At 65.4% G+C, this 55,692-nt stretch carries 57 protein-coding genes, 1 tRNA gene and 2 pseudogenes (1 of these 60 only partly in view); 40 read left to right on the top strand and 20 right to left on the bottom strand.

The genetic code is table 11. The annotated features are described in order from the left end of the window. The 5 genes in view from alr to AC50YA_RS05930 are tightly spaced (at most 17 nt apart) and all read left to right on the top strand, a layout consistent with a single transcriptional unit that may run on beyond the window. On the top strand, positions 1 to 1,103 hold the 3' portion of the coding sequence (alr, locus tag AC50YA_RS05950; protein WP_494981419.1) for an alanine racemase. It extends 178 nt beyond the left edge of the window; only the last 1,103 of its 1,281 coding nucleotides appear in the window; its start codon lies off the left edge, out of view; its stop codon occupies positions 1,101 to 1,103. A 17-nt stretch (positions 1,104 to 1,120) separates the two neighbouring features. Further along, on the top strand, positions 1,121 to 1,720 hold the full coding sequence (gene tsaE, locus AC50YA_RS05945; RefSeq protein ID WP_494981611.1) for a tRNA (adenosine(37)-N6)-threonylcarbamoyltransferase complex ATPase subunit type 1 TsaE: 600 nt from the start codon (positions 1,121 to 1,123) through the stop codon (positions 1,718 to 1,720). After that, positions 1,720 to 2,391, top strand: a complete 672-nt coding sequence (gene tsaB, locus AC50YA_RS05940; protein ID WP_494981418.1) for a tRNA (adenosine(37)-N6)-threonylcarbamoyltransferase complex dimerization subunit type 1 TsaB — start codon at positions 1,720 to 1,722, stop codon at positions 2,389 to 2,391. Before tsaE ends, tsaB begins: the two co-directional genes overlap by 1 nt. A 2-nt stretch (positions 2,392 to 2,393) precedes the next feature. Next, entirely contained in the window at positions 2,394 to 2,945 is a 552-nt protein-coding gene (rimI, locus tag AC50YA_RS05935; RefSeq protein WP_494981610.1) for a ribosomal protein S18-alanine N-acetyltransferase, read from the top strand. After that, the gene (locus tag AC50YA_RS05930; RefSeq protein WP_494981417.1) at positions 2,942 to 4,102 is read left to right on the top strand and encodes a tRNA (adenosine(37)-N6)-threonylcarbamoyltransferase complex transferase subunit TsaD; all 1,161 of its coding nucleotides are present in this window, start codon (positions 2,942 to 2,944) and stop codon (positions 4,100 to 4,102) included. Before rimI ends, AC50YA_RS05930 begins: the two co-directional genes overlap by 4 nt. 101 nt (positions 4,103 to 4,203) lie before the next feature. On the opposite strand, the gene AC50YA_RS05925 is transcribed toward AC50YA_RS05930, so the two are convergent. Next, a complete protein-coding gene (locus AC50YA_RS05925; RefSeq protein ID WP_494981416.1) occupies positions 4,204 to 5,355 on the bottom strand; it encodes a glutamate--cysteine ligase in 1,152 nt (383 codons plus the stop codon). Positions 5,356 to 5,697: 342 nt separating this feature from the next. Here AC50YA_RS05925 and AC50YA_RS05920 point away from each other — a divergent pair, with 342 nt between their 5' ends. Then, positions 5,698 to 7,146 (top strand): glycoside hydrolase family 3 N-terminal domain-containing protein, encoded by a 1,449-nt coding sequence (locus tag AC50YA_RS05920; RefSeq protein ID WP_494981609.1) that lies wholly within the window; start codon positions 5,698 to 5,700, stop codon positions 7,144 to 7,146. A 101-nt stretch (positions 7,147 to 7,247) separates the two neighbouring features. After that, on the top strand, positions 7,248 to 8,066 hold the full coding sequence (locus tag AC50YA_RS05915) for a shikimate 5-dehydrogenase (protein ID WP_494981415.1): 819 nt from the start codon (positions 7,248 to 7,250) through the stop codon (positions 8,064 to 8,066). A gap of 27 nt (positions 8,067 to 8,093) precedes the next feature. Here AC50YA_RS05915 and AC50YA_RS05910 read toward each other — a convergent pair whose 3' ends face one another. Then, on the bottom strand, positions 8,094 to 9,323 hold the full coding sequence (locus tag AC50YA_RS05910) for a class I SAM-dependent methyltransferase (protein WP_494981414.1): 1,230 nt from the start codon (positions 9,321 to 9,323) through the stop codon (positions 8,094 to 8,096). A 55-nt stretch (positions 9,324 to 9,378) separates the two neighbouring features. On the opposite strand from AC50YA_RS05910, the gene AC50YA_RS05905 reads away from it, so the two are divergent. The 3 genes from AC50YA_RS05905 to groL all read left to right on the top strand — a co-directional run bounded on the left by AC50YA_RS05905 (position 9,379) and on the right by groL (position 11,954). After that, positions 9,379 to 9,762, top strand: a complete 384-nt coding sequence (locus AC50YA_RS05905) for a hypothetical protein (RefSeq protein ID WP_494981413.1) — start codon at positions 9,379 to 9,381, stop codon at positions 9,760 to 9,762. A 210-nt stretch (positions 9,763 to 9,972) separates the two neighbouring features. Then, positions 9,973 to 10,266 carry a co-chaperone GroES gene (groES, locus tag AC50YA_RS05900; protein WP_003805290.1) on the top strand — a complete coding sequence of 98 codons (294 nt, stop codon included), beginning with the start codon at positions 9,973 to 9,975 and terminating at the stop codon, positions 10,264 to 10,266. Positions 10,267 to 10,343: 77 nt separating this feature from the next. Further along, the gene (groL, locus tag AC50YA_RS05895) at positions 10,344 to 11,954 is read left to right on the top strand and encodes a chaperonin GroEL (RefSeq protein WP_494981412.1); all 1,611 of its coding nucleotides are present in this window, start codon (positions 10,344 to 10,346) and stop codon (positions 11,952 to 11,954) included. 152 nt (positions 11,955 to 12,106) lie between these two features. Here groL and AC50YA_RS05890 read toward each other — a convergent pair whose 3' ends face one another. Beyond that, the gene (locus AC50YA_RS05890; protein WP_494981411.1) at positions 12,107 to 12,709 is read right to left on the bottom strand and encodes a dihydrofolate reductase family protein; all 603 of its coding nucleotides are present in this window, start codon (positions 12,707 to 12,709) and stop codon (positions 12,107 to 12,109) included. An 88-nt stretch (positions 12,710 to 12,797) separates the two neighbouring features. Between AC50YA_RS05890 and AC50YA_RS05885 the strand changes: the two genes are divergently transcribed. The 4 genes from AC50YA_RS05885 to AC50YA_RS05870 all read left to right on the top strand — a co-directional run bounded on the left by AC50YA_RS05885 (position 12,798) and on the right by AC50YA_RS05870 (position 17,705). Then, positions 12,798 to 14,321 carry an ATP-dependent DNA ligase gene (locus tag AC50YA_RS05885; RefSeq protein ID WP_494981410.1) on the top strand — a complete coding sequence of 508 codons (1,524 nt, stop codon included), beginning with the start codon at positions 12,798 to 12,800 and terminating at the stop codon, positions 14,319 to 14,321. Between the two features lie 190 nt (positions 14,322 to 14,511). After that, a complete protein-coding gene (locus tag AC50YA_RS05880) occupies positions 14,512 to 16,146 on the top strand; it encodes a LuxR C-terminal-related transcriptional regulator (RefSeq protein WP_494981409.1) in 1,635 nt (544 codons plus the stop codon). A gap of 115 nt (positions 16,147 to 16,261) precedes the next feature. After that, positions 16,262 to 16,600: a hypothetical protein gene (locus AC50YA_RS05875; RefSeq protein ID WP_494981408.1), complete on the top strand. Its 339-nt coding sequence runs from the start codon at positions 16,262 to 16,264 to the stop codon at positions 16,598 to 16,600. Between the two features lie 25 nt (positions 16,601 to 16,625). Beyond that, on the top strand, positions 16,626 to 17,705 hold the full coding sequence (locus AC50YA_RS05870; protein WP_494981608.1) for a flavin-containing monooxygenase: 1,080 nt from the start codon (positions 16,626 to 16,628) through the stop codon (positions 17,703 to 17,705). Here the strand turns inward: AC50YA_RS05870 and AC50YA_RS05865 are convergent. After that, the gene (locus AC50YA_RS05865; RefSeq protein WP_494981407.1) at positions 17,674 to 18,597 is read right to left on the bottom strand and encodes a DUF389 domain-containing protein; all 924 of its coding nucleotides are present in this window, start codon (positions 18,595 to 18,597) and stop codon (positions 17,674 to 17,676) included. The genes AC50YA_RS05870 and AC50YA_RS05865 overlap by 32 nt on opposite strands. A gap of 222 nt (positions 18,598 to 18,819) precedes the next feature. On the opposite strand from AC50YA_RS05865, the gene AC50YA_RS05860 reads away from it, so the two are divergent. From AC50YA_RS05860 to AC50YA_RS05815, 10 genes are all read left to right on the top strand, one after another. Then, positions 18,820 to 20,862 carry an acyltransferase family protein gene (locus tag AC50YA_RS05860; protein WP_494981607.1) on the top strand — a complete coding sequence of 681 codons (2,043 nt, stop codon included), beginning with the start codon at positions 18,820 to 18,822 and terminating at the stop codon, positions 20,860 to 20,862. A gap of 277 nt (positions 20,863 to 21,139) precedes the next feature. Next, on the top strand, positions 21,140 to 22,651 hold the full coding sequence (gene guaB / locus AC50YA_RS05855; protein WP_494981406.1) for an IMP dehydrogenase: 1,512 nt from the start codon (positions 21,140 to 21,142) through the stop codon (positions 22,649 to 22,651). A 6-nt stretch (positions 22,652 to 22,657) separates the two neighbouring features. Continuing rightward, positions 22,658 to 24,502 carry an ABC transporter ATP-binding protein gene (locus AC50YA_RS05850; protein WP_494981405.1) on the top strand — a complete coding sequence of 615 codons (1,845 nt, stop codon included), beginning with the start codon at positions 22,658 to 22,660 and terminating at the stop codon, positions 24,500 to 24,502. Then, positions 24,499 to 25,635: a GuaB3 family IMP dehydrogenase-related protein gene (locus tag AC50YA_RS05845; RefSeq protein WP_494981404.1), complete on the top strand. Its 1,137-nt coding sequence runs from the start codon at positions 24,499 to 24,501 to the stop codon at positions 25,633 to 25,635. The genes AC50YA_RS05850 and AC50YA_RS05845 overlap by 4 nt, the downstream gene beginning before the upstream one ends. A gap of 136 nt (positions 25,636 to 25,771) precedes the next feature. After that, entirely contained in the window at positions 25,772 to 27,511 is a 1,740-nt protein-coding gene (locus tag AC50YA_RS05840) for a glycerol-3-phosphate dehydrogenase/oxidase (protein ID WP_494981403.1), read from the top strand. Between the two features lie 45 nt (positions 27,512 to 27,556). After that, positions 27,557 to 28,045 carry a PTS sugar transporter subunit IIA gene (locus tag AC50YA_RS05835; RefSeq protein WP_160672939.1) on the top strand — a complete coding sequence of 163 codons (489 nt, stop codon included), beginning with the start codon at positions 27,557 to 27,559 and terminating at the stop codon, positions 28,043 to 28,045. A gap of 119 nt (positions 28,046 to 28,164) precedes the next feature. After that, the gene (locus AC50YA_RS05830) at positions 28,165 to 29,025 is read left to right on the top strand and encodes an SURF1 family protein (RefSeq protein ID WP_494981402.1); all 861 of its coding nucleotides are present in this window, start codon (positions 28,165 to 28,167) and stop codon (positions 29,023 to 29,025) included. Further along, entirely contained in the window at positions 29,022 to 29,522 is a 501-nt protein-coding gene (locus AC50YA_RS05825; RefSeq protein WP_494981401.1) for a DUF3817 domain-containing protein, read from the top strand. Before AC50YA_RS05830 ends, AC50YA_RS05825 begins: the two co-directional genes overlap by 4 nt. A 102-nt stretch (positions 29,523 to 29,624) precedes the next feature. Further along, positions 29,625 to 31,214, top strand: coding sequence for a glutamine-hydrolyzing GMP synthase (gene guaA, locus AC50YA_RS05820; protein ID WP_494981400.1), 1,590 nt, complete (start codon positions 29,625 to 29,627; stop codon positions 31,212 to 31,214). 129 nt (positions 31,215 to 31,343) lie between these two features. Continuing rightward, complete coding sequence (locus tag AC50YA_RS05815; protein ID WP_494981399.1) at positions 31,344 to 35,450, top strand: AAA family ATPase; 4,107 nt, start codon at positions 31,344 to 31,346, stop codon at positions 35,448 to 35,450. Between the two features lie 19 nt (positions 35,451 to 35,469). Here the strand turns inward: AC50YA_RS05815 and cpaB are convergent, their stop codons facing one another. The 3 genes from cpaB to AC50YA_RS05800 all read right to left on the bottom strand — a co-directional run bounded on the left by cpaB (position 35,470) and on the right by AC50YA_RS05800 (position 37,316). After that, positions 35,470 to 36,216 (bottom strand): Flp pilus assembly protein CpaB, encoded by a 747-nt coding sequence (gene cpaB / locus AC50YA_RS05810; protein WP_494981398.1) that lies wholly within the window; start codon positions 36,214 to 36,216, stop codon positions 35,470 to 35,472. Positions 36,217 to 36,315: 99 nt separating this feature from the next. Continuing rightward, positions 36,316 to 36,579, bottom strand: coding sequence for an FmdB family zinc ribbon protein (locus AC50YA_RS05805; protein WP_494981397.1), 264 nt, complete (start codon positions 36,577 to 36,579; stop codon positions 36,316 to 36,318). A 116-nt stretch (positions 36,580 to 36,695) separates the two neighbouring features. Further along, positions 36,696 to 37,316: a 5-formyltetrahydrofolate cyclo-ligase gene (locus AC50YA_RS05800; RefSeq protein WP_494981396.1), complete on the bottom strand. Its 621-nt coding sequence runs from the start codon at positions 37,314 to 37,316 to the stop codon at positions 36,696 to 36,698. A gap of 109 nt (positions 37,317 to 37,425) precedes the next feature. Between AC50YA_RS05800 and galU the strand changes: the two genes are divergently transcribed. The 5 genes from galU (at position 37,426) to AC50YA_RS05775 (ending at position 40,979) form a co-directional block, all read left to right on the top strand. Then, on the top strand, positions 37,426 to 38,331 hold the full coding sequence (gene galU / locus AC50YA_RS05795; protein ID WP_494981395.1) for a UTP--glucose-1-phosphate uridylyltransferase GalU: 906 nt from the start codon (positions 37,426 to 37,428) through the stop codon (positions 38,329 to 38,331). 5 nt (positions 38,332 to 38,336) lie between these two features. Further along, positions 38,337 to 38,954 carry a GNAT family N-acetyltransferase gene (locus AC50YA_RS05790; RefSeq protein ID WP_494981394.1) on the top strand — a complete coding sequence of 206 codons (618 nt, stop codon included), beginning with the start codon at positions 38,337 to 38,339 and terminating at the stop codon, positions 38,952 to 38,954. Positions 38,955 to 39,102: 148 nt separating this feature from the next. Next, positions 39,103 to 40,014, top strand: a complete 912-nt coding sequence (locus AC50YA_RS05785) for a hypothetical protein (RefSeq protein ID WP_494981606.1) — start codon at positions 39,103 to 39,105, stop codon at positions 40,012 to 40,014. 137 nt (positions 40,015 to 40,151) lie between these two features. Continuing rightward, positions 40,152 to 40,224 (top strand) — tRNA-Ala (locus tag AC50YA_RS05780). Between the two features lie 215 nt (positions 40,225 to 40,439). After that, on the top strand, positions 40,440 to 40,979 hold the full coding sequence (locus AC50YA_RS05775; RefSeq protein ID WP_494981393.1) for an endonuclease NucS domain-containing protein: 540 nt from the start codon (positions 40,440 to 40,442) through the stop codon (positions 40,977 to 40,979). Positions 40,980 to 41,324: 345 nt separating this feature from the next. On the opposite strand, the gene AC50YA_RS05770 is transcribed toward AC50YA_RS05775, so the two are convergent. Next, positions 41,325 to 42,908 (bottom strand): esterase/lipase family protein, encoded by a 1,584-nt coding sequence (locus tag AC50YA_RS05770; RefSeq protein ID WP_494981392.1) that lies wholly within the window; start codon positions 42,906 to 42,908, stop codon positions 41,325 to 41,327. Positions 42,909 to 43,225: 317 nt separating this feature from the next. On the opposite strand from AC50YA_RS05770, the gene AC50YA_RS05765 reads away from it, so the two are divergent. The 8 genes from AC50YA_RS05765 (at position 43,226) to AC50YA_RS05730 (ending at position 46,370) form a co-directional block, all read left to right on the top strand. Then, complete coding sequence (locus tag AC50YA_RS05765) at positions 43,226 to 43,369, top strand: hypothetical protein (RefSeq protein WP_494981391.1); 144 nt, start codon at positions 43,226 to 43,228, stop codon at positions 43,367 to 43,369. A gap of 100 nt (positions 43,370 to 43,469) precedes the next feature. Next, positions 43,470 to 43,757 (top strand): hypothetical protein, encoded by a 288-nt coding sequence (locus AC50YA_RS05760; protein WP_494981390.1) that lies wholly within the window; start codon positions 43,470 to 43,472, stop codon positions 43,755 to 43,757. Further along, the gene (locus tag AC50YA_RS05755) at positions 43,705 to 43,971 is read left to right on the top strand and encodes a hypothetical protein (protein WP_494981389.1); all 267 of its coding nucleotides are present in this window, start codon (positions 43,705 to 43,707) and stop codon (positions 43,969 to 43,971) included. Before AC50YA_RS05760 ends, AC50YA_RS05755 begins: the two co-directional genes overlap by 53 nt. Positions 43,972 to 44,179: 208 nt before the next feature. Continuing rightward, on the top strand, positions 44,180 to 44,326 hold the full coding sequence (locus AC50YA_RS05750; RefSeq protein ID WP_494981388.1) for a hypothetical protein: 147 nt from the start codon (positions 44,180 to 44,182) through the stop codon (positions 44,324 to 44,326). Between the two features lie 178 nt (positions 44,327 to 44,504). Further along, positions 44,505 to 44,927, top strand: a complete 423-nt coding sequence (locus AC50YA_RS05745; protein WP_494981387.1) for a hypothetical protein — start codon at positions 44,505 to 44,507, stop codon at positions 44,925 to 44,927. Positions 44,928 to 45,058: 131 nt separating this feature from the next. After that, a complete protein-coding gene (locus tag AC50YA_RS05740) occupies positions 45,059 to 45,280 on the top strand; it encodes a cyclic nucleotide-binding domain-containing protein (protein ID WP_494981386.1) in 222 nt (73 codons plus the stop codon). 17 nt (positions 45,281 to 45,297) lie between these two features. Continuing rightward, positions 45,298 to 45,720, top strand: a complete 423-nt coding sequence (locus AC50YA_RS05735; RefSeq protein ID WP_494981385.1) for a Crp/Fnr family transcriptional regulator — start codon at positions 45,298 to 45,300, stop codon at positions 45,718 to 45,720. A 179-nt stretch (positions 45,721 to 45,899) separates the two neighbouring features. Continuing rightward, positions 45,900 to 46,370 (top strand): carboxymuconolactone decarboxylase family protein, encoded by a 471-nt coding sequence (locus AC50YA_RS05730; RefSeq protein WP_494981384.1) that lies wholly within the window; start codon positions 45,900 to 45,902, stop codon positions 46,368 to 46,370. Here AC50YA_RS05730 and AC50YA_RS05725 read toward each other — a convergent pair. From AC50YA_RS05725 to merA, 8 genes and pseudogenes are all read right to left on the bottom strand, one after another. Further along, positions 46,367 to 46,738: pseudogene (locus AC50YA_RS05725) on the bottom strand (alpha/beta fold hydrolase); the annotation flags it as partial. The gene AC50YA_RS05730 and the pseudogene AC50YA_RS05725 overlap by 4 nt on opposite strands. Positions 46,739 to 46,987: 249 nt before the next feature. Beyond that, on the bottom strand, positions 46,988 to 47,773 hold the full coding sequence (locus AC50YA_RS05720; protein ID WP_494981383.1) for a DUF427 domain-containing protein: 786 nt from the start codon (positions 47,771 to 47,773) through the stop codon (positions 46,988 to 46,990). 9 nt (positions 47,774 to 47,782) lie between these two features. Next, entirely contained in the window at positions 47,783 to 48,253 is a 471-nt protein-coding gene (locus tag AC50YA_RS05715) for a haloacid dehalogenase type II (protein WP_494981382.1), read from the bottom strand. Positions 48,254 to 48,262: 9 nt separating this feature from the next. Continuing rightward, on the bottom strand, positions 48,263 to 48,457 hold the full coding sequence (locus AC50YA_RS05710; RefSeq protein ID WP_494981381.1) for a hypothetical protein: 195 nt from the start codon (positions 48,455 to 48,457) through the stop codon (positions 48,263 to 48,265). A 24-nt stretch (positions 48,458 to 48,481) separates the two neighbouring features. Next, positions 48,482 to 48,805 (bottom strand): thioredoxin, encoded by a 324-nt coding sequence (gene trxA, locus AC50YA_RS05705; protein ID WP_494981380.1) that lies wholly within the window; start codon positions 48,803 to 48,805, stop codon positions 48,482 to 48,484. Continuing rightward, the gene (locus AC50YA_RS05700; protein ID WP_494981605.1) at positions 48,805 to 49,257 is read right to left on the bottom strand and encodes an oxidoreductase dimerization domain-containing protein; all 453 of its coding nucleotides are present in this window, start codon (positions 49,255 to 49,257) and stop codon (positions 48,805 to 48,807) included. Before AC50YA_RS05700 ends, trxA begins: the two co-directional genes overlap by 1 nt. Then, positions 49,237 to 50,166: pseudogene (locus AC50YA_RS05695) on the bottom strand (FAD-dependent oxidoreductase); the annotation flags it as partial. The pseudogene AC50YA_RS05695 and the gene AC50YA_RS05700, both read right to left, overlap by 21 nt. A 43-nt stretch (positions 50,167 to 50,209) precedes the next feature. Beyond that, positions 50,210 to 51,655 (bottom strand): mercury(II) reductase, encoded by a 1,446-nt coding sequence (gene merA / locus AC50YA_RS05690; RefSeq protein ID WP_494981379.1) that lies wholly within the window; start codon positions 51,653 to 51,655, stop codon positions 50,210 to 50,212. Between the two features lie 251 nt (positions 51,656 to 51,906). On the opposite strand from merA, the gene AC50YA_RS05685 reads away from it, so the two are divergent. After that, the gene (locus AC50YA_RS05685; protein WP_494981604.1) at positions 51,907 to 52,296 is read left to right on the top strand and encodes a heavy metal-responsive transcriptional regulator; all 390 of its coding nucleotides are present in this window, start codon (positions 51,907 to 51,909) and stop codon (positions 52,294 to 52,296) included. A gap of 21 nt (positions 52,297 to 52,317) precedes the next feature. On the opposite strand, the gene AC50YA_RS05680 is transcribed toward AC50YA_RS05685, so the two are convergent. Next, entirely contained in the window at positions 52,318 to 52,602 is a 285-nt protein-coding gene (locus tag AC50YA_RS05680; protein ID WP_494981378.1) for a DUF427 domain-containing protein, read from the bottom strand. Between the two features lie 496 nt (positions 52,603 to 53,098). Then, a complete protein-coding gene (locus tag AC50YA_RS05675; protein WP_494981603.1) occupies positions 53,099 to 53,731 on the bottom strand; it encodes an EamA family transporter in 633 nt (210 codons plus the stop codon). 315 nt (positions 53,732 to 54,046) lie between these two features. On the opposite strand from AC50YA_RS05675, the gene AC50YA_RS05670 reads away from it, so the two are divergent. Then, complete coding sequence (locus tag AC50YA_RS05670; RefSeq protein ID WP_494981602.1) at positions 54,047 to 54,661, top strand: transposase; 615 nt, start codon at positions 54,047 to 54,049, stop codon at positions 54,659 to 54,661. A gap of 12 nt (positions 54,662 to 54,673) precedes the next feature. Here AC50YA_RS05670 and AC50YA_RS05665 read toward each other — a convergent pair whose 3' ends face one another. Next, positions 54,674 to 54,886, bottom strand: coding sequence for a hypothetical protein (locus AC50YA_RS05665; RefSeq protein ID WP_494981377.1), 213 nt, complete (start codon positions 54,884 to 54,886; stop codon positions 54,674 to 54,676). Continuing rightward, entirely contained in the window at positions 54,883 to 55,128 is a 246-nt protein-coding gene (locus AC50YA_RS05660; RefSeq protein ID WP_494981376.1) for a hypothetical protein, read from the bottom strand. Before AC50YA_RS05660 ends, AC50YA_RS05665 begins: the two co-directional genes overlap by 4 nt. A 75-nt stretch (positions 55,129 to 55,203) precedes the next feature. On the opposite strand from AC50YA_RS05660, the gene AC50YA_RS05655 reads away from it, so the two are divergent. After that, positions 55,204 to 55,623, top strand: a complete 420-nt coding sequence (locus AC50YA_RS05655; RefSeq protein WP_494981375.1) for a LysR family transcriptional regulator — start codon at positions 55,204 to 55,206, stop codon at positions 55,621 to 55,623. The last annotated feature ends 69 nt before the right edge of the window (positions 55,624 to 55,692 follow it).

The raw sequence follows: 55,692 nt of genomic DNA, 5'->3' as shown, positions 1-55,692 counted from the left end.
CGGTCCCGGTGGCCCGGGCCGCCCTCGAAGCCGGCGCATCCTGGCTGGGCGTCGCCCATATCTCCGAGGCACTGGCACTGCGGGCTGCGGGCATCGACGCCCCCCTGCTGGCCTGGCTGCACACTGCGGAAAGCAACTTCGCCGCAGCGGTGGCTGCCGGCGTCGACATCGGCTGCTCCGGCTGGGAACTGGACCGCATTGTGGCCGCCGCGCGTGACCAGGAGCGTCCCGCCCGGATCCACCTGAAAGTGGATACGGGGCTGGGGCGGAACGGCGCAACACTCGATGCCTGGGACCAGTTGCTGGGCGAAACCATGGAGTACCAGGACCAGGGCCTCCTGCGCGTGGTGGGCATCTTCTCCCACCTGTCCGTGGCCGATGAACCCGAACGGCCGGAAACCGATGAACAGTTGGCGGCTTTCCGCGAGGTGCTGGCTGTGGCCGAGGACGCGGGCGTGGACCCCGAAGTCCGCCACCTGGCCAACACCCCGGCCACGCTGTCCCGCCCCGATACGCACTTTGACCTGGTCCGCGTGGGCCTGGGCATCTATGGCCTCTCGCCCTTTGAAGGCCAGACGTCCGCCGAACTGGGCCTTCGGCCCGCAATGACGCTGCGCACCTTGGTGTCCCAATGCAAGCAGGTCCCCGACGGGCAGGGCGTCTCCTACGGCCTGCGCTACCGCACCAGCGGCCCGAGCACCCTGGCGCTGATCCCGCTGGGCTACGCCGACGGCGTGCCCCGCATTGCCACCGGCGGTCCCGTCAGGGTGGCCGGCCGGACCTACCCCGTGGTGGGCCGGATCGCCATGGATCAGATGGTCATCGACCTCGGCAACATCGGCCCTGCCGGCGCGGACCACTTCGGCGCGGAAGCGGTGCTGTTCGGCAACGGGGACGACGGCGGTCCCACGGCAGATGACTGGGCGGTCGCCGCCGGCACCAACAACTACGAGATCGTGACCCGGATCAGCCCGCGGGTGCCGCGCCGGTTCATCAACGAGAGTCCCGCCGTCGGCCCTTCCGGTAGCAGCCCTGCCGGCGGTGCTCCCGGCGTGGGCATTCGCGACGCAGGCATTCCCGACGCCGGGGAGGCGACGCCGTGAGCGTGCCCCCGGCAGGGATGCCTCACTGGGAAGAGACGCTGAGAGTCACGACGGCGGACCAGACTCACGCGCTCGCCGCCGCTTTGGGGGCGGAGCTGCAGGCCGGGGACCTGTTGGTGCTGACCGGCGAGCTGGGTGCCGGGAAAACCACCTTCACGCAGGGGCTCGGCGATGGCCTGGGCGTGCGCGCGGGCATCATTTCGCCCACCTTTGTTCTGGTGCGCATCCATCCCAACCTGCCCGACGGCCCGCGACCCGGTGGCCCGGATCTGGTGCACGTGGACGCCTACCGGCTGGGATCGGCGTCGGAAATTGACGACATTGACCTGGAAAACACGCTGGACTCGTCCGTGACGGTGGTGGAGTGGGGACGCGGCCGGGTGGAGCACCTGAGCGAGAGCCGGCTGGAAGTGGACCTGCACCGCGCGATCGGGCTGGAGCCCGTCGGGCTCGACGCTGGGGGCGCCGCGGCACCGAAACGCAACCCCGCCCACACCGAAATCCTGGACTTTGACACCGAGGACCTCGACGAACCCCGCACTATCGTGCTGCGCGGGTTCGGTCCCCGCTGGAGCACCAAACCCGTCCTGGGCGGCGCCATTGAAGGGACATTCTGATGCTCATTCTCGCCATCGACACCTCCGCCGTGGCCAGTGCGGCCTTGGTCTCGGACGACGCCCTCGAAGGCGTGGTGGCCAGCTTCTCCACGGAGGACACCCGCAGCCACGCCGAAGTGCTGGCCCCCGGCATCGAGGACCTGCTTGCCTCTGCCGGCGTCACCGGCCGGGACATTGACGCGATCGTGACGGGCGTGGGCCCCGGCCCGTTCACCGGCCTGCGCTCAGGGATCGCGACCGCCCGGACACTCGCCTTCGTCTGGGACAAACCGCTGTACGGGCTGATGAGCCTGGACGCCGTGGCGCTGGAAGTCGCGGAGTCCACCGACGCCGCAGCCGAATTCCTCGTGGTCACGGACGCGAGGCGCAAAGAGGTCTACTGGGCGCGGTACAGCCTCGCCGACGGCCAATTGCCGCAGCTCGAGGACGGCCCGCACGTCAGCTTCGCCGCCGACCTCCCGGACCTCCCTGCCTACGGTGCCGGCGCCGGACTCTACCGTGATGTGCTGCGAGCAGACCCTGACTTCAGCAATGAACAGCCGGACGCCCTCTACCTCGGACAGTTCGCCTTGGCCCGGCTCGCAGCCGGCGGGCAGCTGCTCGACTCCACACCCCTGTACCTCCGGGAATCGGACGCCCAGGTCCCCGGCCCGCGGAAGCGGGCCCTGTGAGCATGCCCACCAGCGCCGCCGGAGTGGTCTTCCGGGACATGACCCTGGAGGACGTGCCCGCCGTGGACGCCCTCGAACAGCGGCTGTTCCCTGCGGATGCTTGGCCGCTGCACATGTTTCTGTCCGAACTTTCCCAGCACGAAACGCGCCGGTACCTGGTGGCGGAAAGCGGCGGCGACATTGTGGGCTACGCCGGCCTGATGTGCGTCGAGCCCATCGCGGATGTCCAGACCATCGCCGTCGTGCCTGAATTCGAAGGTATGGGGATCGGCTCAACGCTCCTGACCCGGCTGATTGAGGAAGCGCTGCACCGCGGGGCCGCGGACGTACTCCTGGAGGTCCGTTCGGACAATCCCCGGGCGCAGCAGCTGTACGTGCGGTTCGGCTTCGAACAGATCCACGTTCGCCGGGGGTATTACCGCGACGGCGTTGACGCCCTGATCATGCGGCTGCAGCTGGTCCACGAAGGCACAGCGACTGACCCCACACCAGCCGAGGCATCGGCCGACCCGGCACCAGCCTCCGATCCCACAACAGAAGCAGGCCATGCATGAACCGTTCGCAGCCCCTGGTGCTGGGCATCGAATCCTCCTGCGACGAAACCGGAGTCGGCATCGTCCGCGGCACCACGCTGCTCACCAACACGGTGTCCTCCTCGATGGACGAGCACGTCCGCTTCGGTGGAGTGATCCCCGAAATCGCCTCCCGTGCACACCTTGATGCCTTTGTGCCCACCCTGCGCCAGGCCCTGGCAGACGCTAACGTGACGCTGGAGGATGTGGACGCCATCGCCGTCACGTCCGGCCCGGGGCTCGCGGGCGCGCTGATGGTGGGGGTGTGCGCCGCAAAGGCCCTGGCCGTGGCCACCGGAAAGCCGCTGTATGCCATCAACCACCTGGTGGCGCACGTCGGCGTCGGACTGCTGGACGGAAACCCCGACGGCGGTGCTGCCGCCGGCCGCGGGGCCGATCGTTCCGCCAGTCACGAGGCCGGGCCTGCCGTCGGGCTCGGCCACGGCGGCCGTCTCCCCGAAAACCTGGGCGCCCTGCTGGTCTCCGGCGGGCACACCGAAATCCTGAAGATCAACAGCATCACCAGCGACGTCCAGCTCCTCGGCTCCACTATCGACGACGCTGCCGGCGAAGCCTATGACAAGGTGGCCCGCATCCTGGGCCTCGGCTACCCGGGCGGCCCGGCCATCGACAGGCTGGCCCGCACCGGCAACCCCAAAGCCATCCGGTTCCCGCGCGGCCTCAGCCAGCCCAAATACATGGGCACGGCCGAGGAACCGGGAAAGCACCGCTACGACTGGTCTTTCAGCGGGCTGAAGACGGCAGTGGCGCGGTGCGTGGAGCAGTTCGAGGCCCGCGGCGAAGACGTGCCGGTGGCCGACATCGCCGCAGCCTTCCAGGAAGCTGTGGTTGACGTGATCACGTCCAAGGCCGTCCTGGCCTGCCGCGAGCACGGCATCAAAGACGTTCTCTTGGGTGGGGGAGTGGCGGCCAACTCCAGGCTGCGGGAACTGACCGGCCAGCGCTGCGCGTCCGCCGGAATCAAACTCCACGTGCCGCCGCTGGACCTGTGTACGGACAACGGCGCCATGGTGGCGGCCCTCGGCGCGCAGTTGGTGATGGCCGGGATCGGGCCCAGCGGCATCCGCTTCGCCCCGGACTCCTCGATGCCGGTCACCGCGGTCTCACTCCCCGCCTGACTCCCCGCTTTGATCCAACTTGCTCTATCACGTATGGTCCCTAAACCCCCGGTTTAGGGACCAAAACTGATAGAGCAACGGGAGGGTGGAACGGGGGAGGGTTAGCCCGTGGGCCCGTTCCGCATCTGCTTGACCAGGTCCAGCACCACGGCCTGCAGGTCGCCGCCGTGCTCGGCAGCGACGCGGCGCTGCCGCTGGTACCCGGCGCCGCGGCGGATGATCTTTTCGACGTCGGCCAGTTCGTCGGGGCAGCCGAGCTTCGCGGCCACCGGCTCCAGCCGGTTCAAGGTCTCCAGGAGGTGGTCGGTGACCAGCTGTTCGTTGCCGGCGGCGTCGAGGATGATGATGGCCTCCATGCCGTAGCGGGCGGCACGCCACTTGTTCTCCTGGATGTGCCACGGCGGCATGGTGGGGATAGTGCCGCCGTCGTCCAGGGTGGTGGAGAATTCATCCACCAGGCACTGGGTGAGGGCCGCAATCGCGCCTACTTCCTCCAATGTGGCCAGACCGTCGCAGATGCGCATTTCGATCGTGCCGAGGTTGGGAACCGGGCGGATGTCCCAACGGATCTCGGAGAGCGTGTCAATCACGCCGGTGGTGAACATGTCCTGGACGTAGGACTCGTATTCGTCCCAGGACGTGAACTGGAAGGGCAGGCCTGCCGTCGGCAGCTGCTGGAACATGAGGGCACGGTGCGACGCGTAGCCGGTGTCCTCGCCGCCCCAGAACGGGCTCGACGCCGAGAGCGCCTGGAAGTGCGGGAAGTAGTTGACCAGGCCATCCAGCACGGGGAGTGCCTTTTCACGGCGGTCCAGCCCCACGTGGACGTGCACGCCGTAGATGACCATCTGCCGGCCCCACCACTGGGTGCGGTCGATCAGCTTGGCGTACCGGGCCTTGTCCGTCACAGGCTGCAGTTGCGGCGGGCTGAACGGGTGGCTGCCGGCGCAGAAGACCTCAACGCCCATGGGGTCGGTGATTTCGCGGACGGCGGCCAGGGACCGGCTGAGGTCTGCTTTGGCTTCGCCGACGGTCTGGCAGATCCCGGTGACCAGTTCCACCGTGTTCAGCAGGAGTTCCTGCTTGATGTGGGGGTGTTCGTCGTCTTCGTTGAGTTCGGGGTGTTTGGCAACCACGCCGCTGAGCACTTCGTTGGCTACCGATGCCAGTTCGCCGGTCTGGCCGTCCACGAGGGCAAGCTCCCATTCCACACCAAGAGTTGATTGCTTCGATGAAGCGAAATCAATCTTCATGCGTTCCCCTAACTGTTCGGATATCCCTGGGCACGCGCCGCGTTCAAGTCTAGTGCAGGGGGTAGCATCGTCTTGATGGCCTTGTTCCCGTGGACCCGTGACAGTATTCACAAATCCACCCTCTTTTTTGCGGCTGCCGCCGTGGCCGCCATGACGGCCTGCACGGCGGTTCCCGCCACCGCCCCGGCGACCTCCAGCCCTGCGCCGGCCTCAACCCCGGAATCAGAGCGTCCGACGACGGCGCCTCCGTCCGCTTCTCCCTCACCTGACCCCGGGCTGCGGCCGCTGGGCTGGGGCCCCGAACAGCGGGACCAGGATGCTGCCGCGGCCGCAGTGGCGGCGATGTCGGTGGAGGAGAAGGCCGGTCAGGTGCTGATGTCCGTGTACGCCGGTACCGACGCTGAAGCCCACGCCGCAACCATTGAACGCCTCCATCTGGCCGGGTCCATCATCATGGGCGACAACGTCCCCCTCGACGCGCGCGGCCAGGCGGATCCGGCTGCCATGGCGGCGGTCAACGCCCGGCTGGACCAGGCCACGAAGGCCGATGGCAGGCCCTGGCCCGGGCTCATCGGCGTGGACCAGGAGGGCGGGATCGTGGCGCGGCTCGGCGCCCCCCTGACCGAATGGCCAACGGCCCTGAGCTACGGAGCCGCCGGCAATGTGCCGCTCACCAAGGACGCCGGCCGGGCCCTGGCCGCGGAGATCGGGTCGCTGGGCTTCACGGTGGACTTCGCGCCCGTTGCGGACGTGACCATCGGCCCCGCGGATCCAACCATCGGTGCCCGGTCAATGTCCGGCAACCCGGACGCCGCAGGGGCGCTTGCCGTGGCGTTTTCCCAGGGCATGCAGGAGGCAGGCGTGCTGCCGGCCCTGAAGCATTTCCCGGGTCACGGCTCCGTCACCGTTGACTCGCACCAGGACCTCCCGGTGCAGCCCGCGGGCATCGCGGAGCTCGGGGCCCGGGACTGGAAGCCGTTCCGGGCAGCCATCGCCGCCGGTGTGCCCATGGTCATGACCGGGCACATCGCCGTGCCGGCCCTGGAACCTGGCGTCCCGGCGTCGTTGTCCGGCCCCACCTATGCTGCGCTGCGCGGCATGGGCTTCAAGGGCGTGGCCGTGACCGATGCCCTCAACATGGGTGCAGTCCAGAAGCAATACCCGGGCGGCTCCGCAGCAACGGCGGCGCTCGCCGCGGGAGCGGACCTGCTTCTGATGCCTACGGACGTGGGGCAGGCCCACGCAGCCATCGTGAGTGCCGTGACCGCCGGAACCCTGCCCGCGGCACGCCTGGACGAAGCGGCCAACCGTGTGGCCACCATGATGACCTGGCGCGGCCGCGTCGCCCCGCCGCCGGGAGCTGCGCCCGCGGGAGCCGCCCCCGGCACTGGCGGGGACATCTCGGCGCGGGTCTCCGCGGCCGCAGTCACCGTGCTGTCCGGACACTGCGGCGCGCCAATCGTCCAGGGAAGCCTCCGGATTGCCGGCGGATCACCGCAGGACAGGGCACGGTTCGAGGCGGCCGCAGCGAAGGCCGGGCTCGGCACCGGGGCGGGCCCACTGGTCAGCCTCATCGGCTACGCCGGGCGGCCGGTCGGCGGCGATGTCGCCGTGGCACTGGATGCGCCTTGGCCGCTGCAGGATTCCAGCGCGCCGGTGAAAATCGCGCTGTACGGCCGGACGCCGGGTGCCTTTGACGCCCTGGTTGCCGTGTTGGCAGGCAAGGCGGCTGCCCCGGGGAAGCTGCCCGCCGCCGTCGGAAGCTATCCGGCCGGGACGGGCTGCCCGTAACGGCACGTACCCACCCCAACTAGGTCGCGCTAACAGTCGTTTTGAGGTCTCAAAACGACTGTTAGCGCGACCTAGTTGGGGGAGACGGGTTTAATGGACATGTGCCCATTCTGAATAAAGACATGACCTTGTGTATTTCGCTGTCGGCCCGGCCCAGCAACAACGGGACCCGGTTCCACAACCACCTCTACGACCAGCTGGGCCTGAACTGGATCTACAAGGCCTTTGCCCCCACCGACCTCGCCCAGGCGATCGCCGGCGTGAGGGGTCTGGGAATCCGCGGCTGTGCGGTGTCCATGCCGTACAAGGAGGACGTGATGGCCCTCGTGGATGAGCTGGATCCCTCCGCCAAAGCCATCGATTCGGTCAACACCATCGTGAACACCGACGGGCGTCTGTTGGCCTACAACACCGACTACACCGCCGTCGAGCAGCTCCTGGCCAGCAACGCCGTGCCCACGGACTACTCGGTGCTGGTCCAGGGCGCCGGCGGCATGGCCAAGGCCACCGTCGCGGCCCTGCGCGACGCCGGCTTCACGGACGTCACGGTCATCGCCCGCAACGAAGGCACCGGCCGGGCGCTCGCTGAGCAGTACGGGTTCCAGTGGAAGGCAACGCTCGACGGCGGCACCGCGGACCTGATCATCAACGTCACGCCTATTGGTATGGCGGGCGGTCCGGAAGTGGACTCCCTGTCCTTCCCTGAAGATGTGATTGCGGCAGCCAAAGTGGTGTTCGACGTTGTGGCGCTGCCGGCCGAGACGCCACTGATCACGGCGGCCCGCGCCGCCGGGAAACAGGTCATCACGGGCGCCGAGGTGGCCACCATCCAGGCGCTCGAACAGTTTGTGCTCTACACCGGAGTCAGGCCCACCGACGAGCAGGTCCGGGCCGCCGAGGACTTTATGCGGGCCCAATAAGGCCCGGCCTCAGAAGAGTCTGCTGCGTCAGACCGGTTCCACCGAGATGGCCACCCGGTCCTCCCCGATGCGGGTCAGGACCAGCGTGGCTGTTTTCTGTCCGGCCTTCTTGCCGGCGTTCTTGCTCCCGGCGAACAGCTGCTTGCGCAGTTCCTCCGGGGTTACCGAGGTGCCGCGCTTTTTGATGTCCAGCACCGTGATGCCGTTCGATTTCACCCAGGCCTTGAGGGCCTTGACGTTGTACGGCATCACTTCCAGGACCTTGTAGGCCCGCGCGAACGGTGTGTCCACCAGTTCCGGGGCGCAGATGTAGGCGATGTGCTCGTCCAGCAGGTGACCGCCCAGTTGAAGCGCGACGTCGGCCACCAGGCCGGCGCGGATCACCGCACCATCGGGCTCATACAGGTAGCCCGCCGCCGGACCCACCGGCGCGGCCGGACCGCCGTCGAAGTCTTCGGCGCTGGTCAGCTCGGCGGCACCCTGCGGACCGAGCAGCAGCGCCGCCCGGCGGACTCCGGGCCGGTGCACGGAGTTGAACCACAGGGAAACCTCGGTGACATCGCCGCCCACCGACACCCACTGCGCCTCGCAGCCGGCGGGCACTGATTCGTGCGGCATACCTGGGCCCATTTTGACTCCCACGGCGCGCCCGGTGGCAGCGAGCGATTCCACAAAGGACAGCGGCGGCGAAAACGCCTCAGGATCCCAGATCCGCTTGGTACCCGAAGTGGAGGTGACCCGGCGGGCGGGATCCAGCCAGACGCCGTCGACCCCGTCCAGGGGAACGGTGGTGGCGTCCGAATGCACCACGGTGGCGTTGGGGAAGGGGATCAGGTTGACCGTGGCGCAGGCGGCCGTGGTCTCGTCCATTTCCACTGCCGTGACGGTGATGTCCATGGACGCCAGAGCCAGGGAGTCGGCGGCGAGGCCGCACCCGAGGTCGGCCACGTGGCGGACGCCCGCCTGCGCAAAGCGCTCGGCATGCCGGGCGGCAACAGTGAGCCGAGTGGCCTGTTCCAGCCCGGCCTGCGTGAAGAGCATGCTCCGGGCGAACTCCCCGAACTTCAGCTCGGCCTTGGTGCGCAGCCGGGACTGGGTGAGGACGGCGGAGACCAGCGCGGGGGAGTGCCCGGCCTTGCGGAGGGCCGCGTTGAGCTCAAAGGCCTTGTCCTCGCGGTACGGGCCCAGGGACGCCAGCAGCTCCCAGCCTTCGCTCGTGAGCAGTGGGGCGATCTGGTCCTGCGGTGCTTGAGCCATGCGTTCAAGCCTAGTGGAGGTGGCCCCGCGGCCAGTTCCCGCTAGGGTTGAAGGCATGGAAGAGAGTGCAGGCACCCAGCCGTCCGGACTACCCCAAGCCAGAAACACGGACCTGGTGAAGTTCGCCCGCCCCGCGCTGATTGCAGGATCCGCAGTGGCCGTGGTCTGCGTCGCGCTGCTCGTGATCATCTTCTTCCTGGACACGTTCAACGCCACCGTCTACTCCGTGGGCGGCAAGGACATCCAGGACGCTACGGACGAGGCACAGGAAATCCGCAGCCTCTACTCCGGGGCACGCGTAGGCGGCATCATCCTGCTGGTGGTCTCGCTGCTGGCTGCCGTAGGCGGCGCCGTGGTGCTGTACCTGCGGCGGGGCACCGTCGATGAAGAGAACGACGGCGACGAGGACGTGGATTTTGAGGACCTCACCGGCCGGTAAAAGTCTGTTCGCCGGAGACATAATTCTGGCACTCGCCTTGACCGAGTGCTAACCAGTACATAGAGTCATCATTAGCACTCTCCCTAGGAGGGTGCTAATACATGAAGAGCTGCCAGCCAGGCTGCTGCCGGCACCGCGACGACGGTTTGCCAGCCACGGCGAAGCAGCTCAACTGTCCATGAATTTGCTGACGTAGAAGGAGAGGTCCGAGTGTCGGTCTCTATTAAGCCTCTTGAGGATCGTATTGTTGTCCGCCCGCTCGAAGCCGAGCAGACCACGGCTTCCGGCCTGGTTATCCCGGACTCCGCACAGGAGAAGCCGCAGGAGGGTGAAGTTGTTGCAGTAGGCCCCGGCCGCTTCGAAGACGGCAACCGCGTACCTGTCGACGTAGCTGTTGGCGACGTTGTTATCTACTCCAAGTACGGCGGAACTGAAGTCAAGACCGGTGGCACCGAGTACCTCGTGCTGTCCGCCCGCGACGTTCTGGCGATCGTCGTAAAGTAACTCTTTGGATCCCCGTGCCGCTGATCATGCATTCCGCTGGTCAGCTGCGCGGGGTTCTGTCTTGAAAGGACAAAACCATGGCAAAGCAGCTTGCGTTTAACGACGCTGCACGCCGGTCGCTTGAAGCCGGCATCGATAAGCTCGCCAACACTGTCAAGGTGACGCTCGGCCCCCGCGGCCGCAACGTTGTCCTCGACAAAAAGTGGGGGGCACCCACCATCACCAACGACGGCGTCACCATCGCCCGCGAAATCGAGCTGGATGACCCGTACGAAAACCTTGGCGCCCAGCTGGCCAAGGAAGTAGCCACCAAGACCAACGATGTTGCCGGCGACGGCACCACCACGGCCACCGTGCTCGCCCAGGCCCTGGTCAAGGAAGGCCTGCGCAACGTTGCGGCTGGCGCCGCTCCGGGCCAGATCAAGCGCGGCATCGAGGTTTCCGTAGAAGCCGTTGCAGCCCGCCTGCTCGAGAACGCACGCCCGGTTGAAGGCACGCAGGTTGCCAGCGTGGCAGCAATCTCGGCCCAGAGCGACGAAATCGGCGAGCTCCTCGCCGAGGCCTTCGGCAAGGTCGGCAAGGATGGTGTGATCACCATCGAGGAGTCCTCCACCACGCAGACCGAACTGGTCCTCACCGAAGGCATGCAGTTCGACAAGGGCTACCTGTCGCCGTACTTCGTGACCGACTCCGAACGCCAGGAAGCTGTCCTCGAAGACGCCCTGATCCTGATCAACCAGGGCAAGATCTCCTCCGTGCAGGACTTCCTGCCGCTGCTGGAGAAGGCGCTGCAGAGCTCCAAGCCGCTGTTCATCATTGCTGAAGACGTTGAGGGCGAGGCACTGTCCACGCTGATCGTCAACCGCATCCGCGGCACCCTGAACGTGGTTGCCGTCAAGGCTCCGGGCTTCGGCGACCGCCGCAAGGCCATGCTGCAGGACATCGCCACCCTCACCGGTGCGCAGGTTGTCTCCGCCGAACTGGGCCTCAGCCTGGATTCGGTTGGCCTTGAGGTGCTGGGTACCGCCCGCCGCATCACGGTCACCAAGGACAACACCACCATTGTTGACGGCGCCGGTTCCGCAGAAGACGTCGCAGCCCGGGTTTCCCAGCTGCGCGCCGAGCTGACCCGCACCGATTCCGACTGGGACCGCGAAAAGCTGCAGGAGCGCCTGGCCAAGCTGGCCGGCGGCATCGGCGTCATCAAGGTCGGCGCAGCCACCGAGGTTGAGCTGAAGGAAAAGAAGCACCGCATCGAAGATGCAGTGTCCTCCACCCGCGCCGCCCTCGAAGAAGGCATCGTGGCCGGTGGCGGTTCCGCACTGATCCACGCACTGAAGGCCCTCGACGAGGATCCTGCAGTCAAGGCCCTCGAAGGCGACGCCGCCGCTGCTGTGGGCATCGTCCGCCGCGCACTGGTCCAGCCGCTTCGCTGGATCGCCCAGAACGCCGGTTTCGACGGCTACGTTGTCACCGCCAAGGTTGCCGAGCTCGAAACCAACAACGGCTTCAACGCCAAGTCGGGCGAGTACGAGGACCTGATCGCCGCCGGTGTCATCGACCCGGTCAAGGTCACCCGTGCAGCCCTGCGGAACGCGGCATCCATTGCTGCGCTGGTTCTCACCACCGAGACCCTCGTTGTGGAGAAGCCCGCAAACGACGACGAGCACGCAGGCCACAGCCACTAGTCCCCACCGTCTCCCTCACCTCGCTTCGCTCGGTCAGGGAACCCTGACGGCGTGGGCCCAGAGCCGCTGCATCAAGTCTCCGCACAAAGAACCGGTCCAGCCTCCGCTGGGCCGGTTTTTTGTGCCACAAATCCTGCGGCCGCTTTCCCGCCCTACGTGCCCGGCATGTCCTGCGTTTCGACGGCGCCCGCACGCTCGTAGACCAGCGACACCGCCCCCTTCGGGAAGCTGCGTGCGGGCTCGGCGAGGCGGAAGGAGGCGGGGATAGTCCCGGCGTCGAAAAGGCGCTTTCCCTGCCCGAGGGTGATCGGATAGAGCCAGAGGTGGAGGCGGTCGAGCACGTCTGCCGCGAGCAGTGAACGGATAAGGACGCCGCTGCCGAACATGTGCACCTGGTTGTACTCCTCGCGGAGCCGACCCGCAGCCGCGGCATCCGGCAGCACCGTAGTGTCCGCCCAGCCCGGAGCGGTCAGGGTGCTGGAGACAACAAATTTGGGCACCCGGTTGAGCGTGCCGCCGATGACGCCGGACTGGTGCGGCCAGTAGGCCGCGAAGATGTCGTAGGTCTTCCGGCCGAGCAGCAGGGCGTCGATGCGGCCGATCTCGTCGCCGATGGCCGCGCCGGCCTCGTCATCGGACACCGGCGCCTGCCAGCCGCCGAAGGCGAAGCCGCCCGCAGTGTCCTCTTCGCGACCGCCAGGCGCCTGGTAGACGCCGTCGAGGGTGAGGAACAGGTTCGCGACGATGATACCCATGCGTCCATTCTGAAACAGCGTTCCGGCGCTGTCCAGCGTCGGGGGCCGCTCCCCGGCCCGGTGCCGGCTGGCGTGGCAGACTGGTGCCATGCTGCTCGACGAGCTCGTAAAAACCACGGATGACGTAGCGTCGACCCGCTCCCGGCTCGCGAAAGTTGATGCACTGGCCGACCTGCTGCGCCGGCTCGAGCCCGGGGACATCGCCACGGCCGTCGGCTTGCTCATCGCCCAGCCGCGGCAGGGCCGCGTAGGGATCGGCTGGCGCGGCATGACAGCGGCCATGGGGGAGCCGGCCGCCGAGCCGAGTCTGACTGTGGCCGACCTCGACGCTGCGCTGGATCGGCTGTACGCCACCGCAGGCGCTGGATCAGCCGCGGAGCGCGCCGCGATCCTCCGGGTGCTCACGGCGGCAGCCACCGAGCGCGAGCAGGCCTTCATCGCCGGCGTGCTGCTGGGTGAATTGCGTACCGGCGCGCTCGAGGCGGTGCTGACGGATGCCGTTGCCCGCGCCGCCGATCGGCCCGTCGACGCCGTACGCCGCGCGGCGATGCTCTCCGGCGATCTCGGTGGGACGGCCCTGCTGGCGATTACGGGTACGGCGGCCCAGCTTGGCGATGTGGGCCTCGTCGTCGGCCGTCCCGTGCGGCCCATGCTCGCCGCAACCGCGGCCAGCGCCAGCGCGGCGCTGGAGGCCACGGGGGAGGCATCTGTGGAATACAAGCTCGACGGGGCGCGCATCCAGGTGCATCGCGTCGGCGACGATGTTCGCATCTACACACGCACCCTGGCCGAGGTGACCCACCGGCTGCCCGAGGTGGTGGAGGTGGTGCGCGGCCTGCCGGTGCGCGATGTGATCCTCGACGGCGAGACCCTCGCCCTCGACGAGGACGGCGGCCCGCGACCGTTCCAGGAGACCATGGCGCGGTTCGGGGCGGACACGGTGCGTGCCACGGTGCTGCATCCGTGGTTCTTCGACGTGCTGCACATCGACGGGCGCGACCTCCTCGACGAGCCGCTGTCGACGCGCATCGGCGTGCTCGAGCGCATCGCCCCCGAACACCGGATCCCGGGGGAGATCACGGCGGATGCAGCCGTTGCTGAGAGAGTGTCGCGCGATGCGCTCGCCGCGGGCCATGAGGGTGTGGTTGTGAAGGCCGTCGGATCGGCATATGCGGCCGGCCGGCGTGGTTCCAACTGGATCAAGGTGAAGCCGGTGCTCACCTACGACCTGGTGGTGCTCGCCTGCGAGTGGGGGTCCGGACGGCGCACCGGGCTTCTGTCGAATCTGCACCTGGGAGCCCTCGACCCGACCGGCGAGTTCGGCGAACCCGGCGGCTACGTGATGGTGGGCAAGACATTCAAGGGCCTCACCGACGCACTGCTGCGCTGGCAGACCGAGAGGTTCCAAGAGCTCGAGGTGCGGCGCACGGCGGGTACCGTCTGGGTCGAGCCCGTCACCGTGGTCGAGATCGCGATTGACGGCGTGCAGCGTTCCTCGCGCTATCCGGGCGGAATCGCGCTGCGGTTCGCACGCGTCAAGCGCTACCGCGACGACAAGGCGGCGGCGGAGGCCGACACCATTCAGACGCTGCGCGCACTGCTGCGTTCGTAACCGGTTGCAGAGGAATCCCTTCGGGGCGGCCGCATTCGACGCGCCGCAGATGACACCAGGACCAGGACGCGAGGCATCTGCGGCCCGCTTGTGCCGGGAATGCCGCGGGCGTACCGTGGCGCTTAACCACAGTCACGCCCTGCGTTCGGCGGGCCAACTGTTTGGGCGGTTGGTATCCGAGAGGGGCCAGATGTCAGCTGAAACCGGCATTGACCGGGGCAGGTCAGCCTTCCAGGAACATCGCTGGACCGAGGCCAACCAGACCTTCCGTGAAGCCGATAAGCGCGGCGGGTTGCCGGCTGCCGACCTCGAACGGCTGGCTACGGCCGAGATCCTGACCGGGGAAAGCACCACAGGGATGGAGACCCTCACCCGTGCCTACGAGGAGTACCTGGTGATGGGCGACGCCGAGAGTGCCGCACGGTGCGCGGGCTGGATGGGCATGCAACTGATGTTCCTGGGGGAGCCGGCCCGGGCCGGAGGGTGGTTGGCCCGCGGCCAGCGGCTCGTGGATGAACTGGCCGAGCCGAGCGCCGTGCAGGGCCTCCTGCTCATCCCGGAGGGCCTGGGCAAACTTTACGGCGGTGACCCGGCGGGCGCACTGCAGGGTTTTCTCCAGCGTTTCCGAATTCGGCCAGCGGTTCCACGACAAAGACGTGTCCGCGCTGGGCCTCCTTGGCACGGGCCAGGCCACCTGATGCTTGGTCACCCTGACAAGGGACTCAAGATGTTCGACGAGGTCATGGTGGCCGTCACGGCAGGTGAACTCTCCCCGATCCCCTCAGGGATTATTTACTGCGCAGTAATCGGCAACTGCGACCTGGCCTTCGACCTGGAGAGGGCCCTGGAATGGACGGCTGCCCTGGACCGCTGGTGCAATGCACGCCCTGACATGGTGACGTTCAGCTGCCAGTGCCAGTCACACCGCGCCGAACTCTTCATGCTCCACGGGGCCTGGGCCGAGGCGCTGATGGCGGCTGCGGCTGCCCAGGGACTCTCCGTAAAGGGTGATCCCCAGGCGCTTTACGGAGGCTACTACCAGCAGGGAGAGGTGGAACGGCTGAGTGGAAAACTGGACGACGCCGAAGCTTCCTACCGGCAGGCTGCCCGATCTGGCTATGAGCCACAGCCTGGCCTCGCGCTGCTCTGGCTGGCCCGTGGAAATGCGCAGCAGGCACAAGCGATGATCCGGAGGGCGTCTGGCGCGGCAGACGTCGCTACCCGCCGGAACATGTTTCCGGCACTGGTGGAGATCGAGCTGGCCGCCTCCGACCTGGAAGCCGCGCGGCGAGGTGTTCAGGAGCTCGAAGCCTTGGCCCTTGAATTCCCTATGCCCATGGTCCGGGCCGTTGCCGCCCAGGCGGACGGCGCGGTCCGCCTGGCCGACGGCGACCCCTCCGCTGCCCTGAAACCGCTCCGGGAGGCGTGGAGACTGTGGCAGGATCTTGGTGTTCCGTACGAAGCAGCACGCTGCCCGGCGCTGGCCGGTCGCGCCTGCCGCACGCTTGGCGACGAGGCCTCGGCGCTGATGTATCTGGAGTCAGCCCACGCTGCGCTCCTGGACCTCGGCGCGGCGCCGGCGGCAACCTGGGCGGCATCGCGGCTGCACGAAGGCATGCCGGACGGCGGACCCACGCCGGACACCGCGGGCCTCCTCACCCGCCGCGAACTTGAAATCCTCCAGTTGGTGGCAACCGGAAGGGGCAACCGGGCCATCGCAAGCCAGCTGTTCTTGAGCGAAAAAGACCGTAGCCCGGCATGTCAGCAACATCTTCCTGAAACTGAGCCTGTCTTCACGGGCGGCCGCCACCAGCTATGCCTATGAACACGGGCTCGCAGGCTAAGACGCCGGCCTACATAGAAATACCCAGCTGCGCCGTGACTGAAGTTGCATGATTCGGCCGACGCGGGCACCCGGGGCGCGGTCATAGCCTCAAAGCATGAACCTTCCAGTCCTTGCCGGCACACTTTCGACGGTGCTGTTCGCCGCCGGAATGCTGCCGATGCTGGTCAAGGCAGTCCGGACGAAGGACCTGGCTTCCTACAGCCTCGGGAACCTGTTGCTGACCAACGTTGCCAACGCCGTCCATTCCGTCTACGTCTTCAACCTCCCCGCCGGACCCATCTGGGCCCTGCGCCTGGCCTACCTTCTGGCATCCGTGCTGATGCTGGCATGGGGGCTCCGGTACCGGGAAGGCGGACAGGGCCGGCCGGATAGCCAGCACACGGAAGGTTCAACCATCACCATCCCCATGGAAAACAAAGGAGAGCAGCCATGAATAACAACGGCGTGACCGGCACACACTGGACACCCTGATCGTCGGTGGCGGGCAAGCAGGCCTTGCCCCGGGCCACTACCTGAAAGAGCAAAACCGGAAGTTCCTGATCCTGGACGCGAATCCAAGACTCGGTGACGCCTGGCGCCAGCGGTGGGATTCGCTTCGGGTCTTTACGCCGGCAAAATACGACGGACTCCCCGGCATTCCGTTCCCCGCGGACCCGCTGTCCTTCCCCACTAAGGACGAGGTGGCCGGATATCTCGAGGGGTACGCCACACGATTCCGCCTGCCAGTACTGAACGGAGTCCGGATGGAACGCCTGTGGCGGGAAGATGACCGCTTCGTCGCCTCCTCCAACGGCCGGCGCTGGGAGGCCCACAACGTGGTGGTGGCCACCGGCTGCAGCCAAGCGCCCAAGGTACCGGAATTCGCCGCGGAACTTGCACCCGCCATCGTCCAGCTCCATTCCAGCGAGTACCGGAACCTCGGGCAGCTGCAGGAAGGGCCTGTCCTGATAGTGGGGCTGGGAAACTCCGGAGCGGAGATCGGCCTGGAAGTGTCACGCAGCCATCCCACTGTCCTGGCCGGCAAGCCCGGCCGTGAGATTCCCGTGAAGCATGGCCGTACGGCAGCACGCTACTTCCTGCCGGTGGTGCGGTTCCTCGGGCTCCACGTCCTCACCCTCAACAACCCGATCGGCCGCAAAGCCGCACCGTCCTTCAAAGCCCACGCGGCGCCGCTGATCCGGACGAAGTCCAAAGACCTGGCCGCCGCAGGCGTCAGGCTCTTGCCGCGGATTGCCGGGGTGGAGAGCGGGCTTCCTGTCCTCTCGGACGGGACCCGACTGGAGGTTTCAAACGTGATCTGGTGCACCGGATTCCGGGATGACTTCGGCTGGATGGATCCGGCAATGCTCGACGACGGCGCGCTGCCCAGGCAGCGGCGCGGGGTGGCACTTGATACCCCAGGACTGTTCTTCCTGGGCCAGGAATTTATGTACGCAGCGGCGTCGGCAACCCTTCCGGGTGCCAGCCGTGACGCCCGGTACCTGGCCGGCAGGATCCCGGTTCCAGTCACCCGAGAGTCCGCGTCAGCTGCCATCTGAGGCGCCGGGCGGCGGCTTCGGGCAAGCGCCTGGAAACCAGCCGGTAGAAGACCAGCACCAGAACTGCCGCCGCCACGATGCCCATCAGGTTGAGCGCCAGCTGCAGGGCCGACCCCGTTGCTTTCTCAAACTCGCCCAGCACGAGTGCCACGGCCACAAACCCGGCAGCAGGAACTGTGGTCACGGAGATGAAAACACCGATGAGTGCCGCCGATCGCCGGCTGATGACGGACAGCATGCCCGCCGTGCCGGCCAGCACGGCCACGATCAGGGAATATGGTCCCGGGTGGTAGATGAACTCCACCGCAGACCCGGTGTCCAGGGTGTTGTCCGCGAAGAGGCCCAGCGCCGCGGAGACCCACGTGCTTAAGGCCGCCAGCAGCATGGCCAGCGGGAATCCCACACCAAGCGCCAGGGCAGCACGCCGCCCGAGTGCCCACTGGCGCCGGGCCAGGGCCACCGCCAGCGCCGCCAGGGGGCCGAACTCCGGCCCCACGGCCATCGCCCCCACGATCGCAATGGTGGAGTTCGTCACGATGCCGATGGCAGCGAGCTGCGTGGCCAGTATCAGGAAGGCAAGGTAGCTCCACGTGAGCCGGGAGTCCTCGCCCGTCTGGCGGGTGACCTCGTCCCAGATCAAGGCGTCTGCGCCGTCTCCAGGGGCAGACGCCTCGGCTTTGTCCGCGCGCCGGGACAGGACGATTTCCGGCGTGGAGATGGCAATGGATCCCACCTCCTGCGCCTTCAGGACGTGGAGTTTCTCGAGCAGTTCCTCCACCGCTTCCCTGGCAACCTGGACGTCGATGACATCACCCTGCGGCGACACGGATGCTCCCGGAAAGAGCGCTACCTCGGCGGTTCCCGTGTGCTCCTTACAAGTATCCAGCGTCATTGCCGACAGCTCACTGGGCACACAGATCCGCAGCTGGACAATCACATGGGCTCCCTTCGCTGGCCTGTGGCCAGCATAGTTTGTGGCATGCTCCGACGGGGCTCGAAGGCCGCCGTTGATTGGCCATTGGCCGCGCGGCTCCGTAGGCTTGATACTTTGCTTACCCGCTTGGAGAGGTCTTCTGTGTCCAGTGCACCAGCCGGGGCTGCCCCGCGCACTGCGTTGGACGCAAAGACGGGCACGCGGGCACCCGCCCGGAAACCCACGTTCCGTCCCGAAGTCCAAGGCCTCCGCGCGCTCGCCGTACTGATGGTGGTCACCTACCATGTGTGGCTTGGCCGGGTGTCCGGCGGGGTGGATATCTTCCTCCTGATCTCGGCCTTCCTGCTGACGTTGTCCTTCGTCCGGAAGGTGGAAGCCGGCACCTCCCTCAATCTCCTCCGGCACTGGCTGCACCTCTTCAAACGGCTGCTGCCGGCCGCCGTTGTGGTGATCCTCGGGGTCCTGGCCGGCACCTGGCTGATCCTCCCGCAAGGCCGCTGGCCCGTCATCCTGGACCAGGCCTGGGCGGCGCTGCTGTACCGGCAGAACTGGCTGCTGGCGGACACCGCCGTGGACTACTATGCACAGGACCACGCCGCGGCGAGCCCCCTGCAGCACTTCTGGTCCCTGTCCATCCAAGGACAGGTCTTTATCCTGTGGCCGCTCGTCTTCGCCGCCTGCGCTATTGTGTGGCGGCTCCTCCGGCACCGGTACAACGCCAGCTATCGGGCCGTAGTGGCGGCCGCGTTCGCCGGCATCCTCGTTGCCTCGCTCGCGTTCTCGATTGACCAGACGGCCACGAACCAGGCCTACGCCTACTTCGACACCCGGACACGGCTCTGGGAATTCGCTCTGGGCTCGCTGCTGGCACTTAGCCTCCCGCACCTGAAACCAGGGAAACTCCTGCGTGTGGTGCTCGGCTGGGCCGGCCTCGTGGCCATGGTCTCCTGCGGTCTGTTGCTGACCGTGGACCGGGCGTTCCCCGGATTCGTGGCACTGTGGCCAACGCTGGCTGCCGCGGCAATCATTGTGGCCGGGCAGAGCGGTAGCCGGTTTGGTGTGGACCGCCTCCTGAGCTGGAAGCCACTCGTCTCCCTGGGGGACAACTCCTACGCCCTGTATTTGTGGCACTGGCCCATCCTGGTGCTGGCACTGGCAGCTACCGGCGTCGAGGCACCCACCCTCATCCAGGGCGCGGCGATCATTGCTGCCTCGGTGGTCCTGGCCGTCCTCACCACCCGCTTTGTGGAAAAACCGCTCCGCGAGTGGCGCTGGCCGCAGGTGCGCTCCTGGCGCACCGCCGTCGTTGTGGTTGCCTGCTGTGCCCTGCTGGCCGGACCGGTGGCGGTCTGGCAGACGAGCCTCACCGCCGAGGAAGCTGCCACTGCTGCCCAGCCCCGCGAGCTGACGCCGGGAGCGGCCCTGCTGACCCCGGGCAACGCCGGAGCGCCGGCGCCGCAGGGGAGGATCATTCCCGGACCGACCGCCCTGGACAGCGACTGGGCCGGAATCCACCAGGCCTGCACGGGGCCGAATGCCACCGAGGACCCCATCCTTGAAGGTTGCCGGCAGGCCCTCCCCGACGGCGAAGCCACCAAACGGATAGTTGTCCTGGGCGACTCCCACGCCCAGCAGTACCTGGCCGCCCTGGCTCCCACTGCGGAAGTCCGCGGCTGGGAGCTGGTCACCCTGCTGATGCCGGCATGCCGTTTCGGGGCCGAATCCGAGACCCGGAATGCCGAGTGCAACGCCTACAACCGGGCCAGCGCAGCGTACGTGCTGGAACGCCGGCCGGATGCCGTCTTCACCGTGGCCACGCTGACCCATGAGGAAGCCCCGTTCGAGACCGAGGTGCCGGCGTACCTCGAGGGAATCCAGCCCATCGCGGATGCCGGCATCGAGATCGTCGGCATCCGGGACAACCCGCGCTTCACCGTCAACATGCCCGAGTGCGTCCAGCGTCACAGCGCGGACGCCCCGGCCTGCAACCCGCCGCTGAACGAATCGCTGGTGGAGCCGTCACCGCTGGAAAGTTACCGCGGGAAGGTGGACGGACTGCACCTGATGGACCTGAGCGACTTCATCTGCGCCGGCGGCATCTGCCCGGCCGTGGTGGGCAATGTCTACGTGTATAAGGACGACAATCACCTCAGCCGGACCTACGTGGAAAGCATGATCCCCATGTTTGAGGAGCGGATGTTGGCGGCGACGGGCTGGAACTGACTCCTCCCCGAATGCTGGGCCCACGCCCGCAGGGTTCCCTGGCCGAGCTTGCGAGGTTAGGGAACGGGTGGGGAGCGTGCCGTTGCTCACAATGGACTCCCGGAATAGGGGGATCGGCGTGGAGGTTCTAATATTTACTCAAAGCTTTCTGCACGGTGACCGCGCATGAGGCACCCGAATGTACTAAGGCCCTGCACGGACCAGTCCCGTAATGACGGGCTGGTCATTAGCTGCAACCCCTACCCGTGACCCCATAACCAAGGTAAGAGGCGCACTCATGACCCAGCCCGAGCACAATCCTTTCGGCTTCATCGGCCTGACCTACGACGACGTCCTGCTCCTTCCGGGCCACACGGACGTCATTCCGTCCGAGGCTGACACGTCATCGCGGATTTCCAAGCGGATCACCGTCCACACACCGCTGCTGTCCGCCGCCATGGACACGGTCACCGAATCCCGGATGGCGATTGCCATGGCACGCCAGGGCGGCCTGGGTGTCATCCACCGCAACCTCTCCATCCAGGACCAGGCCGACCAGGTGGACCGCGTGAAGCGCAGCGAGTCCGGGATGATCACCAACCCGCTGACCATTGGCCCTGAGGCAACGCTGGCGGAACTGGACGAGATCTGCTCGCAGTACCGGGTTTCCGGCCTCCCCGTTGTGGACGACGGCATGCGCCTCCTCGGTATTGTCACCAACCGCGACACCCGCTTTGTGCCCGAAGCCGACTTCCCGCTGCGGCTGGTCAGCGACGTGATGACCAAGATGCCGCTGATCACCGGGCATGTTGGCATCAGCCGTGAGGAAGCCTCCCACAAGCTGGCCACAAACAAGATCGAAAAGCTTCCGCTTGTTGACGAACAGGGCCGGCTCAAGGGCCTCATCACCACCAAGGACTTCACGAAAGCCGAGCAGTACCCGCTGGCCACCAAGGATGACGAGGGCAGGCTCCGCGTAGGTGCCGCCATCGGCTTCTTCGGTGACGGCTGGGAACGCGCCATGGCCCTGGTGGACGCCGGCGTCGACGCACTCTTCGTTGACACGGCCAACGGCCACTCCCAGGGTGTGCTGGACATGATCCGCCGCCTGAAGTCCGATCCCGTAGCAGCGCACGTGGATATCATCGGCGGCCAGGCTGCCACCCGCGAAGGCGCCCAGGCCCTGATCGACGCCGGTGCCGACGGCATCAAGGTGGGCGTAGGACCGGGCTCCATCTGCACCACCCGCGTGGTGGCCGGCGTGGGCGTCCCTCAGATCACCGCCATTTACGAGTCCGCCAAGGCAGCCATCCCTGCCGGCGTACCGTTGATCGCCGACGGCGGCCTGCAGTACTCGGGCGACATCGGCAAGGCGCTGGTTGCCGGCGCCGACACCGTCATGCTGGGTTCCCTCCTCGCAGGTTGCGATGAGTCCCCGGGCGAGCTCATCTTCGTCAACGGCAAGCAGTTCAAGAGCTACCGCGGCATGGGCTCCCTGGGTGCTATGCAGTCCCGCGGCAAGAACACGTCCTACTCCAAGGACCGTTACTTCCAGGCGGACGTCTCCGGTGATGACAAGCTCATCCCCGAGGGCATCGAAGGCCGCGTCGCCTACCGCGGCCCGCTTGCCTCAGTGGCGTACCAGCTGGTGGGCGGCCTCCGCCAGACCATGTTCTACACCGGTGCCCCCACCATCCCTGAGCTCAAGGTCCGCGGCAAGTTCGTCCGCATTACCCCGGCGGGCCTCAAGGAATCGCACCCCCACGACATCCAGATGACGGTGGAGGCCCCGAACTACGGTTCGCGCTAGACGAAGATGTCCGAACTGCGGCCGGCGCGGGCGCCCAGCCGGAAACTGGCCCTGAGGCCTTACACCCGGGCTGTAGCCCAGGTGCTGCGGGTCAGCTTCCGGGCCTCGCCGGCCGCCGTCGTGATGAAAGTAGTCGGTTCGCTTATATCGGCGACGCTGCCTTTGGTGACCACCTACTTCGCAGCGCTGACCACCACGGCGCTGGCGGCAGCCTACGCCGGCGATTCCGCGGCAGGACAACAGGCCATTGTGTATGTCATCATCACGGCTGCGCTGGGGCTCTTCTGGGGCGGCTTCAGCAGCGTGGACCGCTACATCCAGCAGCTCATGAGCTTCAAGGTGGGCGCCATCGTGGGTGACCAGATGTACGAGCGCTTCCTGGCGCTGGAGTTCTGGCGGTACGACGACAAACAAACCGTGGACCTCTACGACAGAGCCAAGCGATTCTCGGATTCGTATGCCCGCGTTCTGGACCGGATCGCGGCCATCTTCACCCAGTTGGTCTCCGTGATCCTGGCCGTGGGAGCCCTGCTGCTGGTCAGCTGGTGGATCGCCGTGATTGTCCTGGTGGCGATCGTGCCCAGCGTCTACCTGCAGTTCAAGCTCTCCCGTGAACAGATCGCCCACTGGAACACCCAAGTGGACTCGCGCCGGCAGCGGCGGATGATCGAAACCAACCTGCTCCGCCCGCAGCACATCGCCGAGATGCGTCTCTACGGGATCGTGGGCTACCTGATGGACCTCCGCTCCCGGCTGCGCGATGCTGATGAGCGGCGCCGCCTGGACTTCCAGAAGCGCTACATTCCCAAGCAGCTCGCCGCTGACGCCTTGCAGTACGGGGCCGAGGTGATCTCCCTGATCTGGGTAGTGGGCCAGATCATCGCCCGCGCCCAGCCCGTTGGCCAGTTCCTCTATGTCCAGCAGATCGTCAGCCGCGCACTTTCCACAGCCAACAGCCTGGTCTCCTCCCTCAGCTCGATTGACGAGGATCTCGCCAACCTCAAGGACTACGAGCTGTTTATGGCCATGCCGGTGCATTCGGAGCATTCGCCGCCGCTGCTGCAGGCACCCAAAACCGTGGAGCTCCGGGACATCCGCTTCACTTACACGGGCAGCGACGCCGAGGTGATCCGCGGCATCAGCATGACCATCCGCGAGGGCCAGCACATCGCCGTCGTAGGTGAGAACGGGGCAGGAAAGTCCACCCTGATCCGGATCCTCGCCGGACTCTACCGGCCGGACTCAGGGCAGGTAATGCTCGACGGCGTCGATCTCGCCGCCGTCGACGTGAAGTCCTGGCACCGCCACCTGGCGGTCCTGAGCCAGGAGTTCCTGAAGTACGAGTTCGCCACTGCCGCCGACAACATCCGCTTTGGCGACGTCGAGTCGCCCCGTGACGATGAACGGATCCGCGGGGCGGCCAGCGACGCCGAAGCCTTGGAGTTCATCAATAAGCTGCCCAACGGCCTGGACAACTACGTCAGCAACTGGATGGAGGACCCGCGCGGCCGGAAGGGGAGCGGGCTTTCGGGCGGCCAGTGGCAGCGGCTCGCAATGGCCCGGAATTTCTACCGCAACGCCACCTTCATGGTGATGGACGAACCGACGTCTGCCATTGACGCGCTGGCCGAGCACCGGATCTTCACCCGGCTGTTCGCGGACCGCAGCAGCACCATCATTGCCATCAGCCACCGGCTCGCAACGATTGAGAAGGCCGACATTGTCTACATGCTCGAGGACGGGCAGATTGTGGAACAGGGTAACCACAAGGAGCTGGTGGCACTGCGCGGACGCTACTTCCGGATGTTCGAATCGCAGTTGACACCGTTGGAGGATAACCTAGAGCAGTGACTTACGAGATCGAGATCGGCCGTGGCAAGCGTGGGCGTCGTGCCTACTCCCTGGATGACATTGCGATTATCCCCAACCGTCGTACCCGCGACCCCAAGGACGTTTCCGTTTCCTGGCAGATCGATGCCTACAAGTTCGACATGCCCGTGATTGCTGCACCGATGGATTCGGCCATGTCCCCGGAGACGGCCATCGCTTTGGGCCGGCTGGGCGGCCTCGGCGTGCTGGACCTGGAGGGCCTCTGGACCCGCTACGAGGACCCCCAGCCCATCCTTGACGAGATCGGCGCACTCCAGGACGAGGTCAACAGCCCCGCGGTGACCGGCCGTATGCAGGAGCTGTACCGCGCTCCCATCCAGCCGGACCTGATCACGTCCCGCCTCGCCGAGATCCGCGCCGCCGGTGTCACGGTGGCCGGCTCGCTGACCCCGCAGCGCACCCAGGAACACTACAAAACCGTGGTGGCTGCCGGCGTCGACATCTTTGTGATCCGCGGGACCACCGTGTCAGCCGAGCACGTCTCGAAGGACCACGAACCCCTGAACCTCAAGCAGTTCATTTACGAACTGGACGTCCCCGTGATTGTGGGCGGCGCAGCCGGCTACACACCCGCCCTGCACCTGATGCGCACCGGCGCCGCCGGCGTCCTGGTCGGCTTCGGCGGCGGAGCTACCGCCACGACGCGGCGCGCCCTGGGCATCCACTCGCCCATGGCCTCCGCCATCTCCGACGTCGCGGCCGCCCGCCGTGACTACATGGATGAATCCGGCGGACGGTACGTCCACGTCATTGCCGACGGCGGCATGGGCACCTCCGGTGACATCGTCAAGGCAATTGCCATGGGCGCCGACGCCGTGATGCTGGGCAGCGCCCTCGCCCGGGCCGAAGAGGCACCCGGCAACGGCTGGCACTGGGGCCAGGAGGCCCACCACCTGGAGCTTCCCCGCGGTGACCGCGCCAACGTCGGCACCGTCGGACCGCTCGAAGAGGTTCTTTTCGGGCCCGGCCACCACACCAACGGCACATCCAACCTGATCGGCGCACTCCGCCGTTCGATGGCTACCACAGGCTACTCGGACCTGAAGGAATTCCAGCGCGTCGACGTCGTAGTTTCTCCGTATACGGGCAACTGACAGCCTCTTACTGACAAGCGGCCGCCGCCGCTGACGTCATCCGGAGCGCCTCCCGGGCCGAACCTGCCCTGCCCAACTGTGCGGCAAGGAAGTAGTGTGGTTTTACTACCGGCAGCAGCGGCAAGGGAGGCGTTCCGTGAACACTGTTCCAAACGAAGGCGGGGTCCTTGGTCCCGCGGCCAGGGAAGCATCGATCGCCAGGCTGAGGGCCACCTCGGAACCCGGCAACGAACTGGACATCCTGATTGTCGGCGGCGGCATCGTGGGCACCGGTGTGGCGCTGGATGCCGTGACCCGCGGCCTCAGCGTTGGGATCGTGGAGGCCAGCGACTGGGCGGCCGGCACTTCGTCCCGGTCATCCAAGCTGATCCACGGCGGCCTGCGCTACCTGGAGATGCTGGATTTCGGGCTGGTTAAGGAAGCGCTGCACGAGCGTGGCCTGATTCTTTCGGTCCTGGCCCCGCACCTGGCCCGGCCTGTGCCGTTCCTGTATCCGCTGACCAAACCGTTCCTGGAGCGGCCTTATGTGGGCGCCGGGATCGCCCTCTACGACGCCATGTCCATCACCGGCGGGCACAGCCGCGGCGTGCCGTTCCACAAACACCTCACCAGGCGGGGCACCCTCAGAGCGGCCCCCAGCCTGAAAAAAGACGCCTTTGTGGGCTCCATCCGCTATTACGACGGCCAAGTGGATGACGCCAAATACGTGGCAAACCTCGTCCGGACAGCAGCGCACTACGGCGCACATGCGGTGAACCAGATGGCGGTGGTGGATTTCCTGCGGGAAGGTGAACGCGTGGTGGGGGCCAAAGTGGTCAACCACGAAGACGGTTCGCAGTTCAACGTCAAGGCCAAGCAGGTCATCAACGCCACCGGGGTGTGGACCGATGAAACCCAGGCCATGGTCACTGACCGCGGGCAGCTGAAGGTCCGGGCGTCCAAGGGCATCCACCTGGTAGTGCCCCGCGACCGGTTCCAGTCCACGGTGGGGCTGATCCTGCGCACCGAAAAATCCGTGCTGTTCGTTATTCCGTGGGGCCGGCATTGGATCATCGGGACCACCGACACCGACTGGAACCTCGACAAGGCCCACCCGGCGGCCTCCAGCAAGGACATCGACTACATCCTCGAGCACGTCAACCGGGTCCTGAAACGCCCGCTGACCAGGGAGGACGTTGAAGGCGTGTACGCCGGACTGCGCCCGCTCCTGGCAGGGGAGAACGATTCCACGGCGAAACTGTCCCGTGAACACATCGTGGCCCACCCGGTACCGGGCCTGGTGGTGGTGGCCGGCGGCAAATGGACCACCTACCGGGTCATGGCCAAGGACGCCGTGGACGAGGCCACCCGCACCATGGATGAGCGGGTCCCGGCGAGCTGCACCGAAACCATTCCGCTGCTGGGCGCCAGCGGCTTCAAGGCGGCCTGGAACCGCAGGAGCCGGACCGCTGAAGAATCCGGCGTGCACGTGGCCCGCGTGGAGCATCTGCTCAACCGCTACGGGTCCATGACTCCGGAGGTGCTGGATATCATCGCGCGAAATCCTGAATTGGCGGAGCCGTTGCCCGGCGCCGACGACTACCTGCAGGCCGAAGCCGTGTACGCCGCGACCCACGAGGGCGCCCGGCATGTCCATGACGTCCTGACCCGCAGGACGCGCATCTCCATCGAGGCCTGGGACCGTGGCGTGTCCGCGGTGCCGGTTGTCGCTAAACTGATGGGCGAAGTCCTCGGCTGGAGCGATGTACAGCGCGAAAGCGAAATAAAGCACTACATCGCACGCGTTGAAGCTGAACGGCTGAGCCAGCAACAGCCGGACGACGAATCCGCCGACGCCGCACGGCTGGGCGTGGAGGACATTGTCCCTTTGCGCTGAGGCGGCACCGCACACCAGCAATTCTCCTGACTGAAGGGACACGCCTTGGCGGAACCACTTGACCGGTACGATGCCGATCTCACCACCTCCGATTTGGTGATTCTGGAGTTGGAGGCAACGGACAAGTCGGACGCCGCGGCGCAACTTGCAGAACGCCTCTTCGCCGCCGGGCGGGTCACGGACCTGCCGCGGTTCCTGGCGCACGTCAATGCCCGCGAACACCAGCTCGCCACCGGGCTGCCGGGCGGGATCGGCCTCCCGCACGCCCGCAGCGAATTCGTTTCGCGGACGTCCATCGCCGTGGGAATCACCAAATACGGTCACTCCCTGGACTTCGGTGCCGCCGACGGTCCGGCCACCGTCATCCTGCTGATCGCCACCCCTGCAAGTTCGTTTTCAGATCACCTCGAAGTGCTGGCCACGCTGGCCCGCTCCCTGTCCAAGGAGTCCTTCCGGGAGTCGCTTCGGCGGGCCTACGATCCCGAAGTCATCGCCGAGCTCATCAACTCCAGCCTGGTGTTCTTCGACCACTAGAGATTGGGGCAGGCCCTTTCGTGTCGACTCCGTCGCCACGTAGGGACCCGGCTGCCCCACTCTGGGGCTGAACGTTGGTCGTTTAGTTGTTCTACAGAGGAACGAAGTACGGTTAAGACGTGTGGAAAACAGCCCTTAAGCCCCGATGGATAGCAGGCCTGATCTTCGCGATCGCCGTTTCCGGGGTGTTTGTCCTGCTCAGCCAGTGGCAGTTCGGGCGCTCCACGCAGCCCGAAGTTGCGGTGAATCCCGCCACCGAGGACGTCAGGGTGCTGACGGAGACACTTGAGCCCGGAGCCTTCTTCCCCGGTTCGGTGTCAGACCAGATGGTCTCCGCCGAAGGAACGTACGACCCCGCCAAGCAGGTCCTGGTGCCCGGGCGCCTGAAGAACGGTGACACCGGATATTGGGTGGTTTCCGCCTTCGCCGTGACCGGAGCGCCCGCGGTCACCGGCGTCGCTGCTTCCCCGCAGACCTGGATTCCAGTAGCCCGCGGTTGGGCGGCGGATCCCGACGACGCCGGCGCACCGCCGTCGGGCATTGTGAACCTGACCGGACGGCTGCTGCCGTCAGAATCGCCGATGCCGTCCACGGCACCGGAGGCCGGACGCGCCTCCGCTGTGTCGGTTGCCGAACTCATCAACTACTGGGACGTCAGCATGTACCCGGGATTCGTGGCCGCAACCTCCGAACTGGCGGCCGGGTCCGACCTGTCCGCCGCGGCCGTTGATGGAGCCCTGAAACCCCTGGAAATCGGTCCCCAGCCGCCCGCGCAGCAGGTCAACTGGCTCAATCTCTTCTACTCGCTCGAATGGGTGGTGTTCGCCGGCTTCGCCCTGTTTATCTGGTGGCGCCTGGTGAAGGACGACTACCGGCGGGACCTCGAAGAGGAACTGGACGACGACCACCACCAGGATGCTCCGCCCACTCAGCCCACCCAAGCAACTTCTGAACAGCTCCAACAAAAGGTAAAGCCATGATCGAACCGAAACCGGCCGTCCAGCAGGATCCTGCACAGGGCAAGGGCAAGAAGCGCCGCTTCGGCGGTACCGAGCGGCAGATCCGTTCCGCCCTGAAGTTCTACAAGGTGCTGGCATACCTCACGGGCGCCATGCTGCTGCTGCTTTGCGCCGAACTCATCGCACGTTACGCCTTTGGCCAGTACCTGTTTGCCGGCGGCACCAACGCCGTCACAGGCCAGCCTTTCGGCCTGGGTTTCGCCGACGCCGAGCCCCAGGGCGTGGTGGGCGGCGCGAACATCTCCGTTGCCGTGCTGATCGTCCACGGCTGGATGTACGTGGTGTACCTGATCTCCAACTTCCGCCTGTGGGCGCTGATGCGGTGGCCTTTCATGAAGCTCATCCTCCTGGCCCTGGGCGGCGTGGTGCCGTTCCTGTCCTTCGTGGTGGAGAAGAAGTTCCACGCCGAGGTGGAAGCCGAACTGGCCGCGAACCCGCAGGCCGCGCAGCGGTACTGAGGAAGCGTAAGGGGGAGCGGCACCGGGGCGGGGAAAGTCTGCTCCGTCACAGCAGGGCATGCCAAGGTGCGGCAGGGCGATGCCGCAAAGTAGGCTAGTACGGTGACTACTCCCACTGCATCCCAGACTTCCCAGAAGCCGGTGCTGGTTGTTGACTACGGTGCCCAGTACGCGCAGCTGATTGCCCGCCGCGTCCGGGAAGCGAATGTGTATTCGGAAGTAGTTCCGCATACCTTCACCACCGAGCAGCTCCTGGCCAAGGACCCCGCCGCCATCATCCTTTCCGGTGGCCCCTCCAGCGTTTACGCGGACGGGGCACCCTCCGTCGGCGCCGACCTCTTTGAGGCCGGAATCCCGGTCTTCGGCATCTGCTACGGCTTCCAGGCCATGGCAAACGCCTTGGGCGGGAAGGTCGACAAGACCGGCCTGCGCGAGTATGGCTCCACTGAAACCACCATCCTCGGTGAGGGCCGCTCCGTCCTCGAAGGGATGCCGCAGCACCAGAACACCTGGATGAGCCACGGCGACTCCGTGCACGAGGCCCCCGAAGGCTTCGAAGTGCTGGCGACGACGGCCGGCGCTGAAGTGGCTGCCTTCGCCAACGAAGAGAAGGCCCTCTACGGCGTGCAGTGGCACCCCGAGGTCAAGCATTCGGCCTATGGCCAGCAGGTGCTGGAAAACTTCCTGTTCAAGGGCGCAAAGCTGGAGCCCAACTGGACCACGGGGAACATCCTCGAGGAGCAGGTGGACCGGATCCGGAAGCAGATCGGCGACGCCCGGGTTATCTGCGGGCTCTCCGGCGGCGTTGACTCTGCCGTTGCAGCAGCGCTGGTCCAGCGGGCCGTCGGCGACCAGCTGACGTGTGTGTTCGTTGACCACGGCCTGCTGCGTGAAGGCGAAGCTGAGCAGGTGGAACGCGACTTCGTTGCTGCCACCGGCGTCAAGCTGTATGTGGCCAACGAGCAGGGGCGTTTCCTGTCGGCCCTGGCCGGCGTCAGCGATCCGGAAACCAAGCGCAAGATCATCGGCCGTGAGTTCATCCGCGCGTTCGAAGAGGCTGAGCTGGCCATCATCGCCGAGGCCGCGGCCGACGGCGAGAAGATCAAGTTCCTGGTCCAGGGCACGCTGTACCCGGACGTCGTCGAATCCGGCGGCGGCGAAGGTGCTGCGAACATCAAGAGCCACCACAACGTCGGAGGCCTTCCCGAGGACCTGCAGTTCGAACTCGTGGAACCCCTACGGGCACTGTTCAAGGACGAGGTCCGCGCCGTGGGCGCCCAGCTGGGCCTGCCGCAGGAAATCGTCGGACGCCAGCCGTTCCCCGGGCCCGGACTGAGCATCCGCATCGTCGGGGACATCACCCAGGAGCGACTGGACCTGCTCCGCAAGGCGGACGCCATTGCGCGTGCCGAGCTGACCGCAGCCGGGCTGGACAACGAGGTGTGGCAGATGCCTGTGGTCCTGCTGGCCGACGTCCGGAGTGTGGGCGTTATGGGTGACGGCCGCACCTACGGCCACCCGATCGTGCTCCGTCCCGTTTCGTCCGAGGACGCCATGACGGCGGACTGGTCCCGCCTGCCGTACGATCTCCTGGCCCGGATTTCGAACCGGATCACCAACGAGGTGGAAGGCGTCAACCGGGTGGTTCTGGACGTGACCAGCAAGCCGCCGGGAACCATCGAGTGGGAATAACAGTGTGAGTGGCCGGTCTCCGTCAGCGGAGGCCGGCCATTGCTGTCATCCGTTGAAATCCACCGCAATTTGGCCGGATCCAGTGTTGCGGTCTCTCATCCCGGCTTCTTTGCGGCTACGCTCGAAAGTATGCCGGTATGGTCCAAGGCGTCACGTGCAAACGCAGAAAAGAAGGCAGTAGTGTCAGTTGGTCAAGGCCACCCGGAGGGTTCCGAGGAGCTCGGGAAATGGCTGTCGGGGCTTAAACCCGTCACCGGGGCAGACACCATGCTGCGCTTCACCAAGACCCCCGAAGGTTCCATTGACCTGACCTATGCGCACCCGTCCGGTCTGGCCCAGCTTATGGCCGGCCGCCGCACACGGTTGTCCACACTCATCCGTGACCACCAGCAGTACGTCGTCGCGGCCCGGGCATCGCGGAACATCCGCTCGAAAATCTTCGAACTCGGAAATGACCGTGGCATTGATGCCGGTTACCTTTCCGCGGGCACCGTCGTGTGGACCTCCGCCGTTGGGGGCAAACCCCAGCGGGTTTCCGCGCCGGTGATGCTCACCGCAATCTCGCTCACGGTCCGCCCGGGTGAGGACGACTATGAACTGCAGCTCACCGAGCAGGCCAATATCAATCCCGCCCTCGTCCGGCACCTGAAGACCATCCACGGCATTGTTTTTGACGTTAACGCCGTGACACGCCTCGCGTACAGCACCGCACGCTTCGATCCCCAGCCTGTCCTGGACAGGCTCTCAACTCTCATCCGGCCCATCCACGGCGCCGAAGCCCAGCACAATCTGCTGGTGTCCACTTTCGCGGACCTCTCCGGCAACCTGGACGATCCGTGGATCAATGAGGGCAACCCCTTGGTCGCTGCCCTGGCCACGGCCGCCGCCGGTGAGGTCATTGACGTACCCGCGCCGGACCTCTTCCGCTTCCCGAGTGTGGACACGCGCCACCCCGACGACGAACTCCTCCTCCTCGATGCCGATCCGGACCAGCAGTACGTCATTGATGCCGCGCGTGCAGGAGACTCCCTGGTGGTCAGCAGCCCGCCGGGCACGGGCCAGTCGCAGACGGCCATCAACACCATCGGTGCCCTGGTGGACGCCGGGAAGTCAGTGCTGGTGGTGGGTGACCGCCGGGCCAGCCTGAACGAAGTATCGGCGCAACTGGAATCGCTTGGACTTGAATCCATCCTGTTCCAGCTCTCCGGCACAGCCACACCACAGCAGCTCAAGGCCCAGCTGGTGCGGGCCATTGTGCGGAACGAAAAATCACTCGAACCGCAGCTGGGGAACCTCCACAGAACCCTTACCGAGCACCGGCACGCTTTGATGGACCACGTGGCGTCCCTGCATAACGTGCGCCAGCGCTGGGGCTGCTCGCCGTATCAGGCCATGCAGTCACTGGCCGAGCTGACCTCAATCAACCCCGCCCCCGCCACCACCGTGCGGCTCAAGCGCAGTGTGCTGGACAGCATCCGCGACCGCAACGAGCTCGCCGGCAGGCTTCGCCGTGCCGCCGAGCTTGGCAGCTTCAGCCGCGCGTCCACTACCAGCCCGTGGCACGGCGCCCGGCTGCTCACCCGGAAAGAGACCGAGGAAGCCCAGGAGCTTGCCCGGTCAGTGGCGAATAACCTGCCGGTCCTGCGGGACCGGATGAACAGCGTGGCCGAGCATGCCGAGATACGGCTTGGCACATCCTTCCTGGAGTGGGGGGAGCAGCTCGAACTCCTCATGGCTGTCCGCGAAAGTCTCGATAAATTCACACCGGACATCTTTGACAGGCCGGTCAACGATCTCATCTCTGCTACGGCGTCCTCCGCCTGGCGCCGGGAGCGCAACGTGGATATGGCCTCCATGCAGCGTTCCCGCCTGCGCCGCGTCGCGAAAGAGTACGTCCGTCCTGGCGTCCACATCACCGATCTCCACAGCTCGCTGGTGCTGGTGCAGGACCAGCGTGCCCTCTGGTCCGGATACGCTACCTCGCAACGCCACCCGTCGGTCCCCTCGGGACTCGCCGAAATGAACGTGATGTACCGGTCGCTGGACCGGGAGCTGAACCAGCTGGGGGAGGCCTTGCGGCACACACAGGCTGGCGGCTCGCTCGCAACGGCCCGCTATGAAGAACTCATGGAGCGGCTGGAGCGGCTCGTGGCCGACACCCAAACGCTGAAAACGCTGCCCGAGCGCACGCTGCTCGTGGAAAACATGCGCGAACACGGGCTGGGGGAACTCCTCGCCGATCTCGCGGACCGGGAGGTTCCAGCGGAGTCCGTCGCCGCCGAGCTTGAGCTGGCCTGGTGGCAGTCCGCGCTGGAAGCGATGATCAGCGGCGACGATTACCTGGCCATGTCTGACGGGGACGCACTCCGGCAGCTTGAGGCCGAATACCGGCTCGCGGACAACGCCCATATTGCCAGCGGGGCGGCGCGCCTGCGCTGGGACCTGTCCGAACGGTGGCGGGCCGCGCTTGCGGAGCACCCGCGCCAGGCCCACCTGCTCAGGAGCCTGCTCAAGGACGGCCGGGTTACCCTCGCCGCGCTGACGGCCCAGGCCGCCGAGCTGGTCCCCATGCTGGTGCCCGTCTGGTCGGTCAGCCCCTACCTCATGACCGGGCTCCTGCCGGCCGAACAGCGCTTCGACGCCGTTGTCATCCTGGACGCCGAAGCAACGTCGCTGCAGGCCGTTCTTCCCGCCATCGCCCGCGCCCGGCAGGTCATAGCTTTCGGTGATGCCAAGATCGCCAGCCCCCGGACTTTCACCGTGGGCGTCGAGCGGCTGGCCGCCGGTGAAGCGGCCCACCAGCGCGTCGAAAGCGCGTACTCGGCCCTGTCTGGCGTCCTGCCTGTCTGGCGGTTGAATTTTGTCTACCGCGCGGTTGACGAGGACCTGGTCCTGCAGCTGAGCAAGAACTCTTACGACGGCGCCCTCCGCAGGCTCCCGGAAGGACAGTCGGCCACAGGGCTGGACAGGGCGCTCCTGGTTGAGTACCTGCCCGACGGCACGGGGCTGCCCAGCGCCGACCACGAAGGCGTCGAATCCGTGGTGGCCGAGGTTAACCGGGTGGTGCAGCTGGTCTTTGAGCACGCACGGACGCGGCCACGCACGTCGCTGGCAGTGGTCACCGCCAGCCTTCGCCATGCTGCCCGGATCGGTGAGTCCATTCGCCTTCAGCTCCCGAACCACCCGGGGCTGGCCAGCTTCTTCAGCGCAGGATCCGAGTCGTTCCGGGTGGTTGACCTTGAGCGGGCGCAGGGGCTGGTCCGTGACCACGTGATCTTCTCGCCCGGGTTCGGCCGTACTCCGCATGGCCGGGCGCTGCACAACTTCGGTCCGCTGTCCGCTGAGGGCGGGCGGGAGAAATTCGCTTTGGCCATGACACGTGCCCGGCGTTCGCTCCACGTCCTGACGTGTTTCCAGCCCGAAGACCTCGATCACACCCGGCTGTCCTACGGCGCGGTGGACTTCTACGAACTCCTGAACCGTGAGATTGCGGGAAAGACCGATCTCGGCACCCCGGCGTCCCGGGCCGCTGCCAGTGAGCAGGCGCTTGGAGCCGATCCCCTCGTCGCCGATCTTGGCGACCGGCTGCGTGCCCGCGGCGCGCGCGTCTGGCACCAGTATGACGGCGTCATTGACGTGGTGGCGGCGGCAGACCCCCTCAGCACCATGGGCCAGGACGACGCCGACATTCCGCGGCCGGTGGCTATCGAATCGGACGGCACGGAACAATACCGGACCATGAGCGTCCGTGAACGGAGCCGGCTCCGCCCACAGCTGCTGGAACGGATGGGCTGGCGGTACATGCCGCTGTGGACCATCGAAGTCTTTACGGACCCGTCCGCCTGCGCGGACCGGATCGCCGGCTATCTGGGCCTTGAGAATGTTCTGCCGCCCGGACGAGGGACGGCCTCGGGCGGATTCTTCGACGAGGACATGGACTCCCTCGCGCTGGGGAACGTACAAAACGACAGGAACGAAGACCAGGCCGAACGCCTGGCCAGTGAGGAGGCGGTTGTTGTAACCCCACGGAACGCCGATCAGGCAGAGACATCCGGTAGCAACAAGGCGGACCCTACAGGCGCCGGGAACGCGGCGGTGCCGGACCGCCAGCAGGCAGGCACCGCGGGTATCCTGCCCAACAAGGCCGCGGAGGATGACCCGAAAGGCTGGGGCGATGGCCCCGACAACGATCACGACGCATGGCTGAAGGAAAACAAGCCGCCCCACTGGGGCTGAGTTCCAGGCTGCCACGGCGTCACCCGGCCCGGCCCTCGGGTCCCACCAGGACAAAAAACAGCTTGCCCTGGGTGGAGGCGCCCGCCAGCCGGGCAGCCTGCTCCGGGGCTGCTGCCACGACGATCAATCCGTCGGTCTCACCGGTGCCCAACCACTGACCTGTCTTGCCGCCCTGTCCTGACGTCCAGAGGACCGGAACGGATGAAGCCAGCACTTCGGAGGGGGATTGCTGGTCGTAGCCGTTCGCCCCGGTCAGCACTACGTTGACCAGTTGCCCGGGCGATACCAGCTGGATGGAGGAAGGATCGGCCATTCTCAAGGGCACGGCTGCGGAGCCTGGAGGCGTTCCGGTCAACAGACCGGGTCCCAGCAGCAGGGAGTCCGTCACCAGTTGGCCCTTCCGCAAAGGGGCTGCCAGTTGTTTTCCCGCGGCCTCCCTGGTGTCGGACAGGGACCCGGCGGTCAGCAACCCCGGCGGGATTTTCATTGCCGTCAGGTCTGTGGCTGACAAGGCCGTTCCGGCGGGGAGATCCCGCGCGGCCGCCACTACCGAGATGGTATCGGCGGGCGGGGGAGTGAGCTGATGGACGGTGATCCCGGCAGCAAGGCTGAGCAGGAGGGCTATCGCAAGACGCCGGTTCCGGCCCAGCCACGACAACAGCCTGTGGCTGCGCGTGCCCCGGGGGCGTGCTGACGGGAGCGGGCGGCGGAGCTGGCGTCCCGGCGGGGCGGATCCGCGGCTGGAACGAAAGAAGGTAGCGGGCATAGGAACCACGCTACGTAGCGGCAACCAAACCCGACAGCGGCAAAGGTGCCTATGTGGACAACCGTGCTGCCGGCGTCGTACGTCTTTTTAGACCGGAGGTCAGCTGGCGGCAGCGGCCGTGGCAGGTGCCGGCGCCGGTGCGGCTGCGGGGGCGGAAGGGGCAGCCGAAACAGTGCTTCCCTTGGCATCCCGGGAGTCGGTCCGGTAGAAACCGGAACCCTTGAAGACCACACCAACGCTGTTGAACTTCTTGCGCACGGCGCCCTTGCACTCCGGGCATGAAGTCAGGGTGCTGTCCGTAAACGACTGGAAAATGTCGAAGGCGTGGCCGCAATCCTTGCAGGCGTAGGCATAAGTGGGCACTGGTGATCCTCCTCTGGGGCAAACGAGAGGTCCTGTGCTGCGCTGAACGGCAACCGTCCATTAGCAGTCCCAGGGCCTGAGTGCCAATTCTATCACCCCGCGAAACCAGCCTTTCGTCAGGCGGGGTCGGGCAGCCGGATCAAGCCTGAGGGGGTCAGGGCAGCCGGAACCCGCCGGTCAAAGTCTTCGGCGGGAATGCTTCCGGCCGGGAGCAGTTCAGAATCGAAGACTATTGCCGCAAACGGGATCTCCAGGCCGTCCCCCGCCAGGGAGCCCAGCAGAACGTCGTAGTAGCCGCCGCCCTGGCCTATGCGGTTGCCGTCCCTGTCCACGGCCGTGGCGGGGATGAAGAGTGCGGCAACGGAGGCCATGATGCCGAGGTCAAGGCGTGGTCCGGCAGGTTCCAGCACCGGGGCATAGCGGCTGCGGACAAACTCGGCGCCGGGGCTCCATTGCGTCCAGCTCAGCCGGCGGCCGGGCTCACAGACAGGGAGCAGGACTGTGTGGCCCTGCCCGTGGAGTTCGCTGATGAGGGGCAGCGTGGGCGGCTCGGGGACTACTCCCAGGTAGGCGCAAAAGGTCGACGGCGTCCCACCGGTCAGCTGTTCGGCCCATGCGGCGCCGTGGACGGCAAGGGAGGCGCCGGCCGCGTCGCGTTGGCTGGCGTCCGTCGCGGCGCGGCGCGCACGATGGCGTGCGCGGATGTCCGCCTTGGCTTGGCTGCTGCCTTCGGACATGCTGCTCCTTCCTTGCCGTTCAGTGTGGCCGTTGCGGCGTCTGCGGCGCGCTGGCCCGGGAGCCCACCAATAATTACTGAATGATCAGTCCCTCCGTTAGATTAGTCCAGTGACTACCACTCAGCAGACAGTACGCAAGGCCGTTATTCCCGCTGCCGGACTCGGTACCAGGTTCCTGCCGGCCACAAAAGCCATGCCCAAGGAAATGCTCCCGGTGGTGGACAAGCCGGCCATCCAGTACGTGGTTGAAGAGGCTGTCAATGTCGGCCTTAACGACATCCTGATGATCACGGGACGCAACAAGCGTGCCCTGGAGGACCACTTCGACAGGGTTCCGTCGTTGGAGGACACCTTGGAAGCCAAGGGCGACCTGGCCAAACTTGAGTCCATCCAGGCAGCCAGCAACCTCGGTGACATCCACTACGTCCGCCAGGGTGACCCCAACGGCCTGGGTCACGCAGTCCTGCGCGCAAAGCAGCATGTCGGCAACGAACCGTTTGCCGTCCTCCTGGGCGATGACCTGATCGATGCCCGGGACGAACTCCTCAGCACCATGATCGAAGTCCAGGCCAAGACCGGCGGATCCGTGGTGGCCCTCATCGAGGTGGAACCCTCCCAGATCAGTGCCTACGGCTGTGCCGATGTGCAGGCCATCGCCGGTGAAGATTACGTCAGGATCAACAAGCTCGTCGAAAAGCCCGACGTAGACGATGCGCCCTCAAACCTGGCCGTCATCGGCCGCTACGTCCTCCACCCGGCAGTTTTTGACGTGCTGGAGCACACCGGCCCGGGCCGGGGCGGGGAGATCCAGTTGACCGACGCCCTGCAGGAACTGGCAGCCGGCGAAGGCGAAGGGTACGGAGTTTACGGCGTCGTCTTCCGGGGCCGCCGTTACGACACCGGCGATAAGCTCAGCTACCTCAAGGCCTGCGTCCAGCTCGCCATTGACAGCGACGACCTCGGCCCTGGCCTGAGGGAGTGGCTGCCCGCCTTCACAGCCGGTCTCGCTAAATAGCTGCCGTGCGCCCCGGACCCATCTGGCCCGTGACACTCGAATGCGGCGACCTGATCCTGCGCCCCATCCGGTACCGGGACAAGAAGGAATGGACCCAGGTCCGGGGGCGCAACAGCGAGTGGCTGGCGCCTTGGGAAGCCTCCAACCCGGCACCTGGCGGTGCGCTGCCTGACTACCGGCAGATGGTGCGGTCCTTGAAAATCCAAGCCGCCCAAGGGACGGCCTTGCCGTTCCTGATCACTGAGCGCACGCCCAGATTGGCCGCCCCTGTCATCGTTGGCCAGCTCACTGTGTCATCGATTGTGTGGGGTTCGGCCATGATGGCCACACTGGGGTACTGGGTTGACCAGGGGCGCGCCGGTCATGGCATCGCCCCCACGGCCGTGGCTATGGCAACGGACCACTGCTTCCAGGCCCTCGGCCTGCACCGGATGGAGATCAACATCCGGCCCGAGAACGGCCCCAGCCTGCGCGTGGTTGAGAAACTGGGCTTCCGCGACGAAGGCTACCGTCCGCGCTTTCTTCACATCAACGGCGAGTGGGCGGACCACCGGTCCTTCGCGCTGACCGCTGACGAGGTCCCGGAGGGGCTTCGCGCCCGGTGGCTCGCGCCCAGCTCCTGACCCGCCGGCCCTGAACCGGCCCTGGGTACTTCCAAGGTCATAAATCCAATGTATTGCCACGTTGCCGGCGACACACCGTGGCTAATGCGGGGGCGGCTGCCGTAATACTCATACGGTTTTGATTGTGGACTTCCCCCTAAGCAGCTCAGTGATCCTTGTGGTTGCCGTTGTGCTCTGGATCGTGTGGGTTGCGCCCTACGTTCTGCGGAACCGCCGGCACCAGGCCCAGGCCGCTGGCGACTTCCTGGCGGAAGTACCAGCCATTGAATCGTCGGAACCGAGAGCCGGGACGGTACTGAACATCACCGCCCAGCAGGAGAAAACCATGGAGATCAGGAAGAGCACCCAGACCGCAAGGGAAACGACCGGCAGTGCCACGACGGGCGGCGCGTTCCGGATCCGCTATGGCAGGTCAGGGATGGCCCTTGTTGGTGTCCTGGCGTTGTTGACCGCACTTGTTTCGGGTGTTCTTCTGCCGTTCGGAATCGGAAGCGCGCTGCTGCCGGTCGCCGGACTTGCCGTCGCCATCGCAGCTGTGGCCGTGCTCCGCTTCCTGGCCGTGCGGGACCGCCAAGCTAAAGTGAACGCAGCGTTCCGCTCCGCGATGAGTGCCCCCGTGCGGCGTCACGGACCTGTCTCCACGGACCCCGCAGCGCGTCCCGCCGCCCGGCCGGAAAGCCGGCTCTTTGACGCCGAGGCCCACCAGCCCAAGCCGAAGCCTAAGCCTAAGCCCCTGACAGCGATGGAGCTCCGCGAAGCCGCTCTGGCCGTCGCTGTTGCCGCCGGAGATGCCAGCGCCGCCGCCGCGTCGGGATTGCCAGCCGAAACAACCTGGGAACCGGTGGACGTGCCGAAGCCGGTGTACGTTGAGGCCGCCAAGGCCGAGCGCCCGGCCCCCCAGCCGCTTGATCTCCCCGAGGCGCCCAAAGCCGTCGGTAAGCCTTCCCTGAAGCAGGGCGTTCCCGCAGCCACGCCTGCCGCACCTGCCGCCAAGCCCCTCACCAAGGCGCAGAGCGCTCTGAGCAACCTCGACGACGTCCTGCAGCGCCGCCGCGCCTGATACGTCGCCAGTGCTGCTCACGCAGCCCAGGCCGGCTGTCGAGGCGGGCGCGGAGTGTCAATTCGCAATGCGGGACGAAAATTTGTAGCCTAAGGTCACCGGTACTGCCGTTCCTCCCGGGGGGCGCGGACTGTTCCGGGGCTATAGCTCAGTTGGTAGAGCGCTTCGTTCGCATCGAAGAGGTCAGGAGTTCGAATCTCCTTAGCTCCACTGTTTGCAGGGTTTTTCGGTTCTTGGAGCCTCCTGAATAAAACACTTTGCGTCTGGAAAGACTGTTGAGTATGGCACCTGTTGAGTCATGAACCCATCCTAGTGAGCCGCATCTCCTGAGCCGCAGCCCTATCCATTCGCGCCACCTCTCCCCCGGCACGGACCTGCCGCACCGGCGACGCGTTGACTGGAAGGGTTCGTTCAGTAGAGACGACATGAGCCCCACCTTGGCATCCTCGGCTGGCTCGCTGATGACCGTCTTCCAATTGGCCGCGCACACCGCCGAACTCGCTACCCTCACGCAGCTGGCAGCCCCGGCCCCGCCCATCGCACAGGCCATCTCAGCACAGGTCGAGGACCAGCTCGCGTTCCAGATGGAGAAGCAGCTTGAAGATTTCCTGGTCCACAACTGGGCGAGTACGTCCCTGGGCCGCGAATACGACATCTACGAAGAGGATGGCCAGACGGGCCAGCAATACCTCACCGACACCGGTCCCATGGACATCCTCGCCGTCAGCAAGGACCGTACGAAACTCCTCGTTGTCGAGCTGAAGCGAGGGCGGGCCAGCGACGCCGTCGTCGGCCAGATCCAGCGCTACATGGGGTTTGTCCAGGAAGCCCTGCTCGAACCCGGACAGTCCGTCGAAGGCGTCATCATCGCCCAGCAGGATGACCTGCGGATCCGCCGGGCCCTCTCCATGACACGGAACATCCGCTTCATGAAATACCGCGTCGAATTCCACCTGGAGTCATAGCCGGTAGGTGGGGCCGGTGGCGGCTGGGGTGGGTGCACGCGGTCTCAGGTCGCACACCCTCGTCACCGGCCCCGGTCTCCGCGCCCCGGCCCAGCCCGGGGAATCGGGATTCAACCCCGAAGCCTCCAGCACCGGTATTGCCGGTGCCGTGGAACAGGGGTATGGCAGATGAATTTCCGCGGACACGAGTGGCGGGTACCTGCTTTGTGCGGCTACAGGTACCCGCTTCTGAACTTGCTTCCTGGACCAACGATTCGATTGGTGGGCCGGTCAGATGGGGTATCCTCACCGTCTAGCGCCGGTGTCTCCAGGGAGCCGCATCTGACGGGTAGCTTTCCGGTGGTTTCAGAAGACCAGCGACCGGGGGGTCACGGTAAGGCGGATCCCTGCGTTCCGCCCCAGCAGGTGTCTGGAAACTGGTGGGACATCTATGCGGCCGCTCCAGCGGTTGGGGGTGTCGTCCGTGTCTGCGAGGAAGTCCTTGTCCTCGGGGTTCCAGTCCCGGAGAGCGGCTGGAATGGTGCTGTTCCATGCAGCCCACGCCCTCGGCAGGGGCCTGTCACCGCCAGGAGGCTCGATGTCGACGAGAAGCGTGTCCTGCCAGTCCTCCATCTGTTCCATGTGGTCATCAAAGAAGAAATGCCCTTCCTTTTCTCTGATCGACATGAGCCGCAGCCTGAGTGCGTGACGCAGCCTTGGCACTTCGTGACCTCCGACGCGCGGACGGGGTGCCTGCGAAGAAAGAAAAGCAGTCAGCAGCGGCACGGGAGAATCAATCGGGTCCCCCTCCTTCCAGTGCTCAATTTGAACAGGGCAGAAGTGGGCGGCGCTTTGCTCATGGACGAGGACCGGGAGTCCTCGTATGGCCAGTCCTACGTCGAGCTGGAACTCGATTTCGGGCGGGGCTTCCCTGCCAACAGTGAAGCCCATGAGCTGCACCTCGATTTTCAGGTCTCCGAAGAGGAACCGTTGGAGGTTTTGGTAGCCCTCTTCGGAGTTCACTATGCCGTAGCGTCCGCTGTGGCTGCGGTGGACGACCGCCAGTGGTGCTCCACGGACAGCGGCATTATCGATTTGGACGAGGCCGTCACTGCGGGCACCTACTGCCTTGGAGGACAGGCCGAACGCAACATCGTAGTCTTCGGGGTTGGAGCCGACCAGACAGAACAGCTCGTCGACCGGGAACCCATCGTCCGGCATTTCGGTACCGATGAAGTTGTCGCGGGTACGTGTCTGCCGCAGTGCTGGTGGTGTGAGGTAGTCATACATGCGGTCGGGGCCAAATATGTCAGCCCCATGGATTCCTGTAGCATCGCGGACGCGTTCCAGCATCCCAAGGCCCACCGCGAAGCGGATTCCTCCATGTGGGGTGGCGTACGTGAAAACCCTGGCCACATACTTCGTACCGGCGGCAGGATCGATGCCACCATCGGGCTGGGCAAGAGCCTCCGGGATGACCCGTTGCAGGAGCGAACGGCAGATCAGCCCGCCCATTGAATGGGCGACAAGAAACACTTTCGGAGCGCCGGTCTTTTGCAGCACAAGTTTGATCAGGTCGAACAGGTCACCGGCGGCCTCCTCGATCGAGAAGTTCTCGGCACCCTCAGAGAACGTGTTTGCCGATTCGTCGTAGAAGCGGTGAATCCAAACGGACGCGGAATTCACCGTGCCGGCCTCCGCGCTGTTCAGGAAGGCCCACTGGTCCCCGTGAACTGGCACTTCGTATTTGTGGTCAGTAACAAGCCTCAGCATGGGGGACTCGAACTGATGGAACTTTGCCCTTCCGTTGCTGTCAGCGCGGACATGCACCGATCCTTGGCTGAAGCCGTAGAAGGGATCGTCCACTGCGTTGTTGATAGCGGACCCAGTGCCTGCGAAACCGCGGACATAGACTACCGGGAGCCTGCCATCGTCACCGGGGTGCCCCATCTAAGTGCCTCTTCTCCAAACAAACGCATCATCCATAGCGCTGGCATGCACAGAGGGTGGAAGGCGGACAGCAGACGTGACACCGACGCGCTGCAGGAACGAACCTATGCTCCTTCCCGGCGAAACTGCCGGGAAGGAGCCGGTGCGACTTCAGTTTTCCAAGGCTGTAGAGGGTCGTGAAAAAGCTGATCATGACAAATACATGTGTAAATCAGGTAACAATGACGATCCTCAGAAGTAGGAGAAATGTCAACGGCCCTGCCCCACCAAATCCCGCGATCCACGCTCCCTGTGACATGAGGACATAGAGTTTAGGGGTGAGATTTACAGGCACCATTGAAGGCCCGGACGGCAGCTTTTCGCATACCAACGCCGAAGACGGAACCTACGATGAGGCCAAGACAGCTCTGGAGGCAATGGTCCCCGAGGGCCACAAACTGATCGTCATCCGCACGTTCTGAATCACTTTCGTCGGAAGCTGGTCCTTGCGATTCTGCTTGCGCGATAAGGGTCCGCGGTGTGTCTGCGTCCATTACCACCGCAGTCTGCTTGCATGGAGGCATGACGGAGCAGCCGCCGGCATCTGTTGCCGAAGACCTGGACCGGTTGCGCAGTGCCCTGGACAACGCCATCCCCGCCAGGACCGAGTCCAACCTCTTGATCGGGACGTGGAACATCCGTGCCCTCGGCAGCCTGACCGCCAAATGGACGGCCGGACCCAAGGATTCACCCACCCGCGACTGGCACGCGGTCGCCTGCCTGGCCGCAGTGATCTCCCGGTTCGATGTTGTCGCTGATGCCGGACTGGGGGAGAGCCTGGGCCAATCTCACAGCGCTGCTGAACGATGATGCCAGGGTCGCCGTGGTGGACATGCAGGAGCCGGTGGGATGGGCCCGGCTGCTCACTCCCTTGGCACGGGCCGCGTGTGCCCTGGGCGGCGCGGACATAGCAGCACACCCCTGGCAGGCCGTCGAGGAGGACTGCACCGACGTCATCCGGGCCTCCGCCCGGTCAGGGCATCTGCAGATCCGCGCAGGCACGCTTCGGAGGGGCCCTTCCTAACGCCTTGCGAAAGAGCGGGCCCCTGTGTGCCCCAGAATACTTACCTGCCCTCGCCACAGGTGATACCGTCCGTATCCAGCTTCCCACTCCCGCGTTGGCAGTAGTCGGCGGAACTGCAGAACACCGAAGTGCGCCCTTGACTTCCCCGGACTGGAAGGTTTTAGCGTGACAGTATCAGCAACCAAAAACTGAAGGGAAGGAGCTGGCCATGGCCCTGCAAGAAGGAGAGGTCTACCGCTGCCCGGATACGGCCTGCGGGTGTGAAATCACGGTCACCAAGGGGGCAGCCCCGGGTCACGGCGAAGACCGGGATCCCACCTGCTGCTGCGGACACAGCATGGAAAAAGTGAACTGAACCGGGAGTGAGTAGCCGGGCGCCCCAGTCACGGCAGACGTTGTGGGACGCTGAAGCAGAACTGGCGCACGTTATGTGTCCGCGTTCACAGATCACGTGAACCGTGCGGGCCTACCTTTCGAGGGTAAGCAACAATCATTTCGACGAAAGGCAGCATCCGAGGTCCGCTACATGCTCGGTGGCACAGCCACACTACGCCCTCACTCTTCACCTTGGCCAGGGCATCACCGCCGGAGCAGTAGGAGGTGTGGCCGGTGGCCTCGTTTTCGGCGTCCTCATGACCATGATGGGCATGCTGCCCATGATTGCCTCTATGGCCGGTTCAAATTCTGCCGTGGTGGGCTTCGAAATTCACATGGTGATCTCAATCCTGATCGGCTGGGGCCTGACCGTGCCCTTCTCCGGACTTCTGACCTCCTATGGCCGCGCTGTGCTGATCGGTCTGGCCTATGGGGCGATCTGGTGGGTACTCGGGCCGCTGCTCATCGTGCCCATGATGCTTGGCATGCCCCTGTTCATGGTCGATGCGACCGCAGGATGGTCCCTCATGGGCCATCTGATCTACGGGGTCATCCAGGCTCCCGTGGTCTTCCGTACCTAAAGTCCGCACATGAGCGATAACTGGAAAAAGGGCTGGAAGCCGCCGTGGGCGGCCTCCAGTCCTGGTCTCCGGGCCAACGCGAACCGTATCCACTCACGGCAGGGGCCGGAGGACCCCTTCACCTGAACGAAGTGGACCTCTTCGCCGACCTGTCCGCTGAAGAGATGCACGCGATGGACATGATGGCCCCGGCGCGGATGTTCCGCCGCGGGGAGCTCGTCTTCAGCCAGTCCCAGCCCGTCATGGCCCTCTTTATCCTCAAATCAGGCCGAATAAGGGTCTTTCGCGTCGCCGTGGACGGGAAAGCCCTCACGATGGCCATCTGGAGCCGGGAGCTGTCTTCGGGGAAATGATGCTGGTGGGTCAGCGTATGTATGACAACTATGCTGAGGCCATCGAGGACTCTGCCATCTGCCGGCTGGGGGTCGATGATGTTGAGCGGTACCTGATCTCTGACCCGCGCATAGCGATCGGCATCTCGCGGCTGCTGGGGGAGCAGGTGGCCCGGCTGGAGGAACGCCTGACGGACCTGGCCTTGCGGCCGCTCGCAGCCCGGGCCGCCTCCATCCTGATCAGCCTCGATGCTGCGGCGCCTAGTGGACGGTTCGGACAAGGCCGGGCCATCAGGCTCACCCACGAGCAGATCGCCGGACTTCTCGGGGCAACCAGGGAGGCCACCAGTAAAGCCCTGGCCGACTTCGCTGTGAAAGGAATCATTCGTCAAGGCCGCGGCCGCATCACCATCCAGAACCCGGCGGCTTTGCGGGCAGCGGCTGGAAGCACCGTCGTGTGACCGGGAATCAACCCGGATGCCGGGCAGGTTGCACGAGCCGGGGACCCCACACAGACGGAGAGCCTTCAAAGATCCGCCACATGAAACGAAAACCAAGGAGCCAGCATGCCCCGTGCCCACACCGTCGACGGCACCCCCCCCACGGATCCAAGGACATAGCCACTCATCTGCAACGGCGAATGGGAAAGTTCCTGAACATCCACGCCGGCATGGCCCACTCACCGGCCGTGATCGGCGCCTACGGCGGCATCTCGAAGGCCATCGCCGACCACGGGTCCTTCGACGCCCGGACCAAGGAAGCCATCGTCCTGGCCGTGGGCAACCAGAACGGCTGCGACTACTGCCAGGCCGCGCACACGCTCTCGGCACGCAAATCAGGGCTCACCGACGACCAGATCCTCGCAATACGCGCAGGCGACGTGGACTTCGATCCGAAGCTGGCCGCCATCACCGAAGTGGCCCGCGAAGCCGCGGCACGGACCGGGAACGTCTCCGACCCTGTCTGGCAGGCAGCTCTCGACGCCGGCTGGACCGACGAAGAGCTCACCGAAGCCTTCGCGCACATTGCCGCGAACCTCTTCACGAACTACTTCAACCACTACGCAAGGACAGAGCTGGACGTCCCGGCCGCACCGGCCCTGAGCGCCTAGCTGGCGGGATCCTTCCACGGTGAGACGTAGTCAGCGACCTCATCCTCGCTCAGCGTCCTGCCCACGGCTTTGCGGGTAGTTTCGGCGCGTGCGGCCACCATTTCGTTGACCCGCCCCATTGAGGCGCGTACCCCGGTGTTGCGGAAACGTTCGACGGCCGGTATAGGCCAGGAATCGAAGGTCACCGACTTCATCAGGACGAGCCGGTCCACACTGTCGGATGTCGCGGCCAGATGCTGTGCGACCCGGCCGCCGATGTCGTGGCCGGCCAGGGCAAACCGGTCGATGCCTAGTGCGTCGGCGGCAGCGAGCACCGTCTGCGCCAGTTCCGGCACCGTGGCGGTGTGGAGGGCTAGCTCTCCTTCGCTGGCACCGAACCCGGCAGGTCAAGTGCCACACACCTTGCCCGCACGCCCAGTAAGGGAAGTACTGGGAGCCAGAAGGTGCCGTGCAGCAGTAGTAACGGTGCGGCGCTGCCTCCACCTGCTTCCAGATACGACAGCCCGGTCCCATTGACCTGTATTTGCTTCCGCTGCGCGGGCTGTTCAGACATATCACCCTTCACTGCAGGGCCCGGCCGGGCCGTGGTCGGTCTTGTTTCGAACTTCGGCTTCAGGCTATCGGCTGTGACCGAGCGCTGCCGGTTTGCCCTCGACGTTGATGGTGGTCCGTTCGTCGTAGAAGGCGATTAGGTCGGTGAGCTGCGTTGCGTCCTGGAGAGGATGTTCGTAGCTCCATGCGATGTTCTCGCCCCGGGCACCGGCGCCGGTGAGGGACCAGTACGACGCCGTGCCCTTGTAGGGGCAGATCGTTCTGTGTGAGGTGCGCTCCAGCAGCCCGAAGTCGACGTCCTCGCGCGGCAGGTAGGTCCGTACGGGCAGCATCGTTTCATAGACGAAGACCGGCCGTACGCTTTCAGCCAGGACCGTCGTCCCGAAGCGCACACTGACGCGGCGAGATGATGCACGCGCATCGACCCGGTGGAAGGGGTCCCGGGGGTGGCCTTCTATCACCTCGTCTTCTTCGCGCCACTGGTCGAACGCCCCGAAATCCAGCAGCACGTGGCCGCCAAGGTCAGGGTCTGAGAGCCGGAACCCGGTCGCCGGCAGCTCCAGCCCGCCGCTTCGCAGGGTCAACTCCTGGCCTTCAGCTGTATGGCGGGCGAAGCCCGAACGGTCGCCCTTGCGCGCTCCGTTCGGGGATGTGGGGACCAGCTCCGCAGCGATGTCCGCTTCCGGCACCGCGAACAGCGGGGTCCGTTTCCGTGGCTCGAAGACAAGAAGTGCGTCCTGCGAATCGACAATGGTCCGGCCGCCCGCGTCTGCCCTGATTCTGCGCGGCGTCGGCTCGTAGCGCAGTTGGTGCGCCAAAGCCCTCATTTCAACGCTCAATCGAATAGCCATGCCAGCTCCTCAGCTTCCGCCTGCCAGGGCTTGGACCAGTTCAGGCAGCGCGGCCACAGTATGATCCGGTGCCTGGAAATAGCCCGGGTAGGATCCTCCTGTGCGGTTGATCCAGGCGGTGGCTAGGCCGGCCCGGGACGCGCCGTGGATGTCCCAGGGGTGCACGGCCACGAGGAGCATCTGTTCCGGTGCTGCGCCGCAGGCTGAGGCCGCATAGTCATAGGAAGCCTGGCCGGGCTTCCACAGCGGGGCACCCTCCACGGAGAGCAGCATCTCAAAACTGTCCCGGACGCCGGCGTCCATGAGCAGCTTCTCGGCAACCTGGGTGGAACCGTTGGACAGAGTGATGAGCCTGTATCCGGCAGCCTGCAGGGCTTTGAGCCCGGCGGTGACATCCGGGTGCAGCCCCAGAGCTGAAAAACCGCCCATGATGTGCTGCACGGCCGGTTCGAGATCCCGGTTCAGCTCCGTGCCAGCCAACAGGCCCCGCTACCCTTCGGCACCAATGTCGGCAAAGCTCCCGTTGTCTCCTGCGGCAGTGAGCGCGAAGCCGTCCCGCAGGAGGGCCGCGAACCACAGCTTTGCCAGGTGCGCCGGTGCACCCACCTTAACGAACCGTTGCCCCATGGAGGCCATGTCCGACAGGGTTTCGTTGACATCGAAAACAATGATTGAGGGTGTCATGCAGGCTTCTCCTTCGTGCGTTGATTACAGGTACTCCGCGAATTCCTTCTCAAGGTATTGCTTCGGCCGGGCACCGATCACCGCGGATTTGAGGGCGCCGTCCGTGAACAGGAAGATGGCAGGGATGGAAGTGATGCCGAATTCCGCCGCTACGCCGGGGTTTTCATCAATGTTGACCTTCACTACGTCAATCTTTCCGGCGTGCTCGGCCGCGAGCTGGTCCAGGACGGGGGAAACCATTCTGCAGGGCGCGCACCATTCCGCCCAAAAATCAACGATGACCGGTTTGTCCGACTGCAGGACCTCGTGTTCAAACGTGCTGTCGGTGACATTTTTTGCGCTGCTCATCATATTTCCTTCCGGTATCTGAGGTTGTCGAGGGCCGCCTGGAAGGCCTCGCTGTAGCTGGGGAACTGGGCGACCTGGTCATGCAGGACGGCGATGGGGATCCGGGCCCGGATCGCCAGGGAGGCCTGATGGATCCATTCGCCGGCCAGGGGTGAGACGGCCCATGCCCCGATGAGGACACCTTTATCGGTGTCCGTGAGAAGTCCGAGGTGGCCGCGGGGTTCCTGCTCATAAGTCGAAGGACGTGTGATTGACTCGGCCAGGTCCAGTTCGGCAAAGGCAGTGGACAGCCCCTGTTTATCGGCCTGGGCCTGGGTCAGACCCGCGGCCGCTATCTCCGGATCGCCGAAGACCACCCTCGGGATGCCGTCATGGGTGACCCGCCTAGCGTGGCCCAGGATGGCATCCGCCACGATCCGCCCCTGGTACTTGGCCACATGGGTGACGGGCATGACTCCGGTAACGTCGCCGATGGCCCGCACGCCTTCACCGGCCCGGCGCTGCGGATCTATCTCCACGCTGCCCCTGGCGTCAAGCTTCACTCCTGCGGACTCAAAACCCAGATCCGCGCTGCGGGGCCTGCGTCCCGTCGCGAAAACGACGACGTCGGCGCTCACTGATGTGCCGTCGTCGAGTTCCAGCGCACTGCTGTTCCCCTCGCGCCGGGCGCGGACAGCGCGGCAGCTGAGCCGCACGTCCACCCCGGCCTCTTCGAGATGGAGCCGTGTCAGTTCACCGACGCGAGGCTCCTCGCGTTCCATGAGGCGCTTACCGCGGTGCACCAGGGTGACTGCCACGCCGAAGCGGGCCAGGAAGGTAGCGGTTTCGGTGCCCACTGCGCTGCCTCCGATCACCACGGCCCGCCCGGGCAAAGTAGTGGCCGTGAACGTTTCCGGGTTGGTCCACAGGGTGACGTTCTCCGACCCTTCCAGTTCGGAGACCACAGGCTCGGAGCCGGTGGCGATGATGATGTGGTCGGCCCGGATGGTGGTACCTCCGGCCTGCAGCGTGCCGGGCCCCGTGATGCTGGCTTCGGCTTTGATGACCGTGGCGCCCTGCCCTGCATAGCCATCGACCTGTGCCTTGTCGTCGAGGGGGCGGATTATGTAGTCCCGTTAGTCACTGGCCGCAGCCCAGTCCAGTTCGGCTCCCGTGACGCCGGCCGCCCGGGTCGCTGCCGTCCTGGCTTCCGGTGGCCGCAGCAGTGTTTTGGAGGGCACGCAGGCCCAGTAGGCACATTCGCCGCCGATCAGTTCGCGTTCTATCGCGGCGACCTTTTTGCTGGCCTTCAGAAGCCGGCCTGCTGCCACTTCACCCCCTGGGCCCATGCCCAGAACGGCCACATCAAAGTGTTGCTCCATCAGTTCCTGCCTTTCGCGGAGTGCCGGTATAGCGGAGTAGCGGTCATGTTGCGCAGCAGGAGAGCCGGGAAATGTCGGTGGTATAGGACTGTGCGGCGATTTTGATGCCCTCCGCCATGGTCAGGTACGGGCTCCACAGGTTGGCGACCTGTTCAACGGTCATGCCTGCTTCCAGAATGTAGACGCCTGCGGCGGCAATGTCGCCGGCTTCTTTCCCGACCGCTGTGAGTCCGAGGATCCGGCCGGTCCCGTTCTCGGCCACGAGCTTGATGAATCCCCGGGTGTCCCGGTTGACCAGTGCGCGCGGTACGTACTCCAGCGGCAGAACGCGGCATTCGCAGCTGATGCCCTCGCCATTTGCCTCCTTGTCGGTCAGCCCGACGGCGGCCATGGCAGGGCTGGTAAAAGCCACCCGGGGAAGGTGGTGATAGTCAACTTCGCGGCCGGCGTTATTGAAGGCATTCTCCACGGCAATGGCGCCGTGGGCCGATGCGACGTAGACGAACTCCCGGTGCCCGGTCACATCGCCGGCGGCCCAGACCCGGGGGTTGGTGCTGGCCATCGTGTTCTGCACGAGGACTTCGCCCCGGTCCCCGGTTTTCACACCGACGGTGTCCAGATTCAAGCCCTCGGTAACTGCGCGGCGCCCGGTGGCCATCAGCAGCCGTGCAGCCCGGAATTCCTCCTGGCCGCCGGCAATGTCCGCCACCGCCGTCACACCGCCGGTCGCCGCGTCGCGGCCGACGGAGGCCAGGGTGGCACGGCGGATGACACGGATGCCTTCATCAGCGAAAACGCTCATCAGTGCCAGCGAGACCTCCGGTTCTTCCGCCGAAGCCAGCCGGGAGCGGACCAGCACGGTCACCCGGGATCCCAGGCGCGCGAACAGCTGGGCCTGCTCCATCGCTACGTAGCCCCCGCCGACCACCAGCAGGGATTCCGGGACCTCTTCCAGCTCCATCGCGGTGGTGGAGGTCAGATAATCTGTTTCCCGAAGTCCGGGAACCGGGGGAGTCCACGGCGCTGAACCGGTGGCCACCAGATAGTGGGCCGCGGTCACTGACTCCCGCTCGCCGTCGGACGAGGTGATTTCCAGCGCCGGGTCCTCCGGCGTGCCGACGAACGCCGCATCGCCGTGCCTGAAGTCCCACCCGTAATCAGCGATCAGGTCAACGTACTTCTCCGCGCGCATCCCCTCCACCAGGGCTCGCTTCCCGCCGATCACGGCCGGCATGTCCACCGCGCCGGCAGAAGCGCTGATGCCCGGGAACCTGCCGCCGGCATCAACGGCCACATGGCGGGCCTCGGCTGCAGCCAGCAGCGCCTTGGAGGGAACGCAGCCGGTATTCACACAGGTCCCGCCAGTTGTTGACCGCTCCACCATCAGGACACTCTTGCCCAGGCTGGTGGCGCGGATGGCGGCCGCGAACGCGCCCCCACCTGAGCCGATGATCGCCAGATCAAAGTCGAACCGTTGCGTAGCAGACATAAAACCTCCGGTAATGGCAGCGAACTTGGGTCCTGGGTTGGGCGGCGGCTCCTGGTGGGCTGGCCCGACGTCCTTCCCCTGTCCCAGCCTGCACCTTCCCCCCCGGGGGAAGGTCAAGGGAACCAGATTCCTCGGTATTCCCTGTGTAGCGTCTCCTGAGGCAGCGGCAACCTTTACCTATACTGGGACCCATAGATAGCGGGGACCCCTGAAACTCCAACGGCACAAGGTGCCGGGAAATGAGGTCAGTGATGCTTATCGGTGAAGTTGCCAAAGCCGCAGGGATGACGCCCAAGACCCTTCGGTTCTACGAAGAGCAGGGCCTGCTCCCTCCTGCGCAACGGGGCTCCAATGGTTATCGGCAGTACGGAGGCGACAGCGTAGCCCGGCTCGATTTCATTGCCCGGGGCAGGGCCGCCGGACTGTCAGTGAGCCAGATCCGGAGCATCCTTGCCGTCCAGGAGCCAGGCAACGCTCCCTGTACCCATGTGCGGGACGTCCTGGCGGGCCAATTAGCCGAGCTCGACCTGAAAATCGCGGAACTGACAGCCCTGCGGGAAGGTGTGGCCGCCTCCTACAAGGCCGTCGCAGCCGGCGACCCGGCAACGTGCGATCAGTCCAGAGTGTGCAGCTACCTCTGACCATGCCTGCACCCCGTCGCATCATGCTTCAATCGTCACGCCCCGCCAGAAGGCGATGCGGTCCTTGATCGGCATAGCCCGCTTTTTTGGTTCGCTGTAGAACCAGGCTGCATCCACGTTGACCTGGCCGTCGACTTCCAGTGTGTGATAGCTGGCCTGCCCCTTCCATGGGCACACAGAGTACATGTCACTGTCTTTGAGATAGCTCGGATTCACCGTTTCACGGGGAAAATAGTGGTTGCCCTCGACCATCACTGTGTCCTCGGACTCGGCAATGACTTTCCCTTTCCAAATAGCCCTGACCATATTCTTTACCTTCCACCGTTTCTGATTGATCCGGACGCGGCGAGGACAACGTCCATATCACCCGGTACATCGCATCCCTTTGCGCTGTTGGAACGGAATTCCGATGCACCCAAATGATGCTTGTTCTGTAGCCATCACGTTAGTGGGACAGAAATCCGGCTTCTGCGATCTCGAACACACAGCGCCTGCCCCGGCTGTTGAACTTAGTGCATCCCATACGTTCACCGGTGCCCAGCCGTGCTGACCGATCAGGTCCATCCAGTCCCATCCGTCATTGACGTGGTAATCGCCCAGCACGACGGCGGCGGGAATGGTTTCGGCGGTGTCCGCGCGGTGGTGACGGCGTGTGTTGAAACTGAGCTCATGGTTTTTTGTCCTTTGCAGAGGATTTCGGTGGATGGGGCGATCAGGTGACCGGCCTGCTCCCTTTCCCCCCGTTGTTTTTTGGCTGCTGGCGAAGCTTGCGGAGCTGTGGCCGACGGAGGCCACCGAAATCCTATGCAAAGGACAAACAATCATGACTGAAAAGCTCAACCTCTCCGGCCCTGCTGACCTGCTGGCCACCATCGCCCACCTGCTTGGCCGGACTCCCAAGGAGTCCTTCGTGATCCTCAGAGCTGGTTTCCTGCATACGCGCCCCGGTGCGGGCAGCACCGGTACCGGCCGCGATCACCAGGAGAATTCCTGCCAAGGCGCTGATTCGTGGGATCTGGCCGAGGACGGTGAGTCCGATGAGAACAGCGATGGCTGGTTCAAGGCTCATCAGGGTTCCGAAAGAGGCTGCGGTCAGCCTACGCAGTGCCAGCAGTTCCAGGCTGAATGGCACCACGGGCATCAGCAGCGCCAGCCCAAGGCCGACGAGTAGCAGCTGCCAGTTGATGTGACCGATGAGGGAAGGTCCGGCAATCAGGGTTGCGCAGACGGCGGCGACCGGAATGGATACGGCCAGGGCCTGCAGGCCGGCCAGCTGATCCCCGGCATGCTGGGTCAGCAGGATATATCCCGCCCAGCAGGCAGCGGCGCCTAGATGAGTAATTCCAAGGGGTGTTTTCGGCGCGGCGCGGCGATATAAAGGGCAAGGGTGTCCAGAATCGGCGTTATCTACCCAACGTCGAACTTGGAGGCTCACGTGGACGCCGATCTGGACACCCTTGCCACAGCATTCTATGTGCAAGCCGATGATCTGTTAAAGGCATATCCGGAACGGATCCCGGCCCGGCCCCGCATCGGAATTAGCCCGAAGATCACCGATGCTGAGCTGATCACCTTGGCCGTGATGCAAGCCCTGCTCGGCTTTGCCAGCGAAGCCAGATGGCTACGTCACGCCCGCAGGACCTGGCCACGATGTTCCCCTTCCTGCCGGGCCAGTCCGGCTATAACAAGCGGCTTCGCCGGCTGGGCCCGACGATGAACTGGCTCATCGGGGTCCTGGTCCAACAAAGCGATATCGGCACCGACGACGTCTGGGTGGTTAACTCCACCCCGGTCGAATGCGCCCGATCCAAGGAAACGGTCCGCCGATCAGAGATGGCCGGCTGGGCCGAATATGGTTACTGCGCCTCGCACTCACGCTACTTCTGGGGGGCTGCGCCTGCACCTCGTTTGCACGCTCCATGGGCTGCCGGTCGGCTACGCGCTCACCGGCGCCAAGGCCGACGAACGCCAAACCTTCTTGGACATCCTCGCCGGCACCCCGGCCATGGCCATGGCCAGGGTCCGGGTGGACGGGAAGCGCCAAATCCTCATCGGTGACAAGAACTACTTCGGAGCAGAATTTGAACAGACCGTCGATCAGACCGAAATCGAGCTGTTGCGCCCGGCCCGCAAAGGCGAAAAACCCCGGGCCGGGTCCCGATTCTTCAAACCCCTGCGCCAGATCATCGAATCCATCAACGACACGCTCAAGGGCCAGCTGGACCTTGAACAACACGGCGGACGCACCCCGGCCGGAGTCACGGCAAGAATCGTTCAACGACTGCTGGCAATGACAACAGCGATCTGGCACAACGACAGCACCGGCGCAACCATCCGCCGCTCACTCACCGCCTACGACCACTAACATCCCTTGGAATTACTCAACTAGTGCCAAGAGCACCCCCAGGGGATCCGTCGCGCCATGCCAGGGCTCGGTGAGCAGAAGTACTCCTGCCGCGGCGGCGACCGCCCACAACCGTGCCCGTCCCCGCCCGCGGACCACCGCTATCGTCAGCGGGCCAACAAACTCCAGCGCACTGGCGGTTCCGAGGGGTATCCGGACAACGGCAGCCATGAAGAGCAGGGTCATGCCCAGGTGGTGATCCCCAACAGAATGCAGGTAAGCAAAGCCGAACGGGTAAACGAAGATCGCCAGGGACGGGCGACGGCAACCAAGATGATGCTGGCCCATGCCAGCCGCAGCCAGGCCGTAGCCTCCGGACCAATCTGATCAGCTATTCCCACGGACGCGGCAAGGCCCAGCTGGACGCTGCCCATGGCCACCAAAGCCATGGAGGTACCGACGCGGACGGGCTGGAGAACTGGATTCATAAGGCCAGTAGACAGGGTCCAATCTCTGCGCGTCCACGTGACGATCCGCGACATTTCGTTCAAGAATCATGCACAATGATGCCTGTGGAGACCCGGAGATTACAGCTGTTGCTTGAGTTGTCGCGCGTCGGTTCGATGCGCGGTGTGGCCGATCTGATGGGCACCACAACATCTACTGTGACCCAGCAGATCGCCATGCTCGCCCGCGAAATCGGCACGCCCGTAGTCGAACTCTTGGGCAGGGGCGTCCGGCTGACGCCGGCCGGGCGACGCCTGGCAGATCATGCAAGAGCCATCCTCGCCGCGGTAGAGGCAGCACACGCCGATCTCGACCCCGACGCCGAGCCCGCAGGCACCGTCCGCGTCGCCGGCTTTATCACAGCGATCCGCAGGAGTCTCCTACCGATCGTCACCGAGCTAACCGCCAGCCACCCGCACGTGCAGGTCATCGTTAAAGTGAGCTGCCGCGAGGATTTCGGACAGCGGAATTGGTGAATTCTTCTACGCTGCCAGTGCTGGCTGTTGATAACCATAGTGGACTTCGTTAGGCCGTCGGTAACCGAG

It is taken from the genome of Pseudarthrobacter sp. RHLT3-21 (assembly GCF_059383495.1).
This window is presented reverse-complemented; position numbering and strand designations above follow the sequence as displayed.

What these genes read in the sequence shown, in the direction of transcription:
- AC50YA_RS05890 (WP_494981411.1), bottom strand. Translation starts at nt 12,709, where the DNA reads ATGGGTATCATCGTCGCGAACCTGTTCCTCACCCTCGACGGCGTCTAC.
- AC50YA_RS05760 (WP_494981390.1), top strand. Translation starts at nt 43,470, where the DNA reads ATGACGGAGCAGCCGCCGGCATCTGTTGCCGAAGACCTGGACCGGTTG.
- tsaB (WP_494981418.1), top strand. Translation starts at nt 1,720, where the DNA reads ATGCTCATTCTCGCCATCGACACCTCCGCCGTGGCCAGTGCGGCCTTG.
- AC50YA_RS05775 (WP_494981393.1), top strand. Translation starts at nt 40,440, where the DNA reads ATGAGCCCCACCTTGGCATCCTCGGCTGGCTCGCTGATGACCGTCTTC.
- AC50YA_RS05800 (WP_494981396.1), bottom strand. Translation starts at nt 37,316, where the DNA reads ATGTCCGAAGGCAGCAGCCAAGCCAAGGCGGACATCCGCGCACGCCAT.
- AC50YA_RS05655 (WP_494981375.1), top strand. Translation starts at nt 55,204, where the DNA reads ATGATGCCTGTGGAGACCCGGAGATTACAGCTGTTGCTTGAGTTGTCG.
- AC50YA_RS05875 (WP_494981408.1), top strand. Translation starts at nt 16,262, where the DNA reads ATGAACCTTCCAGTCCTTGCCGGCACACTTTCGACGGTGCTGTTCGCC.
- groL (WP_494981412.1), top strand. Translation starts at nt 10,344, where the DNA reads ATGGCAAAGCAGCTTGCGTTTAACGACGCTGCACGCCGGTCGCTTGAA.
- AC50YA_RS05920 (WP_494981609.1), top strand. Translation starts at nt 5,698, where the DNA reads ATGTCGGTGGAGGAGAAGGCCGGTCAGGTGCTGATGTCCGTGTACGCC.
- AC50YA_RS05710 (WP_494981381.1), bottom strand. Translation starts at nt 48,457, where the DNA reads ATGACACCCTCAATCATTGTTTTCGATGTCAACGAAACCCTGTCGGAC.
- AC50YA_RS05755 (WP_494981389.1), top strand. Translation starts at nt 43,705, where the DNA reads ATGCCGGACTGGGGGAGAGCCTGGGCCAATCTCACAGCGCTGCTGAAC.
- AC50YA_RS05770 (WP_494981392.1), bottom strand. Translation starts at nt 42,908, where the DNA reads ATGGGGCACCCCGGTGACGATGGCAGGCTCCCGGTAGTCTATGTCCGC.
- trxA (WP_494981380.1), bottom strand. Translation starts at nt 48,805, where the DNA reads ATGAGCAGCGCAAAAAATGTCACCGACAGCACGTTTGAACACGAGGTC.
- rimI (WP_494981610.1), top strand. Translation starts at nt 2,394, where the DNA reads ATGCCCACCAGCGCCGCCGGAGTGGTCTTCCGGGACATGACCCTGGAG.
- AC50YA_RS05680 (WP_494981378.1), bottom strand. Translation starts at nt 52,602, where the DNA reads ATGGTCAGGGCTATTTGGAAAGGGAAAGTCATTGCCGAGTCCGAGGAC.
- AC50YA_RS05880 (WP_494981409.1), top strand. Translation starts at nt 14,512, where the DNA reads ATGTCAGCTGAAACCGGCATTGACCGGGGCAGGTCAGCCTTCCAGGAA.
- AC50YA_RS05925 (WP_494981416.1), bottom strand. Translation starts at nt 5,355, where the DNA reads ATGAAGATTGATTTCGCTTCATCGAAGCAATCAACTCTTGGTGTGGAA.
- AC50YA_RS05700 (WP_494981605.1), bottom strand. Translation starts at nt 49,257, where the DNA reads ATGCCCGTCACCCATGTGGCCAAGTACCAGGGGCGGATCGTGGCGGAT.
- AC50YA_RS05665 (WP_494981377.1), bottom strand. Translation starts at nt 54,886, where the DNA reads ATGACCCTGCTCTTCATGGCTGCCGTTGTCCGGATACCCCTCGGAACC.
- AC50YA_RS05750 (WP_494981388.1), top strand. Translation starts at nt 44,180, where the DNA reads ATGGCCCTGCAAGAAGGAGAGGTCTACCGCTGCCCGGATACGGCCTGC.
- AC50YA_RS05825 (WP_494981401.1), top strand. Translation starts at nt 29,022, where the DNA reads ATGATCGAACCGAAACCGGCCGTCCAGCAGGATCCTGCACAGGGCAAG.
- AC50YA_RS05865 (WP_494981407.1), bottom strand. Translation starts at nt 18,597, where the DNA reads ATGACGCTGGATACTTGTAAGGAGCACACGGGAACCGCCGAGGTAGCG.
- AC50YA_RS05720 (WP_494981383.1), bottom strand. Translation starts at nt 47,773, where the DNA reads ATGGCTATTCGATTGAGCGTTGAAATGAGGGCTTTGGCGCACCAACTG.
- AC50YA_RS05910 (WP_494981414.1), bottom strand. Translation starts at nt 9,323, where the DNA reads ATGGCTCAAGCACCGCAGGACCAGATCGCCCCACTGCTCACGAGCGAA.
- AC50YA_RS05730 (WP_494981384.1), top strand. Translation starts at nt 45,900, where the DNA reads ATGGGAAAGTTCCTGAACATCCACGCCGGCATGGCCCACTCACCGGCC.
- AC50YA_RS05850 (WP_494981405.1), top strand. Translation starts at nt 22,658, where the DNA reads ATGTCCGAACTGCGGCCGGCGCGGGCGCCCAGCCGGAAACTGGCCCTG.
- AC50YA_RS05905 (WP_494981413.1), top strand. Translation starts at nt 9,379, where the DNA reads ATGGAAGAGAGTGCAGGCACCCAGCCGTCCGGACTACCCCAAGCCAGA.
- AC50YA_RS05930 (WP_494981417.1), top strand. Translation starts at nt 2,942, where the DNA reads ATGAACCGTTCGCAGCCCCTGGTGCTGGGCATCGAATCCTCCTGCGAC.
- AC50YA_RS05885 (WP_494981410.1), top strand. Translation starts at nt 12,798, where the DNA reads ATGCTGCTCGACGAGCTCGTAAAAACCACGGATGACGTAGCGTCGACC.
- guaB (WP_494981406.1), top strand. Translation starts at nt 21,140, where the DNA reads ATGACCCAGCCCGAGCACAATCCTTTCGGCTTCATCGGCCTGACCTAC.
- tsaE (WP_494981611.1), top strand. Translation starts at nt 1,121, where the DNA reads ATGCCTCACTGGGAAGAGACGCTGAGAGTCACGACGGCGGACCAGACT.
- AC50YA_RS05660 (WP_494981376.1), bottom strand. Translation starts at nt 55,128, where the DNA reads ATGAATCCAGTTCTCCAGCCCGTCCGCGTCGGTACCTCCATGGCTTTG.
- AC50YA_RS05685 (WP_494981604.1), top strand. Translation starts at nt 51,907, where the DNA reads ATGCTTATCGGTGAAGTTGCCAAAGCCGCAGGGATGACGCCCAAGACC.
- AC50YA_RS05735 (WP_494981385.1), top strand. Translation starts at nt 45,298, where the DNA reads ATGTATGACAACTATGCTGAGGCCATCGAGGACTCTGCCATCTGCCGG.
- AC50YA_RS05815 (WP_494981399.1), top strand. Translation starts at nt 31,344, where the DNA reads ATGCCGGTATGGTCCAAGGCGTCACGTGCAAACGCAGAAAAGAAGGCA.
- cpaB (WP_494981398.1), bottom strand. Translation starts at nt 36,216, where the DNA reads ATGCCCGCTACCTTCTTTCGTTCCAGCCGCGGATCCGCCCCGCCGGGA.
- merA (WP_494981379.1), bottom strand. Translation starts at nt 51,655, where the DNA reads ATGTCTGCTACGCAACGGTTCGACTTTGATCTGGCGATCATCGGCTCA.